Annotated in this window: 53 protein-coding genes (1 of these 53 cut by a window edge); 30 read left to right on the forward strand and 23 right to left on the reverse strand. The window is 68.3% G+C overall.

Translation table 11 applies throughout. The features are described from left to right. Positions 1 to 26 precede the first annotated feature (26 nt). The 4 genes from ACFFGH_RS16545 to ACFFGH_RS16560 all read right to left on the reverse strand — a co-directional run bounded on the left by ACFFGH_RS16545 (position 27) and on the right by ACFFGH_RS16560 (position 3,882). The gene (locus tag ACFFGH_RS16545; RefSeq protein ID WP_386670286.1) at positions 27 to 773 is read right to left on the reverse strand and encodes a 2OG-Fe dioxygenase family protein; all 747 of its coding nucleotides are present in this window, start codon (positions 771 to 773) and stop codon (positions 27 to 29) included. After that, positions 770 to 1,303, reverse strand: a complete 534-nt coding sequence (locus ACFFGH_RS16550) for an MAPEG family protein (RefSeq protein ID WP_386670288.1) — start codon at positions 1,301 to 1,303, stop codon at positions 770 to 772. Before ACFFGH_RS16550 ends, ACFFGH_RS16545 begins: the two co-directional genes overlap by 4 nt. Before the next feature lie 25 nt (positions 1,304 to 1,328). Continuing rightward, complete coding sequence (locus ACFFGH_RS16555; protein ID WP_386671244.1) at positions 1,329 to 3,092, reverse strand: M28 family metallopeptidase; 1,764 nt, start codon at positions 3,090 to 3,092, stop codon at positions 1,329 to 1,331. A gap of 121 nt (positions 3,093 to 3,213) precedes the next feature. Continuing rightward, the gene (locus tag ACFFGH_RS16560; RefSeq protein ID WP_386670290.1) at positions 3,214 to 3,882 is read right to left on the reverse strand and encodes a DUF4097 family beta strand repeat-containing protein; all 669 of its coding nucleotides are present in this window, start codon (positions 3,880 to 3,882) and stop codon (positions 3,214 to 3,216) included. Here ACFFGH_RS16560 and gpmI point away from each other — a divergent pair. The 3 genes from gpmI (at position 3,881) to ACFFGH_RS16575 (ending at position 8,470) form a co-directional block, all read left to right on the forward strand. After that, positions 3,881 to 5,566, forward strand: a complete 1,686-nt coding sequence (gene gpmI / locus ACFFGH_RS16565; protein ID WP_386670292.1) for a 2,3-bisphosphoglycerate-independent phosphoglycerate mutase — start codon at positions 3,881 to 3,883, stop codon at positions 5,564 to 5,566. The two genes, ACFFGH_RS16560 and gpmI, sit on opposite strands and share 2 nt — an antisense overlap. Beyond that, entirely contained in the window at positions 5,563 to 6,786 is a 1,224-nt protein-coding gene (locus ACFFGH_RS16570) for a murein hydrolase activator EnvC family protein (RefSeq protein WP_386670294.1), read from the forward strand. Before gpmI ends, ACFFGH_RS16570 begins: the two co-directional genes overlap by 4 nt. A 136-nt stretch (positions 6,787 to 6,922) precedes the next feature. Beyond that, entirely contained in the window at positions 6,923 to 8,470 is a 1,548-nt protein-coding gene (locus ACFFGH_RS16575) for a S41 family peptidase (protein WP_446686154.1), read from the forward strand. 113 nt (positions 8,471 to 8,583) lie between these two features. Here the strand turns inward: ACFFGH_RS16575 and ACFFGH_RS16580 are convergent, their stop codons facing one another. Both ACFFGH_RS16580 and ACFFGH_RS16585 read right to left on the reverse strand, forming a co-directional pair. Then, positions 8,584 to 8,904, reverse strand: coding sequence for a DUF1820 family protein (locus ACFFGH_RS16580; RefSeq protein ID WP_386670296.1), 321 nt, complete (start codon positions 8,902 to 8,904; stop codon positions 8,584 to 8,586). Between the two features lie 82 nt (positions 8,905 to 8,986). After that, on the reverse strand, positions 8,987 to 9,679 hold the full coding sequence (locus ACFFGH_RS16585; protein ID WP_386670297.1) for a rhomboid family intramembrane serine protease: 693 nt from the start codon (positions 9,677 to 9,679) through the stop codon (positions 8,987 to 8,989). 211 nt (positions 9,680 to 9,890) lie between these two features. Between ACFFGH_RS16585 and ACFFGH_RS16590 the strand changes: the two genes are divergently transcribed. Continuing rightward, positions 9,891 to 11,258, forward strand: coding sequence for an OmpP1/FadL family transporter (locus ACFFGH_RS16590; RefSeq protein ID WP_386670299.1), 1,368 nt, complete (start codon positions 9,891 to 9,893; stop codon positions 11,256 to 11,258). A gap of 309 nt (positions 11,259 to 11,567) precedes the next feature. Here the strand turns inward: ACFFGH_RS16590 and putA are convergent, their stop codons facing one another. Further along, positions 11,568 to 14,780, reverse strand: coding sequence for a bifunctional proline dehydrogenase/L-glutamate gamma-semialdehyde dehydrogenase PutA (gene putA / locus ACFFGH_RS16595; RefSeq protein WP_386670301.1), 3,213 nt, complete (start codon positions 14,778 to 14,780; stop codon positions 11,568 to 11,570). Positions 14,781 to 15,253: 473 nt separating this feature from the next. Between putA and coxB the strand changes: the two genes are divergently transcribed. Genes coxB through ACFFGH_RS16620 form a run of 5 tightly spaced genes read left to right on the forward strand, consistent with a single transcriptional unit; the run spans position 15,254 to position 19,468 of the window. Continuing rightward, the gene (gene coxB, locus ACFFGH_RS16600; RefSeq protein ID WP_386671248.1) at positions 15,254 to 16,147 is read left to right on the forward strand and encodes a cytochrome c oxidase subunit II; all 894 of its coding nucleotides are present in this window, start codon (positions 15,254 to 15,256) and stop codon (positions 16,145 to 16,147) included. 50 nt (positions 16,148 to 16,197) lie between these two features. Then, positions 16,198 to 17,820: a cytochrome c oxidase subunit I gene (gene ctaD / locus ACFFGH_RS16605; RefSeq protein WP_386670302.1), complete on the forward strand. Its 1,623-nt coding sequence runs from the start codon at positions 16,198 to 16,200 to the stop codon at positions 17,818 to 17,820. Between the two features lie 8 nt (positions 17,821 to 17,828). Beyond that, a complete protein-coding gene (locus ACFFGH_RS16610) occupies positions 17,829 to 17,963 on the forward strand; it encodes a hypothetical protein (protein WP_386670304.1) in 135 nt (44 codons plus the stop codon). Further along, entirely contained in the window at positions 17,960 to 18,559 is a 600-nt protein-coding gene (locus ACFFGH_RS16615; RefSeq protein WP_386670305.1) for a cytochrome c oxidase assembly protein, read from the forward strand. Before ACFFGH_RS16610 ends, ACFFGH_RS16615 begins: the two co-directional genes overlap by 4 nt. Positions 18,560 to 18,589: 30 nt before the next feature. Then, entirely contained in the window at positions 18,590 to 19,468 is an 879-nt protein-coding gene (locus ACFFGH_RS16620) for a cytochrome c oxidase subunit 3 (RefSeq protein ID WP_386670307.1), read from the forward strand. 111 nt (positions 19,469 to 19,579) lie between these two features. Here ACFFGH_RS16620 and ACFFGH_RS16625 read toward each other — a convergent pair whose 3' ends face one another. After that, the gene (locus tag ACFFGH_RS16625; protein ID WP_386670309.1) at positions 19,580 to 19,864 is read right to left on the reverse strand and encodes a twin transmembrane helix small protein; all 285 of its coding nucleotides are present in this window, start codon (positions 19,862 to 19,864) and stop codon (positions 19,580 to 19,582) included. Here ACFFGH_RS16625 and ACFFGH_RS16630 point away from each other — a divergent pair. The 9 genes from ACFFGH_RS16630 (at position 19,853) to ACFFGH_RS16670 (ending at position 28,362) form a co-directional block, all read left to right on the forward strand. Continuing rightward, positions 19,853 to 20,596, forward strand: a complete 744-nt coding sequence (locus tag ACFFGH_RS16630; protein ID WP_386670311.1) for an SURF1 family protein — start codon at positions 19,853 to 19,855, stop codon at positions 20,594 to 20,596. The two genes, ACFFGH_RS16625 and ACFFGH_RS16630, sit on opposite strands and share 12 nt — an antisense overlap. Next, positions 20,593 to 21,180 (forward strand): redox-active disulfide-containing membrane protein, encoded by a 588-nt coding sequence (locus tag ACFFGH_RS16635; RefSeq protein ID WP_386670313.1) that lies wholly within the window; start codon positions 20,593 to 20,595, stop codon positions 21,178 to 21,180. The genes ACFFGH_RS16630 and ACFFGH_RS16635 overlap by 4 nt, the downstream gene beginning before the upstream one ends. Positions 21,181 to 21,193: 13 nt before the next feature. Beyond that, on the forward strand, positions 21,194 to 22,384 hold the full coding sequence (locus ACFFGH_RS16640; RefSeq protein ID WP_386670315.1) for a COX15/CtaA family protein: 1,191 nt from the start codon (positions 21,194 to 21,196) through the stop codon (positions 22,382 to 22,384). Next, positions 22,381 to 23,301 carry a heme o synthase gene (locus tag ACFFGH_RS16645; RefSeq protein WP_386670316.1) on the forward strand — a complete coding sequence of 307 codons (921 nt, stop codon included), beginning with the start codon at positions 22,381 to 22,383 and terminating at the stop codon, positions 23,299 to 23,301. Before ACFFGH_RS16640 ends, ACFFGH_RS16645 begins: the two co-directional genes overlap by 4 nt. Positions 23,302 to 23,355: 54 nt before the next feature. Continuing rightward, complete coding sequence (locus ACFFGH_RS16650) at positions 23,356 to 24,225, forward strand: calcium-binding protein (RefSeq protein ID WP_386670318.1); 870 nt, start codon at positions 23,356 to 23,358, stop codon at positions 24,223 to 24,225. A 149-nt stretch (positions 24,226 to 24,374) separates the two neighbouring features. Then, entirely contained in the window at positions 24,375 to 25,256 is an 882-nt protein-coding gene (locus ACFFGH_RS16655) for an alpha/beta hydrolase (RefSeq protein ID WP_386670320.1), read from the forward strand. 131 nt (positions 25,257 to 25,387) lie between these two features. Beyond that, on the forward strand, positions 25,388 to 26,689 hold the full coding sequence (locus ACFFGH_RS16660; protein ID WP_386670322.1) for a Xaa-Pro dipeptidase: 1,302 nt from the start codon (positions 25,388 to 25,390) through the stop codon (positions 26,687 to 26,689). A gap of 19 nt (positions 26,690 to 26,708) precedes the next feature. Continuing rightward, entirely contained in the window at positions 26,709 to 27,227 is a 519-nt protein-coding gene (locus ACFFGH_RS16665; protein WP_386670324.1) for a GNAT family N-acetyltransferase, read from the forward strand. Between the two features lie 298 nt (positions 27,228 to 27,525). Beyond that, positions 27,526 to 28,362: a phytanoyl-CoA dioxygenase family protein gene (locus tag ACFFGH_RS16670; protein ID WP_386670326.1), complete on the forward strand. Its 837-nt coding sequence runs from the start codon at positions 27,526 to 27,528 to the stop codon at positions 28,360 to 28,362. Between the two features lie 147 nt (positions 28,363 to 28,509). Here ACFFGH_RS16670 and dnaG read toward each other — a convergent pair whose 3' ends face one another. The 4 genes from dnaG to rpsU form a co-directional block, all read right to left on the reverse strand. Further along, positions 28,510 to 30,240 (reverse strand): DNA primase, encoded by a 1,731-nt coding sequence (gene dnaG, locus ACFFGH_RS16675; protein WP_386670328.1) that lies wholly within the window; start codon positions 30,238 to 30,240, stop codon positions 28,510 to 28,512. Positions 30,241 to 30,392: 152 nt separating this feature from the next. Further along, on the reverse strand, positions 30,393 to 30,905 hold the full coding sequence (locus ACFFGH_RS16680) for a GNAT family N-acetyltransferase (RefSeq protein ID WP_386670330.1): 513 nt from the start codon (positions 30,903 to 30,905) through the stop codon (positions 30,393 to 30,395). 5 nt (positions 30,906 to 30,910) lie between these two features. Then, entirely contained in the window at positions 30,911 to 31,357 is a 447-nt protein-coding gene (locus ACFFGH_RS16685) for a GatB/YqeY domain-containing protein (protein ID WP_386670332.1), read from the reverse strand. A gap of 269 nt (positions 31,358 to 31,626) precedes the next feature. Next, positions 31,627 to 31,842: a 30S ribosomal protein S21 gene (gene rpsU, locus ACFFGH_RS16690; RefSeq protein ID WP_143925990.1), complete on the reverse strand. Its 216-nt coding sequence runs from the start codon at positions 31,840 to 31,842 to the stop codon at positions 31,627 to 31,629. A gap of 193 nt (positions 31,843 to 32,035) precedes the next feature. Between rpsU and tsaD the strand changes: the two genes are divergently transcribed. The 3 genes from tsaD to ACFFGH_RS16705 are packed head-to-tail and all read left to right on the forward strand — an operon-like array spanning position 32,036 to position 33,855. Beyond that, positions 32,036 to 33,058 (forward strand): tRNA (adenosine(37)-N6)-threonylcarbamoyltransferase complex transferase subunit TsaD, encoded by a 1,023-nt coding sequence (gene tsaD, locus ACFFGH_RS16695; RefSeq protein ID WP_386670335.1) that lies wholly within the window; start codon positions 32,036 to 32,038, stop codon positions 33,056 to 33,058. A gap of 39 nt (positions 33,059 to 33,097) precedes the next feature. Further along, positions 33,098 to 33,457, forward strand: coding sequence for a dihydroneopterin aldolase (gene folB, locus ACFFGH_RS16700; protein ID WP_386670337.1), 360 nt, complete (start codon positions 33,098 to 33,100; stop codon positions 33,455 to 33,457). Between the two features lie 2 nt (positions 33,458 to 33,459). After that, positions 33,460 to 33,855, forward strand: coding sequence for a 2-amino-4-hydroxy-6-hydroxymethyldihydropteridine diphosphokinase (locus ACFFGH_RS16705; RefSeq protein WP_386670338.1), 396 nt, complete (start codon positions 33,460 to 33,462; stop codon positions 33,853 to 33,855). Between the two features lie 240 nt (positions 33,856 to 34,095). Here the strand turns inward: ACFFGH_RS16705 and ACFFGH_RS16710 are convergent, their stop codons facing one another. Next, on the reverse strand, positions 34,096 to 34,836 hold the full coding sequence (locus tag ACFFGH_RS16710; protein WP_386670340.1) for a pteridine reductase: 741 nt from the start codon (positions 34,834 to 34,836) through the stop codon (positions 34,096 to 34,098). A gap of 113 nt (positions 34,837 to 34,949) precedes the next feature. Here ACFFGH_RS16710 and ACFFGH_RS16715 point away from each other — a divergent pair, with 113 nt between their 5' ends. Both ACFFGH_RS16715 and ACFFGH_RS16720 read left to right on the forward strand, forming a co-directional pair. Further along, positions 34,950 to 36,173 (forward strand): class I SAM-dependent methyltransferase, encoded by a 1,224-nt coding sequence (locus tag ACFFGH_RS16715; protein ID WP_386670342.1) that lies wholly within the window; start codon positions 34,950 to 34,952, stop codon positions 36,171 to 36,173. A gap of 56 nt (positions 36,174 to 36,229) precedes the next feature. Then, complete coding sequence (locus ACFFGH_RS16720; protein ID WP_386670344.1) at positions 36,230 to 36,628, forward strand: VanZ family protein; 399 nt, start codon at positions 36,230 to 36,232, stop codon at positions 36,626 to 36,628. 74 nt (positions 36,629 to 36,702) lie between these two features. Here ACFFGH_RS16720 and ACFFGH_RS16725 read toward each other — a convergent pair whose 3' ends face one another. The 3 genes from ACFFGH_RS16725 to ACFFGH_RS16735 are packed head-to-tail and all read right to left on the reverse strand — an operon-like array spanning position 36,703 to position 40,818. Beyond that, on the reverse strand, positions 36,703 to 37,941 hold the full coding sequence (locus tag ACFFGH_RS16725; protein WP_386671250.1) for a multifunctional CCA addition/repair protein: 1,239 nt from the start codon (positions 37,939 to 37,941) through the stop codon (positions 36,703 to 36,705). Between the two features lie 11 nt (positions 37,942 to 37,952). Beyond that, complete coding sequence (locus tag ACFFGH_RS16730; protein ID WP_386670346.1) at positions 37,953 to 38,867, reverse strand: complex I NDUFA9 subunit family protein; 915 nt, start codon at positions 38,865 to 38,867, stop codon at positions 37,953 to 37,955. A 10-nt stretch (positions 38,868 to 38,877) separates the two neighbouring features. Next, positions 38,878 to 40,818, reverse strand: coding sequence for a lytic transglycosylase domain-containing protein (locus tag ACFFGH_RS16735; RefSeq protein ID WP_386671252.1), 1,941 nt, complete (start codon positions 40,816 to 40,818; stop codon positions 38,878 to 38,880). Positions 40,819 to 41,109: 291 nt separating this feature from the next. Between ACFFGH_RS16735 and ACFFGH_RS16740 the strand changes: the two genes are divergently transcribed. After that, on the forward strand, positions 41,110 to 41,910 hold the full coding sequence (locus tag ACFFGH_RS16740; protein WP_386670349.1) for a sulfite exporter TauE/SafE family protein: 801 nt from the start codon (positions 41,110 to 41,112) through the stop codon (positions 41,908 to 41,910). A 127-nt stretch (positions 41,911 to 42,037) separates the two neighbouring features. Further along, a complete protein-coding gene (locus ACFFGH_RS16745) occupies positions 42,038 to 44,974 on the forward strand; it encodes a TonB-dependent receptor (RefSeq protein WP_386671254.1) in 2,937 nt (978 codons plus the stop codon). A gap of 102 nt (positions 44,975 to 45,076) precedes the next feature. Here the strand turns inward: ACFFGH_RS16745 and ACFFGH_RS16750 are convergent, their stop codons facing one another. The 4 genes from ACFFGH_RS16750 to ACFFGH_RS16765 form a co-directional block, all read right to left on the reverse strand. Next, positions 45,077 to 45,835, reverse strand: a complete 759-nt coding sequence (locus tag ACFFGH_RS16750) for an endonuclease/exonuclease/phosphatase family protein (protein ID WP_386670350.1) — start codon at positions 45,833 to 45,835, stop codon at positions 45,077 to 45,079. A gap of 20 nt (positions 45,836 to 45,855) precedes the next feature. Continuing rightward, a complete protein-coding gene (locus tag ACFFGH_RS16755) occupies positions 45,856 to 46,731 on the reverse strand; it encodes a thiol:disulfide interchange protein DsbA/DsbL (protein WP_386670352.1) in 876 nt (291 codons plus the stop codon). A gap of 136 nt (positions 46,732 to 46,867) precedes the next feature. Continuing rightward, positions 46,868 to 47,521 (reverse strand): thiol:disulfide interchange protein DsbA/DsbL, encoded by a 654-nt coding sequence (locus tag ACFFGH_RS16760; protein ID WP_386670354.1) that lies wholly within the window; start codon positions 47,519 to 47,521, stop codon positions 46,868 to 46,870. Positions 47,522 to 47,654: 133 nt separating this feature from the next. Continuing rightward, positions 47,655 to 48,563: a c-type cytochrome gene (locus ACFFGH_RS16765; protein ID WP_386670355.1), complete on the reverse strand. Its 909-nt coding sequence runs from the start codon at positions 48,561 to 48,563 to the stop codon at positions 47,655 to 47,657. A 239-nt stretch (positions 48,564 to 48,802) separates the two neighbouring features. On the opposite strand from ACFFGH_RS16765, the gene yihA reads away from it, so the two are divergent. Further along, the gene (gene yihA, locus ACFFGH_RS16770; protein WP_386670357.1) at positions 48,803 to 49,408 is read left to right on the forward strand and encodes a ribosome biogenesis GTP-binding protein YihA/YsxC; all 606 of its coding nucleotides are present in this window, start codon (positions 48,803 to 48,805) and stop codon (positions 49,406 to 49,408) included. Positions 49,409 to 49,572: 164 nt separating this feature from the next. Here the strand turns inward: yihA and ACFFGH_RS16775 are convergent, their stop codons facing one another. From ACFFGH_RS16775 to ACFFGH_RS16785, 3 genes are all read right to left on the reverse strand, one after another. Next, positions 49,573 to 50,112 carry a DUF924 family protein gene (locus ACFFGH_RS16775; protein ID WP_386670359.1) on the reverse strand — a complete coding sequence of 180 codons (540 nt, stop codon included), beginning with the start codon at positions 50,110 to 50,112 and terminating at the stop codon, positions 49,573 to 49,575. Beyond that, positions 50,109 to 50,738, reverse strand: a complete 630-nt coding sequence (locus tag ACFFGH_RS16780; protein ID WP_386670360.1) for a lysozyme inhibitor LprI family protein — start codon at positions 50,736 to 50,738, stop codon at positions 50,109 to 50,111. Before ACFFGH_RS16780 ends, ACFFGH_RS16775 begins: the two co-directional genes overlap by 4 nt. Before the next feature lie 95 nt (positions 50,739 to 50,833). Beyond that, positions 50,834 to 51,610 (reverse strand): AMP nucleosidase, encoded by a 777-nt coding sequence (locus ACFFGH_RS16785; RefSeq protein ID WP_386670361.1) that lies wholly within the window; start codon positions 51,608 to 51,610, stop codon positions 50,834 to 50,836. A 223-nt stretch (positions 51,611 to 51,833) separates the two neighbouring features. Here ACFFGH_RS16785 and ACFFGH_RS16790 point away from each other — a divergent pair, with 223 nt between their 5' ends. From ACFFGH_RS16790 to ACFFGH_RS16805, 4 genes are all read left to right on the forward strand, one after another. Next, entirely contained in the window at positions 51,834 to 53,285 is a 1,452-nt protein-coding gene (locus ACFFGH_RS16790; protein ID WP_386670363.1) for an amidohydrolase, read from the forward strand. Next, complete coding sequence (locus ACFFGH_RS16795; protein ID WP_386670365.1) at positions 53,282 to 54,616, forward strand: amidohydrolase family protein; 1,335 nt, start codon at positions 53,282 to 53,284, stop codon at positions 54,614 to 54,616. Before ACFFGH_RS16790 ends, ACFFGH_RS16795 begins: the two co-directional genes overlap by 4 nt. Positions 54,617 to 54,833: 217 nt before the next feature. Continuing rightward, positions 54,834 to 55,550, forward strand: a complete 717-nt coding sequence (locus tag ACFFGH_RS16800; protein WP_386670367.1) for a hypothetical protein — start codon at positions 54,834 to 54,836, stop codon at positions 55,548 to 55,550. Positions 55,551 to 55,604: 54 nt separating this feature from the next. After that, on the forward strand, positions 55,605 to 55,885 hold the 5' portion of the coding sequence (locus ACFFGH_RS16805) for a DUF1761 domain-containing protein (protein ID WP_386671256.1). The gene runs 115 nt beyond the window's last position; 281 of the gene's 396 nt are visible here — the first part of the coding sequence; its start codon is at positions 55,605 to 55,607; its stop codon lies beyond the right edge, outside the window.

Raw genomic sequence — 55,885 nt, forward strand, 5'->3', positions numbered from 1 at the left:
TTGACGATCCGCCCGCTTGCCCGCGCTCAGCGGTCCAAGGCCGTGTAAGTGACGACCATCACGTCGCGATACGCGGGAAGCGACGGGTCGAACGCCTTAACAGGTGTAACCCCATGGAGGATGCGGCGGTCGTTGACGAGTGCGGCGTCCAGCGGCCGTTCCAAAGTGAACGAGCCCAGCAGCAGTCCGTCGGGCCGGTGCACGGTCGTGGTTCCGCTTGAGATGTTGACCCGGTCGATCAGGGCGACAAACACCCAGTCGACGCCGTCGCGGTGTGCGCCTTCCGGAGTGGGCTCGCCTGCTTGGTCGAGGTGCGCTTCGATCCGGAACTGATGGACCTCGACGCGCCATTCCCGCGGGGTAGCACCGTCGTCGAGCGCGTCAAACGCATCGCCTCCGAACTTGACCAGCGCCTCGAGCGCACGGCTGGCGGCGACCCGAGGCTCCAGCGGCTCGAACCATCGCTCGATCCCGCCCTGCAGGATGTTGTTCTCGACCGTCTGAAAGTGCGCCTGAGCGGGCTGCTGCTCAAGCACGCCGGACGGATGCAGTCGGAACACGCCGTGGCGCCGGAGACGCCGGCGGCCGGTCGCCGCGAGGTAGGGGTCGATGGCGAGTCGGTTCCAGCTCTCTGCGAAGGCTGCCCAATCGCTGAGGTCGCCCGACGCGAGCAGTTGAGTCCGCAGTTCGCCCCCGCGCAGGAACGCGAAGCCGTCGCGTTGGAGCTGCCCAAGTGCTTCGGGCTGCTGCGATTGTTCAGAGCGCGGCTTCACGGCGACGCTGGCACAGTCGCAGTCGCAGCCGCAGCCGCAGCCGCCCAGGCGGCCTGCGCAAGCAGCGCGATCACGCACGCAAAGGCCGCGGCCCAGACAAGGCTGCGCAGTGTCGATCGCCCTGTCAGGTAGAAGATGCCGAAGCACAGGCGCAGCAGTACAAACGCGACTGCGAGCGATGCAATCGTGGTGTGATCGACCCCGGCGACCTGCGCAAGCACGACGCCTGCGGCGAACGGTCCGAACGCTTCAAAGCTGTTCTGGTGCGCCGCGTTCGCCCGTTGGGTGCGCGGATCGGTCTGGTGCGCGAGCCATATGCGCGGGTCGCGGTTGTCGTAGCGGTCGCCGCCGGCGCGCGGCAGCTTTGCGACGAGAATCCACAGGTACGGCTGCAGCGCGGCTGCGAGCACGCACCAGTAGGCAATCGATATCGACATGCGGCTCACCGGATCGCGGGTGCACAGGCTACCCAACGATTTCGCTCGCCGCAGCAACAGTGTGGGCCGCGCCGGTTGCGCCGCGACCGCCAACTGACGGCCGCGGGCGCTCTCGGCCCTACGGAGCCCCGGACGGCGAGGTAGCGGCAGCTTCGCCGCGCTGGGCCTGCAGCCGGTCGCCGGCCGCGCGGAAAGCGTTGCCCTCGTACCACTTCGGCCAGCGCTCGTTACCCGAAAGTTCGCGGCCCACCGCGTACAGCGCTTCCAGGTCCTGCACCACGCCAGTCACGTTCCACGACGCGTCGTACTGATCAGAGGGCTTGTGGTAGCGGTTGTCGCGGTAATCGACCTGGGCGGCCTGCCCGGCGCCGGTGCCGCCCTCAATCAGATCCTCGCCGCCTTTGGCGTACAGCGCGGGCACGCCCGCTTTGGCGAAGTTGAAGTGATCGGAGCGGAAATAGAATCCGTCTTCCGGCGTCGCTTCAGCATGCAGCACCCGGCCCTGTCCGTCGGCGGCGGTCTTGAGCATGTCCTCCAGCTCGGAGCTGCCGAAACCGACGACCGTCATGTCGCGCGACGGCCCCAGCACCGGCATCGCATCGAGGTTGATCACCGCGACCGTCTTCTCGAGCGGCATCGACGGATGTGCGACGTAGTACTTCGAGCCGAGCAGGCCGGACTCCTCGAGCGTGACCGCAAGGAACACGACGCTCCGATCCGGCTTCGGATTCTGCGCAGCGAATGCACCGGCAATTTCGAGAATGCCGGCGACGCCGGTCGCGTTATCGATCGCACCGTTATAGATCGCGTCCTCACCGGCCGCCGGCGCGGGCTCACCCTCGTGCGCATGATTGCCCAGGTGATCCCAGTGCGCCATATAGACGATCGCCTCGTCCGGGCGCTTCGCTCCCGGCAGCTTTGCGACCACGTTGCGCGAACTCTTGCGGCTGATCTGGCTGTCGAGCTCGAGCGACGCGCTCGCATCAAGCGGGATCGCCTTGAAACCGCGCTGGTTCGCCGCGCGGTACAGCCCGTCCAGGTCGTGGCCGAGGTCGCGCAGCAGCGTCCGCGCCGCATCCGCGCTGATCCACCCCTGCGCCGGCAGACGCGGTTCCGGATCGTCCGAGGCGGGCAGGTCGAACTGGGCGCCCGACCAGGAATTCTTCACCACGTCCCAGCCGTACGACGCCCCTTCGGTGTCATGGATGATCAGCGCCGCGGCGGCGCCCTGGCGCGCGGCCTCCTCGAACTTGTAGGTCCAGCGCCCGTAGTAGGTCATGCGCTTGCCCTCGAACAGCTTCGGGTCCTGCGCGTGGAAGCCGGGATCGTTGACGAGCATGACGACCGTCTTGCCCTTGACGTCCACGCCGGCGTAGTCGTTCCAGTTCTGCTCGGGCGCGTTGACGCCGTAACCGACGAACACGAGGTCGCTGTCCTTGATCGAGACTTTCTGTTGGCCGGTGCGCGTGCCGACCACCATGTCGGTGCCGAACTTGAGCTCGCGCGGCTTGCCGTCGACGTCGAGCCGCAGCACGGTGTTCGGGTCGGCCGTGCTCTCCACCATCGGCACGGTCTGGAAGTAGCTGTCGCCATTGCCGGGCTGCAGGCCCATGCGCTGGAACTGCGCCTTCAGGTACTCGACCGTTTTCTCCTCGCCGGCACTCCCGGGCGCACGGCCTTCGAACTCGTCCGATGCGAGCGTTTTCACGTGCGCGACGAAATCGTCGGCAGTGATCGTCGGCTGGAAGTTCGTTGCAGCGGCCTGGGGCGCAACCGCGGGTGCGGGCGCGGCAGCCGGGGCCGGTGCGCTTTCGCGGTCGCAGCCGCCGGCGACCAGCGTGCCGGCGACGGCAGCGGCAAAGAACAATCGATGACGGGACATGGCGCCTCCGGATCCGCCGGACCAGCCCGGCAACCGGGCCATTCTAGGCACGGCCCCGGTGATGACGGCTTGCCGGGACGGGCGGTTGGGGCCTCCCCGCCAGCGCACTCGACCCGGCGGATCAGTTCTTGTCGGGCGGCGTCGGCGTGCTGAAGCGGATCGCCTGGGCGCCGGTGATCGCGCCGGTCTTGGCCGAGTCGTGCACGTACAGCACGACGTCGCGTTCGAACACGAGCGGGCCGTCCACGCGCGCCTGCGGGCCGATCACGATCCGCGGCTTGCGCCGGATTCCCATGCCCAGCCACTGCGGCTGCTTCTCGACGCGAATGCCGCCGCGCACATGCGAGCCGACCCCGACGGTGATATCGCCGTTGACCGTGCTGATGCCCTTGTCGACGTCGGTATCGACCAGCCCGATCGCGCCGTTGACGGTCTCGACCGCGCCGCGCACCGCACCGCCGCGGTCGATGAAGATGCCGCCGTTGACGGTCCCGACATTGCCGGCCAGCGTGCTGCCGGGCCCGACCCGGATCGCACCGTTGACGGTTTCGACGCCACCCACGCGTGCGTTCTCGTCCACATGCACGCCGCCGTTGACGGTCTCGATACTGCCGGTGCGCGCGCTGGCCCCGACGCGGATGCTGCCGTTGACGGTTTCGAGCTGGCCGTAGCGGCTGCCGGCCTCGGCAGTGATGCTGCCGTTGACCTTCTCGATGTTCTGGTCGACGGCGAGGGCGGGCGAGGCGAGCGCAAGGCCGAGCGATGCGGCGAGGGCGGAACGCAGGAACATGGCAGGTCTCCGAGGCGGGGCGGGTAACAGCCGCGCATGCACGGCCGGGAGCGAGGCCGGGCTTCACCGGCCGCTTCGTTACAATCGCACTCCAGCCACCGCCGGGCACCTGCCCGAAGTCATTAGGACCTTGGACGTGTCAGATTCCGCCGTGCCTGCAATCTCCCCTGTCGTGCTGATGATTCTCGACGGCTGGGGCCACCGTGAAGAGACGGCCGACAACGCGCTGGCGCAGGCGAACCTGCCGAACTGGCGCGCGCTGCTCGGCGAATGCCCGAATACGCTGATCCATACCGAAGGCCGGCATGTCGGCCTGCCGGACGGGCAGATGGGCAACTCCGAGGTCGGCCACATGAACCTCGGCGCGGGCCGCATCGTCTACCAGGACCTGACCCGCGTCGACGCGGCGATCGAGGACGGCAGCTTCTATGCGAACGACGAGCTGCGCGCGGCCTGCGCAGCCGTGGGCCAGGGCGGCACGCTGCACGTGATGGGGTTGCTGTCGCCGGGCGGTGTGCACAGCCACGAGCAGCACATCTTCGCGATGCTCGAACTCGCGAAGCGCGAAGGCGTCGCCGATGTTGCCGTACATGCGTTCCTGGATGGACGCGACACGCCGCCGCGTTCGGCGCAGCCGAGCCTGGAGCGCCTGCAGGCCGTCTGCGAGCGGCTCGGCAACGCGCGCATTGCCAGCGTCAGCGGACGGTACTTTGCGATGGATCGCGACAAGCGCTGGGACCGCGTGCAGCGCGCCTGGAACGCGATTGTCGCGGGCGCGGCCGAGCACCGCGCGAACGATGCGCTGGCTGCGCTAGATGCTGCGTATGCACGCGGCGAGAACGACGAGTTCGTCGCGCCGACCGTGATCTCCGCCGGCACTGATGTTCCGGCAGGCGTGCGCGACGGCGATGCGGTGGTCTTCATGAACTTCCGCGCCGACCGCGCACGGCAGTTGACGGCCGCGTTCGTGCTGCCCGATTTCGACGGCTTCGACGCCCGTCGCCCGCAACTGGCGCGGTTCGTGTGCCTGACCGAATACGACGCCAAGCTGCCGGCACCGGTCGCGTTCGGCCCGGATGATCTGCGCAACACCCTCGGTGAAGTGCTGGCCGCCAACGGCCTGCGCCAGCTGCGCATCGCCGAGACTGAAAAGTACGCGCACGTGACGTTCTTTTTCAGCGGCGGACGCGAGGACGAGTACGCGGGTGAATCGCGCATCCTCGTGCCGAGCCCGAACGTCGCGACCTATGACCTGCAGCCGGAGATGAGCTGCCCCGAAGTCACCGAAAAGCTCGTCGCCGCGATCCGCAACCGCGACGTCGATGTCGCGATCTGCAACATCGCGAATCCCGACATGGTCGGCCACAGCGGCATCCTCGCTGCGGCGATCCAGGCTGCCGAAGCGGTCGACATCGCGATCGGCGCGGTGCGCGATGCGGTCCGAGAAGTCGGCGGCGCGCTGATCATCACTGCCGACCACGGCAATGTCGAAATGATGCGCGACCCGGACTCCGGCCAGCCGCATACCGCCCACACGATCGGCCCGGTGCCGCTGGTCTATTGCGGCCCGCGCGCGGCATCGCTGCGCAGCGGCGGCGCGTTGCGTGACGTTGCGCCGACGATCCTCGATCTGCTCGGCGTTGCGCCGCCGGCCGAGATGACCGGCGCCAGCCTGCTCGGATGACGCGTCACTTGCGTGCAGTGGCGTTCGCGCTGTGCACGCTGCTTGCGCTGGCGTTCGCGATTCCCGCCGCAGCGCAGTCCAGCCGCGAGGCCGAGCGCCGGCTTGCGAACGTCAAGCGTGAACTCGACGCCGTTGCCGCCGAGCGGCGGCGTCTGGAAGGCGAGCGTGGCGAAGCGGCCCGGCAGTTGCGCGCAGCGGATGAAAAGGTGGGCGAGACCGGGCGCCGCCTGCGTGATCTGGAGCAGCAACTCGCCCGCGACGAAGCTGCACTGGCAACCGTGCAGGAGCGCCGCGCGGCGATGCGTGCTTCGCTGGCCGGCCATCGGGCTGAGCTGTCGCAACTGCTGCGCGCGGCCTACGCACAGGGCGAAGCCGCGCCGTTGAAGGCGCTGCTCGCGCAGGACCGTATCGCCGACGGGCAGCGGTTGCTGGTCTATCACCGTTACCTGCAGCGCGATCGCGCCCAGCGGATCGGCCAGCTCGGCAGCGAACTGCGCCAGCTCGATGCGCTCGAGCGCGATGTCGTGCAGCGGCGAGCACAGCTCGATGCGATGCGTGACGCCCAGCGGCGCGAGCTCGCCGAGCTCGAACGTGCCAGGAAAGAGCGCGCGCGACTCGTGTCGCGCCTCGACGCGCGTTACCAGGACAGCCGATCACGCGAGCAGGCACTGGGCCGCGATGCGCGCGCACTCGAACAGCTGCTCAAGCGGCTGCGCGTTGCCGCGGCCGCCCGCAAAAAAGCCGAGCGCGATGCCGCGGCGCGCGCGGTGCGGCGTGAGCCGGCCCGGGCCGCGGGATCGAAGCGTGCGGCCGCGCCTGCCACCCGGGCGCCCGCGCCACAGGTTGGCGGCCTCGGCTGGCCTGCATCGGGCGCGCTGCTGGCCGGCTTCGGCGCGCGCATGCCCGACGGCCGCACGAGCGACGGTCTGCTGATCGGTGCGCCGGCCGGCAGTCCGGTCAAGGCGGTCGCCGACGGCAGCGTGGTCTATGCCGAATGGATGACCGGTTACGGTCTGTTGCTGATCATCGATCACGGCAACGGCTACATGAGCCTGTATGCCCACAACGACGCGCTGCTCAAATCGTCAGGCCAGCAGGTACGACGCGGCGACGCGGTCGCGACCGTCGGGACTTCCGGGGGGCACGGGCGCGCCGCGGTCTACTTCGAACTGCGCCGCAACGGCGCACCGGTCAACCCGGCCTCGTGGCTGCGGCGGTGAGCGGGCGCTGCAGCGCATCCACGGTGATCGGCCGGCTGCGGGTCGATGGCCTCCCCTTCGCGCTGGCCGTGGTCAACTGCGTGAACCGCCGCGCGCTGCCGCGGTCGAACCTTTTCCCGGTTTACGGAGTCGTTCCATGCCGATGCGTTCCCTTCTAGCGCTCGCGCTCGCCCTGGTCCTGATGCCTGCCCAGGCGCAGCAGGCCCCTGCCAAACCCAAGAGCGACGCTGCGGCACCGTCAACGGCGGCCGGCGCAGCGACGAAAGTCCCGGTCGACGAGATCCGCCGCTACGTCGAGGTCTACAACGCGATCAAGCAGGCCTACGTGGAGCCGATCGACGATGCCAAGCTGATGCAATCGGCCGTGCGCGGGCTGCTGTTCGAGCTCGATCCGCACAGCGTCTACATGCAGAAGGCCGATGCCGAGGACTTCGAAGAAGGCGCGCGCGGCGCGTACGAAGGCATCGGCGTAGAACTGCAGCGCCAGTCCGACGGCACGCTACGCGTGATAGCGCCGATCGACGGGACCCCGGCGGCCCGCGCCGGCATCAAGTCCGGCGACGTGATCGTTGCGATCGACGGCAAGCCGTTCAAGGTCGACGAAGGCGACAGCTCGGCGCCGCTGCGCGGCAAGGCCGGAACCCAGGTCACGCTGACGATCCTCCGTCAGGGCACCGACAAGCCGCTCGAGATTCCGGTGATGCGCGAGACGATCCGCATCGCGAGCGTGCGCGGCCGCATGCTCGAGCCGGGCTACGGCTACCTGCGCATCAGCGCGTTCCAGGCCGACACTGCCGCCGATTTCGAGCGCGAGCTGGCAGCGCTCAAATCGAAGGCGGGCGGGAAGTTGCGTGGCCTGGTGATCGATGTGCGCAGCAATCCCGGCGGACTGCTGACTGCGGCGGTGCAGATTGCCGATGACCTGCTCGAACGCGGACAGATCGTGAGCACGCGCGGCCGGATCGCGATCACCGATGCGCAATTCGCTGCGACACCCGGCGATCGCCTCGATGGCGCGCCGGTCGTGGTGCTCGTCGATGCGGGCTCGGCAAGCGCGTCCGAGGTGCTGGCGGGCGCATTGGCCGACAACGGGCGAGCCCGCATCGTCGGCAGCCGCACGTTCGGCAAGGGCTCGGTGCAGACGTTGCTGCCGCTCGACAACGGCGACTCGGTGAAGCTGACCACCGCGCGCTACTACACGCCCAGCGGACGCTCGATCCAGGCGTCGGGCATCGCGCCCGATGTGGTCCTGCAGGCCGAGGGCGATGCCACGCGCCGGCCGCGTGGACGCGTCAGCGAGGCGAGCCTGCCGGGGCATCTGAGCGGCGAGAAGGAAGGCGAGAACTCGCAGGCAGGCGAGGTACTCGAAGGCGAGGCCCCGATCAGTGCAGCACTTGTGGAGCTGAAGCGGATTGCGGCACCGGGCTCGGCGCCGGCGGCAGCGACTCCGGCTCCGGTCTCGGCTCCCACAGCACCCGCGTCGGCTCCGACTTCAACGGCGCCGAACCCGGCCCCGACTCCTGCACCGCCGAATCCCGCTTCGGCTCCGACTCCCGCAGCACCGACTCCTCCAGCACCGGCTTCGGCTCCAGCGGCGCCGACTCCAGACGCAGCTTCGAGCCCGGCCCCTACCTCCGTTCCCTCTAAAACCACGCCGCCACCGGCTTCACCGCCGAAGCCCTAACCGACTAATTGCCTCGAATGCGCTGCTGACGCCGCGGCGGTGCCGCACCCGCATCACCGGTGATGCGGGTGGGCGCGATTACCTAGGCACCGCGATGACGGCGCCGACCCGGCTCAGCGCGGTTTTGCAGGCAGAGGGAACGGGGTTACGACCTTTTCCCCGGTCGCGGCATCGCGGATCGCCGACTGGCGTTTGTGCTCGACCTCCTCGACACGCACGATGCTGTGCATCGGCAGGTGCAGCACCCGGGTATTGCCGAACTCGTCGCGTAGTCGCTCCTCGGTCGGGTCGATCACGAGCCCGTCGTGAACGTCGAACACGAGCTCGCCCACCTCCGTGAAGCCCCACAGCGCGCCTGAGGCGACGTGGCGCGCGTACAGCTCGTACACCTTGCCGGCGTTAAGAAAGGTGACTTTGTAGAGCGGCTTGGGCATGGAGGTCGGACAGGTGGCAGGGAGCCGTTACCGCCCAGATGGGGCGTCCGACGCCGGCTTTCAACGCGGACGGGCAGCGCCTCTAATAACCGCGTCGTCTCCGCAGCCGGCGCGCGATGCCGCCCCGCGCGAGCAATGCGAACGCGCCACCAAACGCGAAGCCGGCAAGGTGCGCCGACCAGGCCACCGCGCCGAACGCCGGGCCGATGAACGTATAGATGAGTTGCAGCGCCGCCCAAAGACCGATCAGCAACGCAGCCGGAGCGCGCACGAACTGCAGATACAGGCCCAGCGGCAGCACCACGCCGAGCCGGGCGGCCGGGAACAGCGCGAGGTAGGCTCCGATCATCGCCGACACCGCTCCGCTGGCACCGATGATGAGCCGATCGGGCGAGCCGATCGCGATGACCGCGGCGAGGTTCGCCGCCGCTCCGCCGAGCAGGAACAGCCCCAGCAGGCGCCACGGACCCATCGCGCGTTCGGCGGGTAGGCCGAAGATGAGCAGGAACAGCAGGTTACCGAGCAGGTGCGACCAATCCGCATGCAAAAACAGCGCGCTGACCAGGCGGCCCAGCGTGCCGTCGCGGGCCGCGTCCACCCAGGCCGCCGGCTGGTTCAGCCCGCTCGACAGCGCTCCCCAGTTCAGTACGAGCTGGCGCTGCTGGGCATCGGGCAGCAGCACGGCGGCGATGAAACTGCCCCACAGCAACGCGAACAGCAGCGGCGTAGCCCACCGCAGCGGGGCCTTGTCGCGCGAAGGGAGCGCGATGAACATCGTCACTTCTGACGGGCCCGAGCGGTGCGTGAATCTGAGATGGCGGCCCCACTGGCAATTGTTACCTTCAGGTTAAAGCCCGCGCTATAGTGCATACGATGTCGTACGTTGGGGCGGGGAGGCGGACGCGACAAGCGCGTCGGCTGCCGCGGCGACGGCATGCCCTGAGCGCCACGGCTTCCAGAACATATTCCAGCGGAGATTACACCTCATGCAGTACGCACACCGCATTACGCGCCTGTCGGCGCTCGCGATGGGCATTGCCGGCGCACTCGCGTTCGGCCAGGTCCACGCTTCGGGCTTCCAGCTCAAGGAAAACAGCGTCAAGTCGATGGGAAGCGCATTCTCGGGCTCGGCGGTTGCGAAAGATGACACGTCGGTCGTCGTCAACAATCCGGCGTTGATGACCCGTTTTACCGGCACCGCGGTGCAGACCGACCTGTCGGTGATCAACGTCGATTCCGAGTTCAGTGGCGGCGGCTTCGATATCACCGGCCGCCCGCTCAGCGGCAGCAACGGTGGCGATGTGGGTGACCCCGCTGCCGTACCGGCGATGTCCGTCGTGCACAAGTTCGACAACGGCCTTGCGGTGGGCGCAATGGTCAGCGCGCCGTTCGGCCTGAAGACCGAGTACGAGCGCGATTTCGTGGGCCGTTACTACGCGATCGAGTCGGGCCTGGAGATCGTCAACCTGACGCTTTCGGCCGCGCTCGACGTCGTGCCGGACCGCTTCTCCGTTGGCGCAGGCCTCGTGTTCTCGCGCGCCGACGTGACCCTGTCCAAGGCGGTCGATTTCGGCAGCCTGCTGTTCCTCGGCCTGCCGCCGGCGGCCCGCCCGACCGCGCCCGCGTTCGCGCGTCCGCAGGGATCGGACGGCTTCGCCGAGATCACCGGCGCCGACAACGGCATCGGCTGGGTGATCGGCGCCGCGCTGCAGGCGACCGACAAGCTCACGATCGGCTTCTCGCACCAGTCCGAAATCGATTACGACCTCGAAGGCGAGGCCGACTGGACCGTGCCGACACAGGCGCGCGCGACGCTCGACGCTGTCGGCCGTGCGGCACTGTTCCGCGACGGGGCGGTCACCGCCGACCTGACCACACCGTCGATCACCACGCTCGCGGTGAGCTACCAGTTCACGGATGCGTTCAAGCTGTCCACGACCTACGCCGAGACCGGCTGGGAGTCGCTGGAGGAAGTGCGGATCAACTTCGCCAATCCGGATCCGGATTCGGTCGAGGAGTTCAATTGGTCGACCACGCGCTTCATGGCGCTCGGTGGCGAGTTCAAGCTCAACGACGCGTGGATGCTGCGAGCCGGTTATGCGTACGACGAGACGCCGACCACGTACCAGTTCCGCACGCCGCGCCTGCCCGACGAGGACCGCAAGTGGTATTCGCTCGGTGCGACCTGGCAGTTCAGCGATGCGCTGCAGCTGAACTTCGCGTACACGCACATCAAGCCTGACAGGCCCGTGGTCGCGATCGTTACGCCGCCGGCGCAGGGCGGCCAGCGTCTGTTCGGTTCGTACGACAGCGCGGTCAACCTGTTCGGCGTCTCGGCGCAGTACCGCTTCTGATCGCAGCGGTTCGCAGTACCGAAAAGCCCCGCTTCGGCGGGGCTTTTTTGTTCTGGTCAGTGCTGCGTAAATCGGCAGCCGGTCGCCGGACCGTCGCTTTGGAACTCTGCGTTTGGCGTCGATAGCATCCGCATCCGCTGGTCGCTCGCCCGTGTGCAGCACACGCATGTCCCTGCGCCGCGTCATGCGTCCCTTCATCCCTCCGGCGACGCCCCGGCTTCCTGCGCCCGCTCGCCCTGCGCATCCGGTTGCACAGCCAAAAGAAAACCCCGCCGAAGCGGGGTTTTCCCGGCACGCCGGTTGCCCCGATCAGTCGCCGAGCGTCAGCAGCGATGCATTGCCGCCGGCGGCGGTCGTGTTGATCGTGATCGTCTTTTCGGTCGTGAACCGCGGCAGATAGTGCGGTCCGCCGGCCTTCGGGCCGGTGCCGGACAGCCCCTGGCCACCGAACGGCTGCACGCCGACGACCGCGCCGATCTGGTTGCGGTTGACGTAGCAGTTGCCGACCTTGATGCGAGACGCGATTTTCTCGATGGTTTCGTCGATACGCGAGTGGATGCCGAGCGTCAGGCCATAGCCGGTCTTGTTGATCGCATCGATCACGGCATCGAGCTGGTCGGCCTTCCAGCGCACCACGTGCAGCACCGGCCCGAAGATCTCCTTGTGCAGCACGTCGAGCGAGGCGATCGCATAGGCGCGCGGCGCAAAGAAGCTGCCATGCGCGCACGACTCGGGCAGTTCGACTTCCGCGATCTTCTTCGCCTCGCGGTCCATGCGCTGGGCATGCTCGCGCAGCATCGCGAGTGCGTCCTCGTCGATCACCGGTCCGACGTCGGTCGACAGCAGGCCTGGGTCGCCGACCTTGAGTTCGGCCATCGCGCCACCGAGCATCGACATGACCTTGTCGGCGATGTCGTCCTGTACGAACAGCACGCGTGCGGCCGAACAGCGCTGACCGGCAGAGGTGAATGCAGAGCTGACCGCATCCTTGATCACCTGCTCAGGCAGCGACGAGGAGTCGGCGATCAACGCATTCTGGCCGCCGGTTTCGGCGATCAGCACGCCGATTGCGGCATCGCGTGCAGCGAGCGCACGGTTGATCGCACGCGCGGTGTCCGTCGAGCCGGTGAACGCGACGCCCGCGATGCGCGGGTCGCGCGTGAGCGCCGCACCGACCGTCGCACCGTCGCCCGGCAGGAACTGCAGCACGTCCTCGGGCACGCCGGCTTCGTGCAACAGCTTCACGGCCGCATAGCCGACCAGGTTGGTCTGCTCGGCAGGCTTGGCGATCACGCTGTTGCCGGCCGCGAGCGCAGCGGCGACCTGGCCGGCGAAGATCGCAAGCGGGAAATTCCATGGCGAGATGCACACGAACACGCCACGACCGGAGAGCTGCAGCGTGTTCGACTCACCGGTCGGGCCTGGCAGCGGCTCGGGCTTGAACAGTTCGCGTGCCTGCGCGGCGTAGTAACGCAGGAAGTCCACCGCTTCCCGCACTTCGGCAACGCCGTCGGAGATCGTCTTGCCGGCCTCCTTCGTGCACATCGCGATGAAGCCCGCCATGCGTGCTTCCATGAGGTCGGCGGCATGCTCGAGGATCGCGGCGCGGCTCGCGGCGGGCGTCGTGTTCCAGCGCTCATGCGCGACGACCGCGTTGGCCAGCGCGCGCTCGACGGTCGCGCTGTCGGCAGGCTGCCACTCGCCGATCTTCTCGCGCCGGTCGGCGGGGTTCGTGACCGGCTGGGTCGCGTTGTACGTGCCCGCGCCCGGCACCAGCGGCGTGGCGCGCCAGGCCTGCGCAGTGGCGGCGTTGATCGCTTCCGAAAGCGCGCGCAGCTGGTCGTCGTTGGCGAGGTTCACGCCCATGGAATTGCTCCTGTCGAGGCCGTAGCTCCGGTACAGGTCGACCGGCAGCGGAATGCGGGGATGCGGAATGGATTCGAATGCCGAGACGATCTGCACCGGGTCGCGGACGAGGTCGTCGATCGCGACCTCCTCATCGGTGATGCGGTTGACGAAGCTGGAGTTCGCGCCGTTCTCGAGCAGGCGGCGTACCAGGTACGGCAGCAGGTCCTCGTGGCTGCCGACCGGCGCGTACACGCGGCAGGGCACACCGAGGCGATCGGCCGGGATTACTTCGGCATACAGGTCATCGCCCATGCCGTGCAGCTTCTGGAATTCGAGATGCCCAAGGCGGCCGAGCGTTTTCGCACGCTGATGGATCGCGGCGATCGTGTGCGCATTGTGCGTCGCGAACATCGGATAGATCGCATCGCCGGCCTCGAGCATGCGCCGCGCGTTCGCGAGATACGACACGTCGGTGTTCGGCTTGCGGGTGAACACCGGATAGCCCGCCTGACCGTCGACCTGCGCGCGCTTGACCTCGCTGTCCCAGTAGGCACCCTTGACTAGGCGCACCGGAATGCGGCGACCGGTCTTGCGAGCCAGGTCGGCGATGAACTCGATGACCTCCGGCGCGCGCTTCTGATAGGCCTGAATCGCCAAGCCGTAGCCTTCCCAGCCCTCGAGCGATGCATCGCAGTACGCACCGGCGATGACATCGAGCGACAACTCGAGGCGGTCGGCCTCTTCGGCATCGATTGTGAAGCCGATGCCATAGCCCTTCGCCAGTTGCGCCAGTTCGAGCACGCGGGGCGTCAGCTCGGCAATCACGCGCGCGCGCTTTGCGTGTTCATAGCGCGGGTGCAGCGCCGAGAGCTTGACGGAGATCGACGGCGCGGCGAACACGTCGGTGCCTGCGAAGTTGCCGCTGCGACCAATCGCATGGATCGCGTCGCGGTAGGCCTGCAAATAACGCAGTGCGTCCTTCGTCGTCAGCGCACCTTCGCCGAGCATGTCGAACGAGTAACGGTAGGCGGCGTTGTCGCCCTTGCGGGAGCGCGCAAGCGCTTCGTCGATCGTACGGCCCATGACGAACTGGTGGCCCATGATGCGCATCGCCTGGCGCACCGCGAGCCGGATCACCGGCTCACCGACGCGGCCGATCAGACGCTTGAACGCACCGTGCACGTCGCGCTTGGTGTGGTCAGCCAGATCGACGAGGTGGCCGGTCAGCATCAGACCCCAGGTCGAGGCGTTGACCAGCACCGAGTCGGACTGGCCGACATGGCGCTTCCAGTCGGCTTCGCCGAGCTTGTCGCGGATCAGCCGGTCAGCGGTGTCGGCATCGGGGATGCGCAGCAGCGCCTCGGCGACGCACATCAGCAGCACGCCTTCCTCGCTGCCGAGGTCGTACTGGCGCATGAAGGCCTCGATCGCGCCCTGGTCCGTCGCGCGGCGGCGCACCCGCGTGACCAGGTCGGCCGCGGTGGTCTGCGCTGCGCGCGCATCGGCGTCGGGCAGTCGCGCCTGTTCGAGGAGCCGATGTACATGGGCTGCCTCGTCCCGCACCCATGCGGCGGTGATCGCCGCACGCGGGCCGGTCGGGGCAGGGGGCAGCTCAGGGCTGATCAGCGCGGCGCCGGAGGCGGCCGTCTGGACGGGCGGGGAGTCGGAGAGCATCGCATCCACGGACTGGCGTGAAGAGCCGTATAGTCTAAGGCCGAGCGCTATCAGGACGGCGAGTGGCCTGACAGCGCGGGCGCCTGCAGCCTGAACAGCTCCAGCCCGGTTGGCCCAACGCGTCCGATGCTTTGCACGTGAAGGCCTGCAGTCTCAAATCCTGCGATTGCACTCCGCTTCAATGCGTTCTCGGGTTGCTGCTACCCGGTCGGACCGCTACCATTTCGCGGTTATCCGTAGCGCCTGCGGCCGTGGTCCGCCGAGGCGCGATAGACCCCGGACAAAGGCATGCGGGGTCTGCCAGTCACCTGATCCCGGACGGTCCCCCGCAACTGCGGGTGGCGCCGGGCGCGGCGGCCGGCGGAGCGAATGTCGCAACCACCCGACAACCAAGCTGATTTCAAGCTGTTCTATTGGGGCTCGAACTGATGAAAGCCGGTCGTTTCCAGCAGTGGGTCGCGGGTATCACCGCGATGGCGCTGCCGCTCCTCGCCTATGCACAGGAGGCGGTCACTGCGGCTAATGCGGCGCCCCAGCGCTGGCAACTGAACATGAATCCGGGTGTCACGCGGATTTCGGAGAACGCCTACGAGGCCCACATGCTGGCCTTGTGGATCTGCGTGGTCATCGGCGTGCTCGTGTTCGGCGCAATGGCCGTGGCGATGTTCAGGTTCCGCAAGTCGAAGGGCGCCGTCGCCGACCGCGACTTCACCCACAGCACGAAGCTCGAGATCCTCTGGACCGTCGTGCCGATCCTTCTGCTCGTGCTGATGGCGTTCCCCGCGACCAGCAAGCTGATCGCGATGTACGACACCCGCAACGCCGAGATGACCGTCAAGGTCACCGGTTACCAGTGGATGTGGAAGTACGACTATCTCGGCCAGAACGTCTCGCTGACGAGCCGTCTGGACCGCAAGAGTGACGAGATCCGCCAGAGCGGCGTCCAGCCGACGCTCGCCCAGCATGCGAACTACCTGCTCGACGTCGACAACGCCCTGGTGCTGCCGACCGAGACCAAGATCCGCTTCGTGCTGACCGCCGACGACGTCATCCACGCATGGTGGGTGCCGGCGCTGGGCTGGAAGCAGGACGCGATCCCGGGCCTGATCAACGAGGCCTGGACCGAAATCCCGACGCCGGGCATCTACCGCGGCCAGTGCGCCGAGCTGTGCGGCAAGGACCACGCGTTCATGCCGATCGTCGTCAAGGCGGTCCCGAGGGCGGAGTTCGATCAGTGGATCGCCGCCGAGAAGGCCAGGCTGACCCCGGCGGGCGTGAGCCCGGCGACCCAGGCGGTTCCGGGGCCGACCCCGGCCGCTGGTCGCCAGTCGGCCCCCGCCGTATCGGGCGCGACCCCGGCGGGCTGATCCGCCGCACGCTCCCTGCTGTCACACACGCACTTTTTTTGAGGTAGGCCATGGCTGCCACGCACCCCACCGCTGCCGATCATCACCACGATGACCACGGCCACCAGCAGGGCTTCATCGAGCGCTGGTTCTTCTCGACGAACCACAAGGACATCGGGACGCTGTACCTGATCTTCAGCTTCCTCATGTTCGTCGTCGGCGCGGCGATGAGCGTGGTGATCCGCGCCGAGCTGCTGACCCCGGGTCTGCAGTTCGTCGAGCCGATGTTCTTCAACCAGATGACCACGATGCACGCGCTGGTCATGATCTTCGGCGGCGTCATGCCGGCGTTCGTCGGTCTGGCGAACTGGATGATCCCGCTGCAGATCGGTGCGCCGGACATGGCGCTGCCGCGTATGAACAACTGGTCCTTCTGGATCCTGCCGTTCGCGTTCACCGTGCTGCTGATGACGCTGTTCTTCCCGGGCGGTGGCCCGGCCGGTGGATGGACGCTGTATCCGCCGCTGTCGCTGCAGGGCGGTGGTCATTTCGCGTTCGTGATCTTCGCCATCCACATGATGGGCATCAGCTCGATCATGGGCGCGATCAACGTCATCGCGACGATCCTCAACATGCGCGCCCCCGGCGTCGACCTGCTGAAGATGCCGATCTTCTGCTGGTCGTGGCTGATCACCGCGTTCCTGCTGATCGCCGTGATGCCGGTGCTCGCCGGCGCCGTGACGATGCTGCTGACCGACAAGTTCTTCGGTACCTCGTTCTTCAACGCGGCCGGCGGCGGCGACCCGGTGATGTACCAGCACATCTTCTGGTTCTTCGGGCACCCAGAGGTCTACATCATGATCCTGCCGGCGTTCGGCATCGTGTCGGAGATCATCCCGACCTTTGCACGCAAGCCGCTGTTCGGCTACCAGGCCATGGTGTACGCGATCGCCGCGATCGCATTCCTGTCGTTCATCGTGTGGGCCCACCACATGTTCACCGTCGGCATGCCGCTCGGTGGCGAGATCTACTTCATGTTCGCGACGATGCTGATCGCGATCCCGACCGGCGTGAAGGTGTTCAACTGGGTGACCACGATGTGGCGCGGCTCGCTCACGTTCGAAGCGCCGATGCTGTGGTCGATCGCGTTCGTCATCCTGTTCACGATCGGCGGTTTCTCGGGCCTGATGCTCGCGATCGTGCCGGCCGACTTCCAGTACCACGACACCTACTTCGTCGTCGCGCACTTCCATTACGTGCTCGTGACCGGCGCGCTGTTCTCGATCATCGCCGCGGTCTATTACTGGTGGCCGAAGTGGACCGGGCGGATGTTCAGCGAGAAGCTGGCCGGCATCCATTTCTGGGTCAGCATCGTGTTCGTGAACCTGCTGTTCTTCCCGCAGCACTTCCTGGGCCTGGCCGGCATGCCGCGCCGTATCCCGGACTACAACGTCGTGTTCGCGGACTGGAACCTGATCAGCTCGATCGGCGCGTTCGGCATGTTCAGCACGCCCTTCATCATGCTCTTCGTACTGTGGCACTCGCTGAAGTACGGCGAGAAGGCTGAGGCACGTTCGTGGGAAGGTGCTCGAGGTCTGGAGTGGACCGTGCCGAGCCCGGCGCCTCACCACACCTTCACCACGCCGCCGGTAATCCGCGACGGTGACCTCGCACACGGCGACATTACGCACTGAGTCGATCCATGAACCGCGCCCCGCAGACTGAGGAACAGGTGCGTGTACGCCGCCAGCGTGCACGTCGTACCGCGATCTGGATCGCGGTCGCGGCGGTTGCGGTCTATCTCGGCTTCATCCTGATCAATCTGCCCAGCCAATGACTTCCGGTGACACCCAGCGCAGCGTCCGCTCCGGACTGCTGAAGATGGTCGCGATCGCGTTTGCCGCGTTCGCCTTCAGCTTCGCGCTCGTGCCGCTCTACCGCATCGCCTGCGAGAAGGTGTTCGGTATCCGGCTCGAACGCGGCGCGGTCGAAGGCGAGGCGAATGCGGCGGTGGCGGCGGCGCGCGTGGTCACGGTCCAGTTCGATGGCGGTGTGAACTCGAAGTTGCCGTGGGACTTCCAGCCTAGCCAGCTGTCCATGCAGGTGCGTGTCGGCGAGCCGTACGAAACCACGTACTTCGCACGCAACATCAGTGGCCAGCCGGTAGTCGGCAGCGCCGTGCCGTCGGTCGCGCCTGCGCGCGCCTCAGGCTATTTCAACAAGACCGAGTGCTTCTGCTTCACCGCGCAGACGCTGCAGGCCGGTGAGACGCGCGACATGCCGGTGCGCTTCATCGTCGACCCGAGCCTGCCGGCCGACGTCAAGACGATCACGCTGTCGTACACGTTCTTCAAAAATGACGGACTGACTGCGAAAGCCGTCGCCGCTGCCGCCGCAGGCGGGAGCGCGACGACGCCGCGCTCGATGCCGTAACCCCAAGTAACAACCGATACGGAAGCCGACATGGCCCACGCCACCACGAACGACCCCAATATCTATTTCGTACCGCACAGCAGCCGCTGGCCGTTCTACGGGTCGATTGCCCTGTTCGTGACGATGATCGGGCTGGCGAGCTGGATGAACGAGACGTCCTGGGGCATGTGGACGTTCTTCGTCGGCGCCGCGCTGATGATCGGCGTGCTGTTCGGCTGGTTCGGTGATGTGATTCGCGAGTCGGTCGGCGGCAACTACAACCGCCAGGTCGACATCTCGTTCCGCATGGGCATGGTGTGGTTCATCTTCTCTGAGGTGATGTTCTTCGCTGCGTTCTTCGGCGCGCTGTTCTATGCGCGCCAGTACGCGCTTCCGTGGCTCGGCGGTGAAGGCGACGGCATGGCGACGAACAGCCTGCTGTGGGAAGGCTTCAGCGCCGCATGGCCGACCACCGGCCCGGGCCGGGTGGGCGGCGAATTCCAGACCGTATCGGCCTGGGGTTTGCCCCTGCTTAACACGCTGATCCTGCTGACGTCGGGCATCACGGTCACCGCCGCGCACCACGCGCTCAAGGCCGGCCACCGCAAGTCACTGCTGGTCTGGCTCGGCGCGACGGTCCTGCTCGGCATCGTGTTCCTGTTCTTCCAGGCCGAGGAATACATCCACGCCTACCAGGAGCTCAACCTGACGCTGGGCTCAGGCATCTACGGCTCGACGTTCTTCATGCTGACCGGCTTCCACGGCCTGCACGTGACGCTGGGCACCCTGATGCTCGCGATCATCTGGTTCCGCTGCCTCAAGGGCCATTTCTCGCGCGACGATCACTTCGGTTTCGAAGCTGTGGCGTGGTACTGGCACTTCGTCGACGTCGTCTGGCTCGGCCTGTTCCTCTTCGTCTACGTGCTGTAACCGGGCGCGGCACGCCGCGAACCGCAATACCGAAACGGGCCGGCATTGCCGGCCCGTTTTTTCTGAGCGCTCATTGCCGAGCGATTAGAATGCGCGTGGCGCCGCTACGAGTCAGGCGCCCACGCCGTGGGGCTCGATCCAGCCGAGCTTGATCGAGACCAGCACGATGATGATCAGGGCGACCGACAGCGCAATGCGACGTGTCAGCGCATTCACCGTGCGCTTGCTCTGACCCTTGTCCACGAGCATGTAATAGAGGCCGGCGCCGAGGTTCCAGACGATGAGAATCAAGAAGGCGACGATCAACAGCGTTTTCATCCAGCGGCTCCCGGGCGGCACCGCGGCCGCCGTCGCCGCATTATTGCAGCGGGCCGGAGTCACTGCGTGAGACGTCATGGGACGCTGATTGCTGGCTGGGCGTTTGCGCTCGTGCTGATCGCGGCGTTCAGTTCGCTTGGCGCTTGGCAATTGCGGCGCGGCGCAGAGAAACAGGCGGTGCTCGACGCTTCAGCCCGCGTGCTGGCGCAACGCAGCGCAGTCCCGTTGGCCGCAGCGCAGGATGCGCGCCTTTCCAGCGCGTACACATGGGCCGCGGGGCCAGGCCGGTTCGCGCCCGCGCCGCCGGTGCTGCTCGACAACCAGCAGCGCAACGGCCGCGTCGGCATTCGTGTCTTCCGCGTATTCCTGCCCGACAGTGGCGGCGAACTGCTGGTCGACCTCGGCTGGCTCGCGCTGCCCGGCGACCGCACCGTACCCGCGGCCGCGCTGGCCGGCGCACCGGTAGGCCAGGTGCAGGTGCGCGGCCTGCTCGCGCCTCCGCCGTCGCCGGGCCTCGCGCTTGGCGAACCGATGTCCAAGCGCGCGGTCGGCTCCGGTGAGGCATGGCTGGCCACGCGTATCGACCGCGCCGCGGTCGACGGGCAGCTCGGTGACCCGCAGCGCCCACTCGCACCGCGTGTGCTGCGACTGGATCCTGCCGTGCCCGGCGGCTTCGAGCGCGATTTGGTCCTGCTCGCGAACACGCTGCCGCCCGAAAAGCACCGCGGCTATGCGGTGCAGTGGTTCGGCCTGGCAATCGCGGCGTTCGTGACCGCCCTGATCCTGACATTCCGGAGGAAGCGCCGATGACCGAGTCCCGTCCCGCCACTTCCGCCCGCAATCGCAACCGGGCGGTGCTGCTCATCATCGTCGTGCTGTTTCTCGGCAGCCTTGCACTGGCCGGTGCGCTGCGCTTCAGCGGATGGCGCCCGAGCGGCATGAAGAACAACGGTGAGCTGCTCGACCCGCCGGGGGACCTGCGCACCGTCGTGCCGCGCCTTGCCGGCGGCAGCGAGTACCGCTGGAACCCGATCGAACGCACGTGGCGCATCGCAGTCGCCCCACCTGCCGATTGCGGGGACGAGTGCGCGAAGCTCGCGCGCCAGGTGGACACCGTCTGGCAGTTGTTCGGACGTGACGCCGACCGCGCGCATGTGCTGTGGATCTGCCCGACCAGCCCGTGTACCTATCCGGCGGGCGCGCCGCAGCCGGCGACGCTTCGGCTCGTCGAGCCTTCCGACGCGCTGCGCGCGGGGCTGCCGCGTGCAGGCACTTCGGGCGGCGTGCCCGTCTATGTGATCGACCCGAACGGGTTCGTGATCCTGCGGTACGCTCCCGGCTTCGACCCGGCGGGCCTGCGCGCGGACATGGCCAAGCTGTTGAAGCTGAAGTGACCCCGAGCCCCGCATGAGCACGCCCGCCGCATCCAAGCCGCCTTCGTACAAGTCGTTCCGCCGAATCGCCTGGTTCGCGGTTGCGCTTGCACTCGGCGTGATCGTGTTCGGTGCGTTCGTGCGCCTGTCGAACGCGGGGCTGAGCTGCCCCGATTGGCCGACCTGCTACGGTCGCGCCGCATGGCCGACGAGCGCGGGTGAGCACGCCGAGCAGGCGCTGACGGCGATCCGGCCGATCGAGCCGAGCAAGGCCTGGCGCGAGCAGTTCCATCGCATGATCGCCGGCGCGCTCGGCGTGCTCGTGTTGGCGCTCGCGCTGATCGCCGCCCGCCGACGCCGCTACGGCATCGCGCAGGTGCTTGTCGCTGCGGCGCTGGTCGCGGTGTCGATCCCTCTGTACATGCGCGCCGATTACGTCGCCGCGTCGGTCCTTGCGGCAACCGCCGAGGCGATCCTGCTGTTCGCGGCGCTGCGCTGGGATAACGCGGGTCTATCACGCGTGGCGGCGCTGACGCTCGCAGTGATCATCTTCCAGGCCCTGCTCGGCATGTGGACGGTGACCTGGCTGCTCAAGCCGATCGTGGTGATGGGCCACCTGCTGGGCGGGCTGCTGACGTTCTCGCTGCTGCTGTGGATGGCATGGCGCGCCACCGACCGCCCGATCCGGCTCGCCGATGCGTCGCGCCTGCACCTGCTGGTGATCGGTGGCCTGCTGGTGCTCGGCGTGCAGATCGCGCTCGGCGGCTGGACCAGCGCGAATTACGCGGCGCTTTCGTGTGGCGCAGGCGGCTGGCTTGCCGAGAACATGCATTCGTTCGATTTCCCAAAATGCGTGGGCCAGTGGTGGCCACCGCATGACTTCCGCGAAGGCTTCGTGCTCTGGCGCGGCATCGGCGTGGATTACGAAGGCGGGATCCTCGACGGCGAGGCCCGCATCGCGATCCAGCTCGCGCACCGGATGATGGCGGCGGTCGTGTTCGTGTATCTGCTCGCGCTCGCATGGCGACTGATGCGCACGCCCGGCATGCGCGGATGGGCCACGCTGCTCGGGCTGCTGACGCTGGCGCAGGTCACGCTCGGCATCGCGAACGTCAAGCTTTCGCTGCCGCTGTCGGTGGCCGTGCTGCATAACGCCGGCGCCGTGCTGCTGCTGTTCGTGCTGGTCACACTGCTTGCGCGCGTGCGCGCCCCGGGTCACGGATGAGCGCGACGATTCGCCAGTACTGGGACCTGACCAAGCCGCGCGTCGTGGCGCTGATCGTGTTCACCGCGATCGTCGGGATGTTCCTCGCAGTGCCGGGTCTGCCTCCATTGAAGGAGTCGGTGCTCGGATTCCTCGGCATCTGGCTGGCAGCGTCATCGGCGGCTGCGATCAACCAGCTGCTCGATTCGAGGATCGACGCGAAAATGGCCCGCACCTCGTGGCGGCCGATCGTGGCGGGGCAGATCACACATCGGCAGGCGCTGATCTTCGCGCTCGCCCTTGGCGCGCTGTCGATGCTGATCCTCGTGCTGTGGGTCAACTGGATCACCGCGCTGCTGACGTTCGCTTCGCTGATCGGGTACGCCGTGGTGTACACGGTGTATCTCAAGCGCGCGACGCCGCAGAACATCGTCATCGGCGGCATCGCCGGTGCCGCACCGCCGCTGCTGGGTTGGGCCGCGGTGACCGGCATGCGCAACGAGTGGGACTGGGCGCATGCACTGCTGCTGGTGCTGATCATCTTCGTCTGGACGCCGCCGCACTTCTGGGCGCTGGCGATCTTCCGCCGCGAGGACTATGCGCGCGCGCTGGTGCCGATGCTGCCGGTCACGCACGGGGTGACCTACACGCGCTGGCAGATCCTGTTCTACACCGTGCTGCTGGTCGTGGTGACGGTGCTGCCGTGGGCGACCGGCATGAGCGGGCTGTTCTACCTCGGCGGCGCATTGGTGCTCGGCGCGGTGTTTCTCGGCTATGCCTGGAAGCTCATGGATCCGCCCGATGAGCTGTACGCGATGAAGGTCTTCAACTATTCGATCGTGTACCTGATGGCGCTGTTCGCCTTCCTGCTGCTCGATCACTGGCTGATGCCGTGGCTCGAGCCGCCACCGCCGTTCGAGTTGCAGCCGCTGGCTTGAAGCGCGGCCTTCGCAACCCAACTTCGGCCGCAGACCACGGGCGGAGTGCGAGCGATGGAATGCAAGGCAACCTGGCGGCGCTGGCTGCTGGCCGCGTTGATGGCGGTGTCGATCGTCTCGTACGCTCGGCCGCCAGCGAGCGCCGGTTCGGACATTGCCGATGCTGCTCAGGCGATCCATACGCATGCCGGCGCGCACCGGTTGATCCTGCTCGGCGAGCTGCACGGCACGCGTGAGATTCCCGAGCTGGTGCGCTTGCTCGCTACGCGCTATGCCGCGCAGGGGCCGGTGCTGCTCGCACTGGAGATGCCGCATCGCGAGCAGGCATCACTCAACGCGTATCTGTCATCGAACGGCGACGCCCACGCGCGTGCCACGCTGCGTGCGCGCGCGTTGTGGCAGCGTGCTGACACCGACCACGACGGACGACGTAGCGAGGAGATGCTCGAGCTGATCGAGGCGATGCGCGTGCTGCGCGGGCAGGGTCGCGACGTCGCAATGCTCGCCTACGACACCGCGGCCGATGCCCCGCGCAATGATGCGAACGCGCGTGATCGCTTCATGGCCGAGGTCGTGCGCGCCGCACACGGCGCGTTGCCGCGCGGGCGGCTGCTCGTGCTCGGCGGCAACGTGCACGCGATGCTCGAACGGCCCGGCTACGCGCCACCGCAGATGCCGGTACCGATGGGTGCATACCTGCGTGATCTGCAGCCGGTATCGGTGCGGATCGGCGCAGCGGCAGGCGAGTTCTGGGCCTGCCGGCAGCCGCGCCCCTGCGGTGCGCTCGCCGTCGACGGATCGCCCGGTCACACCGGCCCCCAGCCGATGCCGTACACGTTCGGCGTGATGCTCGAACGCATGTCGGTCGCGCGGCTGATCGGCCGAGCAGACGATGCGGAAAATCGGCGCGCTGTCGGTCCGTAAGACATCGGCGTCCTGATGCCGGCGGGGGGTCTTCCTCACCGTCGACTCGCGGCTGCAGACCGCGAACATGCGTTACCGAATCACAGGCACCCGGCCGCCGTCGATCAGTTAGCCTGCGCGGCGTGTTCATGGATTCGGACCGAAATAAGATGCCCGCAACGCCCCGTTTCGCCTCGCTTTACGCGTTCGCGCTCACCGTATGCCTGCCGCTGATCGCTTTGTCTCCCAGGCATGCGGCCACACCGGCCCGGGCAGCGACGCAAGCTGCGCCGCTCGCGATCGGTGAAACCTTTACCCTCGAATCGGCGGCGCTTGGCGAAACCCGGCGCATCAATGTCTATCTACCTGCGGCGTACCACGCGTCGCCCGACGTGCGCCTGCCCGTGCTCTACATGCCCGATGGCGGCATCGCCGAGGACTTCCTGCACGTCGCCGGACTCGTGCAGGTGCTCACCGGCAACGGCTCGATGCGGCCGTTCGTGCTGGTCGGCATCGAGAACACTGAACGCCGGCGCGACCTCACCGGGCCGACCGACGACCCGGAGGACCGAAAGATCGCGCCGCATGTCGGCGGCTCGGCCGCGTTTCGCGCGTTCGTCCGAGACGAATTGATGCCGCAGGTGCGTTCGCGCTATCGCACGAGCGATGAAACCGCGATCGTCGGCGAGTCATTGGCGGGGCTCTTCGTGCTCGAGACGCTCGCGCTGGAGCCGGAGTTGTTCGATACCTACATCGCGATCGACCCAAGCGTGTGGTGGAACCGGGATGCGCTGGTGAGCGCGGCCCCGCAGTGGCTGGAGCGCCAGCCCGACGGCGCACGCACGAAGGTGTTCGTCGCAACCGGACGCGAAGCCAGCGCATCGCAGCCCATGACCCGGCTGCTTGTCGCAATGAACGCGCATGCATCCCCAAGCCTGCAGATCACACACCGCGGGTTCGGCGACGAGACGCACGCGACGGTCTACCACGCGGCCGCACTGGACGCGTTCCGCAAGGCATTTGCGCCTGAGGCGAAGCCGGCCGGCCACTGAGCCGGCGAGGTCGCAACGGCGCGGGCAGCGTTCCGGGCCTGCGAAGCGGCCCGACTCCAGCCGGCAAGCCGTGCATCGCGGCTTGCCGGTGAGCGTGCGTATGCTGGCCGCGTCCTCCCCGGAGTGTTGCCATGCATCGCCTTGCCCCTGCCGCGCTGTCCTTGCTGCTCGCGTCGTCCATCGCCCAGGCTCAGCCGACCGCTGCGGAACCCGCGCCGGCCGGCGCCGAGGTCGTGATCACTGCCGACCGCATGCTCGATGTGCGCAGCGGCAGGATGGTCGAGCGTCCGCAGCTGCACGTGCGCAACGGTCGCATCGTCGAGATCGGACGCGCAGGCGATGCAGTCCCGGCCGGCGCCAAACGCGTCGACCTCGCGGGCATGACGCTGCTGCCCGGGCTGATCGACATGCACGTGCATCTCGACAGCGACCCGACCTACGGCGGCTACAGCGGCCTGCAGTTCAACGACCGCTTCTGGTCGATGATCACCGTGCCGAATGCGCACAAGACGCTGATGGCGGGCTTCACCACCGTGCGAAATGTCGGCGCCGATGCATGGAACGACGTCGGGCTGCGGCAGGCGATCGACGAAGGCAAGGTCGTCGGCCCGCGCGTGGTCACGGCGGGGCACTCGTTCGGCGCGACCGGCGGGCACTGCGATTCGACCTATTTCCCGCCCTCGATGGACGAGAAGAACGCGTTCAACGCCGACGGCGCAGATGAGGCGCGCCGCGCAGTGCGCACGCTGCGCAAGTACGGCGCGCAGGTGATCAAGATCTGCGCAACCGGCGGCGTGTTCTCGCGCAACACCGAGCCCGGCCAGCAGCAGCTGAGCTATGACGAAATGAAATCCATCGTCGACGATGCGCACATGATGGGGTTGAAGGTGGCCGCGCATGCGCATGGCGCCGCCGGAATCAAGGACGCCATTCGCGCCGGCGTCGACACGATCGAGCATGCGAGCCTCATCGACGATCAGGGCATCGCGCTTGCGAAGAAGCACGGCGCCTGGCTGTCGATGGACATCTACAACACCGAGTACACGCAGTCGGAAGGCAAGAAGAACGGCGTGCTCGAGGACAACCTGCGCAAGGACCGGGAGATCGCCGAGATCCAGCGGCAAGGCTTCAAGCGCGCGCACGCGGCCGGCGTGAAGATGGTCTACGGCACCGACGCCGGCGTGCATCCGCATGGCGACAACGGCAAGCAGTTCGACGTAATGGTGCGCTACGGCATGACGCCGCTGCAGGCGATCCAGAGCGCGACGGTCAACGCGGCCCAGGCGCTCGCACGCGACGACGTGGGCGTGCTCGAGGCGGGGCGTTTTGCCGACCTGGTCGCCGTGCCGGGCGATCCCACGAAGAACGTCGAGCTGCTGGAGTCGATCCCGGTTGTGGTCAAGGGCGGTGCGGTCGTCAAGGACGCACGTTGAGCCTTAAGGCAGAGGCCGTGTGTCGGTAATCGTACGCCCCGTCGCGCCGGGCAAGGCCGGGTTGCTGCCGGGCCTGTGCGAGCTGCTGCGCGACAACGTCGAGGGCGGGGCCTCGGTCGGCTTCCTCGTGCCGCTCGACGCGCACGCCGCGCGCGATTACTGGCGCGAGGTGCTCGGCGCGATCGGCCCGTCGCTGGCGCTATGGGTTGCGGAGCAGGGCGGCGAGATCGTCGGGTCGGTGCAGCTCGCCCCGGCCGGGCGCGAGAACGGCCGCCACCGGGCCGAAGTGCAGAAACTGCTCGTGCTGCAGCGCCACCGAGGCAAGCACATCGCCTCCAGCCTCATGGCGGCGCTCGAGGCGTTTGCGACGGACCAAGGCCGCAGCCTGCTGGTGCTCGACACGCAGAAAGGCTCGGCCGCCGAGGCGGTGTACCAGCGGCTGGGCTGGCAGCGCGCAGGTGAAATTCCCGACTTCGCGGCGATGCCGGACGGCCGGCTCACAGCGACGGTGCTGTACTACAAGCGGCTGATGGCCTGAGCCGGGTCTGCACCTCTTCCTATCTGCATCGCTGTGCGCTGCTCGGCGACATCTGCGCTCAAAGCCTTCGACATCGGCGCGCCCTGCAATACCGCCGGACACACCACGGCCGAGCTAGCCGGTTCAGTCAGGTCGACGCGGCGTCATCGGGTACGCACCGCTGCTGTGGCAGCGTGCTTCCAGGGCCGGGCCGAGGGAAGCATGCAGGCGCCCGGCGGATGCTTCGCCGCAAGCAGCCACAGCGCGAACGACCCCGCGCGACGCTGCTGGGCCCGCACCGGACGTAGACGAGACGAGCATGAACACAGCCATCGAGCAGAGCACCGGATACGACGTCGCGACGATCATGGGCGGCCTGTACGGCGACGGCATCATCGGCCTCAAGGGCGCGTTCGACCGCGGCTGGGTCGAGCAGGTCGGCGAGGACATCGAAGCGCTGTTTCAGGAGGCACTGAAGCGGCCCGGCGGCGCGCTCGGACGCGGTCCCAACCGCTATTACGTCGAGATCCATCCCGAGCGCCTGCGCGGCTTCGTCGACCTTGTGACCCATCCGTGGGTCGTCGCGGTCTGCGAGTCGGTGTTGGGCCCGGACTACCGCGTCGTCGAGATCGGATTCGATGTCCCCGGGCCCGGGGCGATGAACCAGCCGTGGCATCGCGACTTTCCGTCGCCGGCGGAGACACTCACGGAGCGGCGGCTGAACTCGCTCGCGTTCAACCTCACCACCGTCGATGTCTCCGAGGACATGGGGCCGTTCGAAATCGCGCTTGGCACGCAGTGGGACACGGATGATGACTTCGACCACGGCATGTTCCCGCCGCCGGAGTACTCGAACCGTTACCTCGAACGCGCGGTGCGACGCACGCCGCGCATGGGCGATATTTCCGCGCGCTCGGCGCTGACCATCCATCGCGGCACCGCGAACCGCTCGGACCGCTCACGTCCCACGCTCGTGCTCGGCGTCGACGCACCCTGCGCGCGCAATGCCGACCGCCACGACCTGCAGATCTCCAGGGCGTACGCCGAAACGCTGCCGGACGAGGTCAAAAAGCACATGACCTATCGCCTGGTCGACGAGCTCGAGCCGATCGTGCAGCTGCATACGATCGAAGGGCTGGTGATGGGCGTGATGTAGACCGATGCCCGCCACGGTCTGCGCAGTGGCTGCGTCGCGCTACGTACAGAGCCAAGGCCGAGGTCACTGCGCGGCTGATCGCGTTCCAAGCCCTGCTGCAATCGCCTGACGGTTTCAGCGCCGAGACACTGCCAAGGCGCGTTCGCCTCAGCCCCGCACCAGCGTCAGCAGCAATGCACGCAGCTCGGCCTTGCCGTCGTCGTCGAGCCCGCCGTCACGCTGCAACACCTGCAACTCGTCGATGCGCTGCTGGCGCGTCATGCGAACGAGCTGACCGATCACGTCGGAAAACTCCTGCTTCCATTTCAACGCATCGCCCGGGCGCGTCTGCGACGCCAGCTTCTGCAGCGAGGCATGCTCCTCGCGGCCCTCGAAATGCTCGATCAGCGCGCCGGTGCCGATGTCGGGGCGTTCGATCACGACCTGTAACAGGTCGAGCAGCAGCGGCACACCGGGCTGGCGCAGCGCGGCGAACGCGAACGGCGGCTGTACCTCCAACGCAAGCGCGGGCTGCAGCAGCAGCAGCCCGATCGCGCTGCGCACCAGGCTGGGCTTGGGCGTCTGCACGCCCCGTCCCGAGTGGGCGCGCTGCGCGGGCACGTGCGTCTGCGGCGGCGCCGTGCGTGCGCCCACACCGGTGAGCTCGGTCAGCCGTTGCTGCATCAGGTCGGCGAACGCACCGTCGGGAATCTGCGCGAGCAGCGGCTTGGCGCGCTCGGCGAGCCGGCCCTTGCCCTCGAGCGTTGCGAGGTTGACGTCGGCGCTCAGCGAGTCGAACAGGAACTGCGACAGCGGCGTCGCCATCTTCAGGTGCGCCTCGAAGCCCGGCGCACCGTCCTTGCGTACGACCGAGTCTGGATCCTCGCCGTCGGGCAGGAACAGGAAGAACGCCTGGCGCCCGTCCTTCATGCGCGGCAGCACCGACTCGACCGCCTTCCACGCCGCCGCGCGCCCGGCGCGGTCGCCGTCGAAGCAGAAGTACACGTCGGGCGCGTTGCGGAACAGCAGTTCCGCGTGCTCGGGCGTGGTCGCAGTGCCGAGCGTGGCCACCGCGGTATCGAAGCCGTGCTCGAACAGCGCGACCACGTCCATGTAACCCTCGACCACGATCAGCCGCTCGATGCGGTTATGCGCCTGCCGCACCTGCCACAGGCCGTAGAGCTCGCGTCCTTTGTGGAACAGCGGCGTTTCCGGCGAATTGAGGTACTTCGGCGAGGCGTCCTTCTCGAGCACGCGCCCGCCGAATGCAATCGGCCGGCCGCGCCGGTCGAAGATCGGGAACATCACGCGGTCGCGGAACTTGTCGTAGACGCGGCCGGCTTCGTTCTTCGAAAACAGCCCCGCGCGCTCGAGCAGGCCGAGCCTGCGCGGATCGGAGCCGAGCGCGTCACGCAGCGCGGTAAACCCGTCAGGTGCATAGCCGATCGAAAACCGCTGGCGCGCTTCCGCGCCGATGCCACGCCGGTCGAGGTAGGCCTGCGCCTTCGTGCTGCCGACCAGCTGCTTCTGGAAGAACTTCGCGGCCGCGTCGACTGCGCTGTAGAGGTCCTGGCTTTCAGGATTCGCGTTGCGCTGGTGCGTATCGCGCGGCACTTCCACGCCGATCCGCTTGGCGAGTTCCTCGATCGCATCGAGAAACTCGAGGCGGTCGTAGTTCATCAGGAAGCTGATCGCGGTGCCATGCGCGCCGCAACCGAAGCAGTGGTAGAACTGCTTGACCGGCGAGACCGTGAAGCTCGGCGAGCGCTCGTCATGGAACGGGCAGCGCGCGGAGTATTCCTTGCCCTGGCGCTTGAGCGGCACGCGCGTGCCGATCACCTCGACAAGGTCGGTGCGTGCCAGCAGGTCGTCGATGAACGCATCGGGGATGCGGGCCACGGTCTACCGGCCTCCGGCCGCGGCAGGCGGGCTCGGCCGGCGCGCGGCGATGGGTCGCAACCCGTGGCGGACAGGTTCCGATCGGGCACGACGAGCGCTGGGTGCGTTGGGAAGGCGGGTCATGTCGGGTCAGGATGCCACGGCCGGTTGCGTCAGCTGCGACCGGGCAGCTCGCTGTCGCGCGCCAGGTCCTGCAGCGCATCGCCGCAGACGCGCTGCACGGTCCACTCGTCCATGCCGACTGCCCCGAGGCTGCGGTAGAACCCGATCGCCGGCGCGTTCCAGTCGAGCACCGACCATTCGAAGCGGCCGCAACCGCGCTCGACCGCGATGCGCGCGAGGCTGGTCATCAACCGCCGCCCGAGGCCGTGGCCGCGGAAACGCGGCGACACGTACAGATCCTCGAGATACAGGCCGCGCCGGCCCAGAAACGTCGAGAAGTTATGGAAGAACAGCGCGAAGCCGGCGGACTCGCCGTCGACTTCGGCCAGCAGCACTTCCGCGGCCGGCATCGCACCGAACAGGCTGGCCTCGAGAGCGTCCACGTCGGCGCTCACCTCGTGGGCGAGCTTTTCGTACTCGGCCAACTCACGGATGAAGGCGAGGATCTGCGGCAGGTCCCGGCTTTCGGCAAAGCGCACGGTGATGCTGGCAGGTGCGCTCATGCCGCTCAGCCTGCGAGCCGCTTCTTCACCAGCGCCGACACCTGGCCCATGTCGGCCTGTCCGGCGAGCTTCGGCTTCAGCACGCCCATGAGCTTGCCCATGTCGGCCGCACTGCTGGCGCCGGTCTCCGCGACGGCCGCATCGATCGCGACCAGGATCTCGGCTTCGCCCATCTTCGCCGGCAGGTAGCGCTCGATCACGATGATTTCGGCGCGCTCGACGTCAGCCAGGTCAGCCCGGCCCGCGGCGTCGTATTGGCTGACCGAATCGCGGCGTTGCTTGACCATCTTGTCGAGCACGGCGAGCACGGCCGCATTGTCAAGTTCGATTCGCTCGTCGACTTCTTTTTGCTTGATCGCTGCGTTGATCAGTCGGATCACGCCGAGCGTGTCCTTGTCGCCGCCTTTCATCGCGGCCTTCATGTCGTCGCTGAGTCGTTGCTTGAGGGTCATGGCGGAGAGTCCAGGGTCGGGAACAGAAGGCGGCAATGGTAGCGGCGCCGGCAGTGCGGCCGGGGATCCACCTGCCGCGGGGCGGTCAGGCGAGGTCGCCGCTGGGCCCGTCAAGAAGCGCGCTGCTGGGGTGGTCGCAGACCTGTCCGCGAGTCACAAGCTCCAGTCAGACGAATCGCGCAAAGCACAAAAAGCCGGCTGCGCATCGGCGCGGCCGGCTTGATGGGCGAACTGCAGTGCCGGCCGCGGCCGGAAGCGCAATTGCGCGATCAGTACATGCGCTGGCGCTTGGTCACATCGCGCGAGGTGCGACGTGACTGGCGCTTCACCGCGGCCGCAGCCTTGCGCTTGCGTTCCTGGGTCGGCTTCTCGTAGAACTCGCGCTTGCGGGTCTCGGCGAGGACGCCGGCCTTCTCACAGGTGCGCTTGAAGCGACGCAGAGCAAACTCGAAAGGCTCGTTTTCGCGGACTTTGACGCTGGGCATACGTGATCTCTGATTCGGAGGACCGCCCAGTCAGAGCGGGCGAGCCGCGTATGATAGCGGCAGTGATTGACGCCGTGCAAGTTGTGGCGGTTCGGCCGACTGCACGGCCTGCTTGAAAACCCTCCTGCGGCCTGCTCGGCCTGCAGCCCGGCGCGCAAAAACCCGTGCCGCTCCCCGCATCGGTGGCCCAATCGTGAAAGTGCTCGGCATCGAAACCAGTTGCGACGAAACCGGCGTTGCGGTCTACGACACCGCGGCCGGCCTGCGCGCACATGCGGTCTACAGCCAGATCGAACTGCACGCCCAGTACGGCGGCGTGGTGCCGGAACTGGCCAGCCGTGACCACGTGCGCAAGCTGCTGCCGCTGATCCGGCAGACGCTTGCCGAGTCCGGCATGGGCATCGACGAGCTCGACGGCGTGGCGTACACCGCGGGGCCCGGACTCGTCGGTGCGTTGCTGGTCGGGGCCGGCGTCGCGCGCTCGCTTGCCTGGGCGCTCGACGTGCCGGCAATCGGCGTCCATCACATGGAAGGGCACCTGCTCGCGCCGCTGATGGAGGACGATCCGCGCGGCCGGCCGCAGCCGCCGTTCGTCGCGCTGCTGGTGTCCGGCGGGCACACGCAGCTTGTCGCGGTCGACGCGATCGGCCAGTACCGCTTGCTCGGCGAGACGCTCGACGATGCCGCGGGCGAGGCATTCGACAAGACCGCCAAGCTGATGGGGCTGCCGTATCCGGGCGGCCCGCAGCTTGCGGCGCTGGCCGAACACGGACGGCCGGGCGTGTTCAAGTTCGCGCGGCCGATGACCGACCGGCCGGGGTTGGATTTCAGCTTCAGCGGGCTGAAGACGCAGGTGCTGCTGGCCTGGCAGAACAGCGACCGCAGCGATGCCACGCGTGCCAACATCGCGCGCGGCTTCGAGGACGCGGTGGTCGACACCTTGGCGATCAAGTGCGAGCGCGCGCTCGACGCGGCCGGCTGCGGGACGCTCGTGGTCGCCGGTGGTGTCGGCGCGAACCGGCGCCTGCGCGCGAAGCTTGCGCAGATGGCCGAGCGGCGCGGCGGGCGCGTGAGCTTTCCGCCGCCCGCGCTGTGCACCGACAATGGCGCGATGATCGCGTTCGCGGGTGCGCTGCGCCTGCAGGCGGGCCAGCACGAGGACGCGTCGGTGAAAGTCACGCCGCGCTGGGACATGGAAACCCTGACGGCCGTCTGAGGCTGGGCGGTTGCGCAAGACGACGGAGAGCCCGAGGCATTGGACACGATCTTCATCACCGGCCTGCAGGTCGACATGCTCGTCGGCGTGTACGACTGGGAACGGCAATCGCGCCAGCCGTTGCGGCTGGATATCGAGCTTCGATTGCCCGAGGGCGCTGCGTTGTCTGATGGCATGAGCGGGGCGGCGGTCGATTACGCCGAGGTCGTCGGGGCCGTGCGCACGTTCATTTCGACGCGCGAAGACGCGCTGCTCGAGACGCTGGCCGAAGCGCTGTGCGCGCACCTGCTTCAACGCTTTGCGGCCGCATCGATCACGTTGCGCATCGACAAGCCACAGGCCGCGCTGCTGCTCGGGTGCGCGCATGTCGGCCTGACGATCACCCGCCCGCGGGGCTGACGGTGCGCTGGTTGCTGCTGCTCGGCGCGCAGGCGCGCTACGACACGCTCGGCGCCGCGGTGGACGCGCTCGGTGCGCTCGGTGAGGTGCATGAACACGCGGCGGAGCGCCTGACCGGCTCGGCCGGCGGCGAGCCCGGGCAGTACCGCAACCGGCTCGTCAGCCTGCGCCATGCCGGTCCGCGCGAGGCGCTGGTCGCCGAATGCAAGCGCATCGAGCGCGACCTCGGCCGCGGCCGGCTCGACGGCATGCCGGTCGACATCGATCTGCTCGCCTGCGCCCATGGAAATGACTGGCAGCCCGATCCACATGCCGTCGCAAAGCGCGAATTCGTGATGCCGCATGTGCGCCTGCTGCTTGCGGACGCGGGGCTCGAGGCGGCGTTGCCGGCTGCTTGAGCTTTACCTGCGACAGCGGCGCTGGCCGGGCCGCGAATCAGCAATTGTCTTGGTGATTGCGATGCGCAGCCGCAGGGCAGCGCGCATGCAGCGATGTGGGCCGGGCGATTCTGCTCCGCATCACGTGGTTGATACGACTCAGGCTTCGCTCTTTGCGCAACCCTCAGCGTGCGTCGGGCTGCGAGCGCTGCGTTGCCCATGCGCAGCCGCGCCTCGAAAGCGGCCCAGTGCAACGTTGGATCAGATCGACAGGCTGCGCCCGCCATCGACCTCGAGCACCGTGCCGGTCACGTAACCGGCCTCCGACAGAAGAAACCGCACCGCAGCCGCGATGTCCGCCGGCGAGCCCTGGCGCGCGAGCGCGGTGCGGTCGACCACGGTGTCGAGCGTCTCGGCCTTGACCGCATTCGTCGACCACAGGATGTTGCCGGGTGCGATCGCGTTGACGCGCACCTGCGGCCCGAGTTCGAGCGCGAGTGCCTTGGTCGCCATCACCAGTGCGGCCTTGGCCATGCAGTAGACGCTGTGGCCGCGCAATGGGCGTTCGGCGTAGATGTCGGCGATGTTGACGATCGCGCCGCCGCTCGCGCGCAGGTGCGGCGCTGCCGCCTGCGCAAGGAAAAACGGCGCACGCGCATTGCTGGCGAACAGCTCGTCCCACTGCGCTGGCGTGATGTTGCCAAGCGGCGTGGCGTAGTACGTGCTCGCGTTGTTGACGAGTGCGTCGAGCCGTCCGAACTGGCCGACCGTCTGCGCGATGAGCTCCGGCACGCGGTCGAATTCGGCCAGTTCGGCCTGCAGCGCGATCGCGCTGCAGGCGCGCAGGCCGTTGAGCTCGTCCAGCAACGCATCAGCCTCGGCGCGCGCACTGCGGTAGTGCAGGGCCACTCGCCAGCCATCGGCGTGCAGGCGGCGCGCGATCTCCGCGCCGATGCGCTTGGCACTGCCGGTGATGAGGGCGACGCGGGCGGGTGAGGTCATGGGCGGTGGTCTGTGGGCGGCGTGAGGATGACGCGCAGGCAACGTGCACACGTGGCGACGAGCGGCCAGCCGGTATGCTGCGACGCCTTCCAGTATCCATGCAGAGGCACCGCATGACGTCATCGCCGGCTTCCGATGCCAATCGCCCGCGCACGAATGCGCCCGATGCGACCCTTCCCGACGCCGACGCGCGCGAGCACAGCGCGCGGCTGACCGAGCTGATCCGCTCGCAGATCGATGCCGGCGACGGCGCGATCGCGTTCTCGCGTTTCATGGAGCTGGCGCTGTATGCGCCCGGGCTCGGCTATTACAGCGCCGGCGCGACGAAATTCGGCCCTGAGGGCGATTTCATCACCGCGCCCGAGCTTGGCCCGGTGTTCGCCGGCTGCGTGGCCGAAGCGGTCGCGCCGGTGCTGCGCCAGATCGGCCCGAAGTCGGTGTTCTTCGAACTTGGCGGCGGCACCGGTGCGTTCGCGCAGGCCGCGCTCAAGCGGCTGCTCGAGCTGGACGCATTGCCCGACCGCTACCTGATCCTCGAGCCCAGCGCGCAGCTGCGTGAGCGCCAGCGCGAGCGTCTGCAGCAGCGTTTGCCGCCGATGCTGTTCCAACTCGTGGAATGGCTCGACGGTCCGGTTCCGCACGACTGGGAAGGCGTGCTGTTTGCAAACGAAGTGCTCGATGCGCTGCCGACGCCGCGCTTCGCGATCCAGAACGGCGATGTGTTCGAAGAGCACGTCGTGGTCGAGGGCGACGGATTCACGCGCACGCTGAGGCCGGCCGATGCATTCCTGAGCCAGGCGGTACGCCATCTCGAGCGCAACCTCGGTCGGACGTTCGAAGAGGGCTACCGCTCGGAAGTGCTGCCACAGCTGCCGTACTGGATCCAGGCGGTGTCGGGCGGCATGAAGCGCGGCGCGATGCTGTTCGTCGACTACGGCTACGTGCGCGGCGAGTACTACCTGCCCGAACGCAATGACGGCACGCTGCGCGCGTTCTCGCGCCATCGCATGCACGGCGACCCGCTGCGCTGGCCGGGCCTGCAGGACATCACCGCATCGGTGGATTTCACCGCGCTGGCCGAGGCCAGCGTCGCGGCGGGGTTCGACCTGGCCGGCTACTGCTCGCAGTCGAGCTTCCTGCTCGGCAATGGCCTGGCCGGCGTGCTCGACCGCATCGCGCGCATCGAGGACGATGCCGAGCGCCTGCGCCGGCAGAACGAGGTCAAGCAGCTGACGTTGCCAGGCGAGATGGGTGAGCGGTTCCAGGCGATGGGGTTCGAAAAGGATGTCGAGTTCGGCGTCGCGTTCCTTGCCGGTGACCTGAGCTTCCGTCTGTAACCCATGCGGCGGGTGGGCGTGTATCCGCGTCGGGGGCAAAGGTGACTGCAGCGGCGATGCCGGGCCTCCGGACGTTCCGCTATCCGTGGCTGTGGCTGGCCGGGTGGCTGCTGCTGATCGCGGTCGTCGTTGCAGGCTCGCTGCTGCCTGCACAGCAATTGCCCGAGCCTGCATTCGCCGGCGTCGACAAGCTCCAGCATTTCGTCGGTTACGCGGCGCTGTCCGGCTACGCAGTGATGCTGTTCGAGCGCGTCCGTGCGCAGGCGGCTGCGGCATGCGCGATGTTGCTGCTCGGCGCCCTGCTGGAATTCGTGCAAGGGGCAATGACCGACTCGCGGCTTGCAGATGCAGTGGATGTCATCGCCAATTCGCTCGGCGTCGCGGCCGGCTGGGCGTTGCGCTACACCCGGCTGCGTCGGCTGTTGCAGCTCATCGAGGGCTGTGTCGTTCGGTAAGCGCGGCTTCGCACATCGGCAAGGCGGCGAGCCCAGGCGAGGCGAGTTAAGCGAATCCAGCGTCCCGCGAACGCTCAGCGCTTGCCGGTCGCCTCGGCAACCGCGCGAATGCGCGCCCGGCGCAGCGCCTCGCCGATCGCGGGGCCTTCAAGCCCCGCTGGCAGGTCGCTTGCGCGCACCGCACAGGCGGCCGCGTGCGCAGCGCGTAGCGCCGGGCCCGGCAGGTAGGGCACGTCCTGTAGGCCAGCGCGGCCGCGCTTGTCGGCTTCGCAGACGAGCGCGATCTGTGCGATGCGATCGGGCCGCCGGAAGCCATCGCAGCGCTGGATCAGCTCGACCACGGTCTGCGCGCGCAGCTCGTCGAAGCGGTGCACGTTGAGGTGCTCGCGGCAGACGTGCGCGGCGAGCTGGTAGTGATCGTTCGGCACGCGCAGCCGGTCGCACAGCGTGCGCAGCGGCGCGAGGCCCGCGCGCTCGTGCCCGATGTGCTTGGGCAGCACGTGCTCGGGGGTGCGTGCCTTGCCGAGGTCGTGCGTAAGCGCGGCGAACCCGATCAGGTCATCGCCCGGCGCGAGCTGCGCGGCCATGTCGCAGACCAGCTCGACATGCACGCCGGTGTCGACTTCGGGGTGGTACTCGGCGCGCTGCGGCACGCCGTAGAGCGCTTCGACCTCGGGCAGCACCGCGGAAAGCGCGCCGCAGTCATGCAGCGTGCGCAGAAACGCCGACGGTTCCGCGCTGGCGAGCGCGCGGCGAAGCTCCTGCCAGACGCGCTCGGGCACGAGCTCGGCCAGCTCACCCGAGTCGGCCATCTCGCGCATCAGCGCCATGGTTTCAGGCGCGACCGTGAATCCCAGCGGTGCAAACCGCGCCATGAACCGTGCCGCGCGCAGCACGCGCAACGGGTCCTCCACGAACGCCGGGCCAACGTGGCGCAGCACGCGCGCCTCAAGGTCACGCGCGCCACCGTAAGGATCGGCCAGCGCGCCCGGAGTGCCGTCGTCAGCGAGCGCCTGCGCGATCGCGTTGATCGTGAAGTCGCGCCGCTGCAGATCATCCTCGAGCGTGACCGAGGGATCGGCATCGACGACGAAGCCGCGGTAACCCCGGCCGGATTTACGCTCGGTGCGCGCAAGCGCGTACTCCTCGCCGGTGCGCGGATGCAGGAACACCGGAAAGTCGCGCCCGACCGGCTTGAAGCCGGCGCTAAGCATCGATTCCGGCGTCTGCCCGACCACGACGTAGTCGCGATCGCCCGGCGTCTGCCCGAGCAGTGCGTCGCGCACGGCACCGCCGACGAGGTAGACCTGCATGCCGGCCGTGCTCATGCGCCGGCGGTATCGCAGCCGTCGAGGATCTCGGGCACGCGCGGCACGACCGGGGTCGGCACCAGGCCCAGCTGGGCCAAGCCGTTCTGTGTCGAAGTCGAATCCAACTGCAGCGAGCGCCAGTTGTCGCGGCTGATCGGCTTGCCGGGCAGGTGCTCGCCGATCTCGGCCTGCAGGCGGCCGAGCGTTGCGGGCAGCGTGATCACCGCACGGTGGCGGCCGCGCGCACGCGCGGTCAGCCGCACGATCTCGGCGAGCGTGAGCACGTCGGGACCTACAAGGTCGAACGCGCGGTAACGGGTGGCCGGATCGACCAGCGCGCGTGCGAACGCGGCCGCGACATCGCCGACCCAGACCGGCTGGAAGCGCGCATCTGCGCGTCCGATCGGCAGCGCGGGCGCAACCGACAGCAGCCGGTCGAAGCGGCAGAACAGCCCGTCACCGGGCCCGGCGATCACCGACGGGCGGAACACGGTCCAATCGGCGCTCGATCCGCGCAGGTGCTGCTCGGCGCGCCCGCGGGCCTGCAGGTAGTGGCTCTCGCCGCGGCCGGCATTGAGCGCGCTCATCTGCAGAAGCCGCCGCACACCCGCCGCGCGCATTGCCGCGAGCACGCTGTCGAGCAGGTCGACGAACACATGCTCGAACCCGTCGCCGGCATCGCCACGTTCGTTGAGGATGCCGACCAGGTTGATCACCGCGTCCGCACCGGCGAATGCCTCGCGCAGGAAGCCCTGCTCGTGCACGTTGCCCTCGCGCACTGCGGTCGAAGGCGGCAGCGCCGCGCGCGTGGCGGCATCCGCGCCGCGGCTCAGCACGGTGACGCTGTGGCCGTCCGCGATCAGGCGACGGACCAGGTGCCGGCCTACGAAGCCGGTGCCGCCAAGGACGATGACCTGGGTTGCTGCCATGGCACAAAGCTTAACGCTGCGGCTTGGGCGCCGGTCCGTTCGACGCGGGCGGCGGGATCACGGGCAGCTCCGGCAGCGGGCAGACGAACTTCTTGCGCGGCCCGTCGGTGCGGCCGCGCATGCGGTCGGCCAGATTCAGCGCATCACCGTTGAGGCGCCAGTCGTAGATCGTGCTGAACGCGAAGATCCGTGCGAGGTACTCCCGGGTCTCCTTGTAGCTGACGGTCTCGATCCAGAAGTCCGCATCCATGCCCGGCCGCTGCGACTTCCAGCGGTTCAGCGGTGCAGGCCCCGCGTTGTAGCCGGCCACCGCGAAATACGGCTGCCCGCCGTACTGGTCGAGCAACTGACGCAGGTAGGCCGTGCCGAGGATGATGTTCGTCTCCGGCTCGTACAGGCTCTCGGCGCCGCGCCACGGCAGGCCGATGCGGCGCGCGACCGCTGCGCCGGTGCTCGGCAGCACCTGCATCAGGCCCATCGCATTCGCGCCTGAGCGCGCGGTCGGGTTGAAGATGCTCTCGGCGCGGATCTCCGCGGCCACCCAGGCCGGGTCGATGCGGTTCTTCGCCGACTCACGGCGGATCACCGCGTCGTGGTGCAGCGGAAACCGCAGGTGGTAAAGGCGCAGTTCTTGCGGATCGGTTTTGCCGAGCGAGAACACCGCCCGGTCGAACCAGCCATGGTCCTGCGCCACATCGACCGCGATGCGGCGCTGCGCATCGGAGAACCGGCTCAGCGCCTCGTCCCACTCGCGCTCGGCCCAACCCGGGCGCGACAGCGTCCGAAGCGCCATTGCACGCGTCAGCGCCGGGTCACGAGCCACCGCAGCGCGCTCGGCCGGTTCCACCACCGGTATCCAGGGGCACAGCGCATACGGCGCACCGATGCGATCGGCCGCGAGAAAGCCGTGGAATTCAGGCTTCTTCGCCGCTTCGCGATAGAGGCGCGTCGCGGTGGCCTTGTCGCCCGCGATCTCGGTCAGGCGCGCTTCGAAATGCTGCCAGCGCGAATCGTTGCGCTGCTTGGGCGGCATCTGCCGGATCGCGGCGAGCGCGGCCGGCCAGTCCGAGCGCGACATCGCCTCGCGGGCACGCCATTCGTGCAGGCGCTCGTCGTACGCGACCGCCGGCACGGCGGCGAGGCGGCGTGCGGATTGCGGCTCGTACGACGCCACCGTCCACAGCGCGATCGGATACAGCACACGGCCGCGGTCGACATCGGTAAACCCAAGCGCGGCCGCGTAGCGCGGCAACAGCGCCTCGGCCTGCGACGGCGACGCCTTTGCGAGCTGCGCCAGGCCCAGCGAGGCGATGCGGCGGCTGCGCTCGGTCTTCGGCCAGCTGAGCGCGCGCTCGTGGACTGAATCGATAAACGCCGCGTAGTCGTTCGCGAGCGCGGCTTCGGCGGCCGGCAGGCCACGCGCAGCTGCGCGCATCACGCCTGCCTGTCCCGCCTCGGCGGCCGCATCGATGCGCTCCCAGCGCAGCGCGGCCGACAGACCACCGCGCGCTTCCAGCCCCGCGACCGGCGCGTCGCACGCATCAGGCAACGGTTTGCCGGTGCTGCGCCAGATCGCCTGCGCATCGCGCACCCACTGCGCATCGGCGCGCCCGGCGGCTTCGCGTGCGGTGAGCTCCGCGCAGCGCAGCGCGGTGTTGCGCTCGAGCGAGTTGGTCTTCGACGGCTTCCATGCGGCGAGGAATGCCGGCCAGTCGCGCCGGCGCGACATCGCGGCAAGCCACAGCTCGCGGAACGCTTCGCCGACCGCCTGGCCGCCGTAGCGATCGAGAAACGCGCGTGCGCGCGCCGGGTCGACGCGGTCGATATTGCGTCGCAGGTCCGCATATTCGATCCATGGATACAGCGCATGCCCGGCGAGGCCATCGGTCATCGCCGCGTCGAGCTGGCCTCGCTCAGCCGCTTCGATCGCAGCGCGGATGCGCGGCAGCATCGGATCGACAGCAGGCGCAGGACGCGACGGGATTGCGGGTGCACGCACCGGCGCTCCGGCAGGGGGCGCGGCACTGGCCGCTGGCCTGGCTTGGGCCTGCAGCGGTGCACGCGCGGTGCTCTGCGCACACGCGGCGGTGACCACACCCGTGGCGAGCGCCGCGAGTAGGATGGGCTGGAAACGCGAGCGGAAAACAGGGCGGACACGCATTCGCCGACTATAGCCAGCCGCGATGAACAGACCATGTGATGAGCGCGTGCACAGCGCCTTTGCGAACGACCGGAGATACGCGTGCTCGGTGAACTGGTGATCTATCTCGCGCTCGGCGCGGTGGCCGGCGTGCTGGCCGGTCTGCTCGGCGTTGGCGGTGGACTGGTGCTCGTGGCGGCGCTCGCGTGGCTGCTGCCATCGATGGGCGTGCCGGTCGAAGCGGCGATGCATGCCGCGCTGGCCAGTTCGCTTGCGAGCATCGTGATGACGGCTGCCGCATCGGCGCGTGCGCATGCCCGGCGCGGCAGCGTGCTGTGGCCCGTGGTCGCATGGATGGTGCCGGGCCTGCTGCTTGGCGGCTGGCTCGGCAGTGGCGTGGCGGTGCGGATCGACGGCGAGGTGCTGCGCTACTTCGTGGCCGGCTACTGCGTGATCGCCGCCGCGCAGCTCACGTTCTCACGCCCTCGCGCTCCGGACGGCGGGCCTGGCCCGGTGCCGCGCGGCCCGGCGATGACCGCGGCCGGCACCGGCATCGGGGCGGTGTCGGCGATAGTCGGCATCGGCGGCGGCAGCATGACCGTGCCGCTGCTCATCTGGCGCGGCGTCGCGCCCGTGCGCGCGGTCGGCACCTCATCGGCGTGTGGGGTCGCGATCGGGCTTGCGAGCGCGATGGGTTACGCGGCACACGCGCCGGCCGGTGCGTTGCCCGAGCATGCGATCGGCTATGTCTACCTGCCCGCTGCGATCGGCGTGGCACTGGCGTCGGTGCTGGCCGCGCCCTACGGCACGCAGTTGGCACACCGGCTCAGCGGTCCCGTACTCAAGCGTGTGTTTGCGGGCTTCCTGCTTGCGGTCGCGATTGCGCTGATTGCCGGCAGTTGACGCAACTGCGGTTGAAGGGGCTTCTGGCGCTTGTGGTCGGTTAAGGGATTGTTTACAACCGCATGACGCCGTGGTCGGGGGATGCGGCGCTGGCCCTGTTTGGCATTTCTTACGGAGAGAGAGATTGATGAACGTGTTGCGCCGCACCACCCTGGCGAAAGCCGTCCAGCTGTCCCTGTTGCTCAGCCTGCCGGGGCTCGCCGCCGCGCAGGACACGGCAGCGCCCGCCACCGGTGATTCACCGACCACGCTCGACCGCGTTCAGGTCACCGGCACTCGCATCAAGCGCGCTGACATCGAAAGCCAGACGCCGGTGCAGACGCTGACGCGTGAGGACATCGAGCGTACGGGCCTGACCTCGATTGGCGAGATCGTGCAGGAGCTCACGGGCTCGGGCTCGGCGCTGAACGCGAAGTTCAACTCGTCCGGCAACTTCGGCTTTTCGCCGAACGGTGATGGCATCGGCGCCGGCTCGGCGCAGGTCGACCTGCGCAATCTCGGCTCCAAGCGCGTGCTCGTGCTCGTTGACGGCATGCGCTGGGTCAACGAGTCGTCGGCTTCGGGCGTTGGCGCCTCGACCGACCTCAACACGATCCCGCTCGCGCTCGTCGAGCGCATCGAGGTGCTCGAGGACGGTGCGTCGTCGCTGTACGGCTCCGACGCGATCGCGGGCGTAGTCAACATCATCACCCGCCGTGATTTCGAAGGCGGCCAGGTCACGCTGAACTACGGCGAGTACGGCGAAGGCGACGGCACGCTCAAGGGCGTGGACTTCGCCTGGGGCATGAGCACCGAGCGCAGCAACCTGTTCCTCGGCATGAGCTACGTCGACCAGGAGCCGGTGTTCTCGCGTGACCGCGAACAGTCCGCGTTCCCGAAGCCGGGCACCGGGTTGACCGGTGGCAGCTCGGCCACGCCGAACGGCCGTTTCATCTTCTTCCCGGGTACGCCGAGCAGCGTGTGTCCGCTGACCGACGTCGACGGCAACCCGGCCACGCCGCCGGTGGCGTTCTGCAATATCACCACGCCGAACGGCAGCAGCTTCCCGAACGGCGTCGCGTATCCGGGGAACTTCATCCCGTTCACGACCGCGAACCGCTTCAACTTCGCGCAGTTCAACCTGCTGCTGACGCCGTCCGAGCGCGCCGGCATCTTCGGCCAGTACCGCTTCCACGTCAGCGATTCGATGAGCGCGTACGCCAAGGCACTCGTCAATCGCCGCGAGTCGGTCAACCAGGCCGCTCCGGAGCCGATCTTCCTCGGCCCCGACGCCGGCACCGGCAACCCGTTCGCCGACAACATCACGATCTCGCGGCTCAACCCGTTCAACCCGTTCGGCATCGACCTGATTTCCAGCGGTCCGGGCGCGAACCTCGTGCTCGTCGGGCGGCGCCCGGTTGAAGGCGGCCCGCGCATCTTCGAGCAGAAGGTCGATACGCAGTACTTCGGCACCGGACTCGAGGGCACGCTCGACATCGGCGAGCGCTCGTACATCTGGGACGTCAACGCCGCATTCAGCCGCAACGAGGCCGAGCAGACCAACTTCGGCAGCTACAACATCCGCAACATCAACATCGCGCTCGGCGATCCGGCGGTCTGCGCCGCGACGCCGGGCTGCACGCCGCTGAACATCTTCGGCGGCCCCGGCACGATCACGCCGGCAATGCTCGCCTTCATCCAGCCGATCGTGCGCGATCGCAGCGAGCAGAAGCTCACCCAGTTCACCGCGAACATCTCCGGCGACCTGTTCAACATGTGGGCGGGCCCGCTGTCGTTCGCAACCGGTCTTGAGCACCGCAGCTACGAGGGCTTCTACCAGCCCGATCCGATCACGGTCGCGGGCTTCTACAACGGCGTGCCGTCACTGCCGACGTCCGGCGAGTACGACGTCAACGAAGCCTATGTCGAGTTCAACGTGCCGCTGGTGCGTGACGGCTTCCTCGGCAAGAGTCTCGATTTGAGCCTGGCCGGTCGCTACTCGGATTACTCGACGTTCGGTGGCCAGTTCACGCCGAAGTTCGGCCTGCGCTGGCAGGTGGCGGATGAGCTGCTGCTGCGTGCGACGTTTGCTGAAGGCTTCCGTGCGCCGTCCATCGGTGAGCTCTACGGCTCGGACAGCCGCGCCGACCTCGAGCTCAATGACCCCTGCCTGATCGGCCTGGACCTCGCGGCCCCCACCGGCAATCCGGCCAACTGCGCCGCGCTCGGCGTTCCTGCCGGCGCGATCCAGACGAACGCGCAGATTTCCGTTACCACCGGCGGCAATCCGAATCTCGAACCCGAAACTGCACGCAGTTTCACCGCCGGTGTCGTCTTCAGCCCGAACTTCCTCAACGGCACCAGCTGGTCGGACCGGATGGACTTCGAGGTCACCTATTACCGCCACGTGATCGACGGCGCGGTGCAGGCGATCGACGCGCAGACCCAGCTCGACCTCTGCGTCCAGACGCTTGATCCGCTGTACTGCAACGGCATCTCGCGCTCGTCGGTGGGCAGCATCAACGGGTTCAACAACCGCCTGACTAACCTCGGTTCGATCAGGACCGCGGGTTGGGACGTCGATGCGTTCTGGACGCTGCCAGAGACCGGCATGGGCCGCTTCAAGGTCACCTGGCAGAACACGTTCGTGACCGAGTACGAGGCCGTGGGCGCGGCCGGCCAGGTGCAACCGCGTGCGGTCGGCGTCGAGGTCAACGACAGCGCGATCCCGGAGTGGACCTCGAACGCATCGCTGGACTGGAAGCTCGGCAATTTCAACGCAGCCTGGTCGGTACGCCACATCTCCGAGCTCGAGGAGCAGTGCGTCCAGTTCACGATCAACTTCCCGGTCTGTGACAACCGCGCCGCTGGCACCAACACGCTCGAAGCCACGACCTACCACGACGTGCAGGTCGGTTACCAGTTCGACATGTACAAGGGGCTGCAGCTGACGGCAGGCGTCAACAACCTGTTCGACACCGATCCGCCGATCTGCCTGTCGTGCTCGCTCAACGGGTATGACGCGTCGACCTACGACATCCCGGGCGGGCGCTTCTTCTACATGCGCGCGAACCTGCGGTTCTGATCTAGGCAATTCGTTGTAATCAGGAACGGCCGGCGAGCAATCGCCGGCCGTTTTTTTATGGGCCGGGCGTAGCGTTTAGCCGCGTGCCCAGCCCAGCTCAGCTCAGCGCAGCGCCGCCTCGGGCACGTCGAGCTGCAGCGACAGCGCCAGATGGTCGGACTGCGCCGCAGCCAGCGCGCGCGGCTCGGCGCAGCGCAGGCCGTCGGCGACCAGGATGTGGTCGATCGCGCGCAGCGGGCGCCAGCTGGGAAACGTGGGCACATTGCAGCTCGGCGGCTGCAGGCGCGTGGCCCGGAACAGCGCGCCCATTTCGGGCGCTTCGACGCCGCAGTTGAAATCGCCCATCAGCACGGCGTGGCGGTGGCCGCTCAGCAGCTCGGCGATGAACGACAGTTGCGAAAGGCGCGAGCCCGCGCCGAGCGACAGGTGGGCAATCGCGACCAGCAGCGCCTCGGGCGCCTCACCGAAACGGGCGAGCAGTACGCCACGGCCTTTCACGCGCCCCGGAAGGGCGTAATGCACGACCTCGTGCGGCTCGAGCTTGCTGAGCAGGCCGTTCGCGCTCGAGGCGACGCCACCGACGCGGCGGTTCGGCTGGTGGGTCCAGTAATCGAAACCGCCGCGCTGGGCGAGGTAATGCGTCTGGTTCGTGAACCCCGACCGCAGACTGCCGGGGTCGGCCTCGTTGAGGCCGACAATGTCGTGCTGGCTCGCAAGTCGCGCGATCAGGTCGAGGCTGCCGCGCTTGTTGCCGGCCGGCAGCACGTGCGACCAGCTGCGCGAGACGTAATCGCTATACCCGCGCGTGCTCGAGCCGGCCTGGATGTTTGCGCTCAGTACGCGAAGGGCGCGCGTCTCCATGCCGCGGCCGGGGCCGTGCCTCAGCCGTTCGTCGCAGGCGCGGCCGCAGCGTCGGCGGGCGCTGCCGTCGATGCGGCACGTTCGCGCGCGATCAGATGCTCGGCAATGCGCAGCTGATCCTCATGCGTCTTGCCACCGATCACGCGGTACTTGCCGTTGACGATCAGCGACGGCGTGCTTTCGACACCGCTGCGTTGCATCCACTGCTGGGCGCGCTTGAGCTTGGCGTCGGTCGCGAAGCTCGCCATCGTGCTCGCGAACTGCTGCGGGTCGGCACCGTGCTTGGCATACCACTGCGCAAGCTGCTCGTCGCTCGGCACCGCCGGCGGCGGCGGCAGGCTGCGCTCGATGTGGATCGCGCGGAACATCGCGTCATGCGTCTTGTCGAGCAGGCCCATCGTCTGCGCGGTGTAGAACGCCTTTGCGTACGGCACCCAGAAGCCGCCGAACGGCGCCGCGACGGGGGTGAACTTCACGTCCGCCGGCAGCTTCGCCTTCCAGGCATCGGCCACGGTCTCGAACGTCGCGCAGTGCGGGCAGGTGTAGCCGAACACTTCGGCGACCTCGATCTTGCCGGTGCCCGGCTCGAACGGCTGGCCGCCGGGGATCTCCACGTAATCGGTGCCGGCGACCGGCTCAGGTCCGGTTGGCGGCACCATCGGGCCCGCGGCCACGGCCGGTGCGGCCGCTGCGTTCGCATCGACAGCGGGCGTCGCAGCAGGCGCGCTCGGCGCGGCGGCCGTCGTGGCCGGTGCGGCGGCAGGCGCTACGGGAGCCGAGGCGGTCTCCGTCTCGCCGCAGGCCGACAGCGCAAGCGCGGCAGCGAGAGCGGCAGTGACGCGCACGCCAGAGGAACGGAAGGCGGAATTGAACGAAGGGGCCGGACGCAGGGTCATCGATTCGATCTCCACAAGCACTTGGGGCGCAGGCAGCCTGCGCATGGCGAGGGCGGGCGCCCTGGGAGCCGTGGCGACAGCATAGCCACGGCCGGTTTGAACGAAGAGTGTAGGGGCGGAGCGACGACCGCCGCGCTCAGCGAGCTTGGCGCTCGCGGGCGATCAGGTGTTCGGCGATGCGGAGCATGTCCTCGTAGCTCGAACCGCGCACGCGGTACTTGCCGTCGACGACGAGCGCCGGCGTGCCCTCGACGCCGCTGCGTTCGATGAACTCACGCGCGCGCTCGAGCTGTGCATCGACGGCCGGGCTCGCATATGCGGCCGTGAATCGGGCGGCCGGCACGCCGAGTCCGGCATAGAACGCGGCAAGCTCGTCCGCGGTCGGATTGCGGGGCAGCTCGCCCGCATCGTGCAGGGCGCGGAACACGCGCGGATGACTGTGCGCGGTCACCCCGAGCGCCTCACCGGCGAAGTAGGCGCGCGCGTACGGGATCCACGGACCACCGAACGGTGCGGGCACCGGCGTCACCTTCACGTCGGCGGGGAGCTTGGCCTTCCATGCCGCGAGCATCGGCTCGAACTTCGCGCAGGCGGGGCAGGTATAGCCGAACACCTCGGCGACTTCGACCTTGCCCGCGACCGGTGCGAACGGCTTGCCGCCTTTGATCAGTTCGTAGTCCGTGCCCGCCACTGGTACCGGGCCCCGCGGCGCGAGCGATTTGCCGGCAGCAAGCGAGATCGAGGGCAGAAGCAGGGCGGCCAGCAGCAGCGACACAAGGCGTCCGGTCATCGAAGCGTTCTCGGATAAGCCGCGAGCGCGGCGCGGAAAGAAAAAACGCCGACCGTGAGAGACGGTCGGCGTGGGATAAAACCAAGAGTCACAACAAGGAGTACCGGCTTTGACCGGGCCTTGTCGAAAAAGTTCAGGAGCCCGTGGTCGGCGTCGCCGGCGCTGGTTGCGCGGCCGGGGCAGCCGCCCCGCCGGCCGCAGGGGCGGCGGCCGGAGCCGGCGCTGCAGCAGGGGCCGGAGCCGCAGCGGGCGCTGCCGTAGCGGCCGGAGCGGCCATCGCTGCGACCACGTCGTGCCTGCGCGGGTGCAGGCCCTGCAGGTAGCTGGCGAGCGAGCCGATTTCCTCATCGGTCAGGTCGCGGGCGACGGTGGCCATGACGTGGAACAGCGGACGGTCGTTCTGCTCGGTGCCGGCGCGGTATTCCTCGAGGCGGCGCTGCGCGTAGGACGCCATCTGGCCAGCGACGGCCGGGTACGGCGGGCCCGGATTGCCGAGCCCGGCCGGGCCGTGGCAGGCCAAGCAGGCCGGGATGCCGCGTGCCGGGTCGCCCGACATGTAGAGACGCTCGCCGATCTCGTAGAACTTCTTGCCCGAGTTCGGGCCGTCCGCGATCACGGTGTCGTCGGCGATGCCGGCGCCCGGGGTCTGGGTCTGGAAATACGCGCCCAGGTCGCGCATCTGCTGCGCGGTCAACGGCTTGGCGAACGGCTTCATGACCTCGGCCATGCCGCTGTTGCGCTCGTCGTACTTGAACAGATGCAGCTGCTGCGCGATGTAGCGCTCGGGCTGGCCGGCGATGCGCGGGTACTGCGGATCGGTCGGATTGCCGTCGAGGCCATGGCACGCGGCGCAGGCGCCGGCCAGGGTCGCGCCGTTCTTCGCGTCGCCCCATTCCGCCTTCTCGGGCACGTTGGTGTCGAGCGGGGCGGCCTGCACCGGCGCGTTGTCCGGCAGGGCGCTCACGGTGGTCTGGGCGTAGGCGACAGCGGCGACCGTGATCACGGCGGCGCCGATCAGGCCCAGGACGCGGACTTGGCTCATCAGGGAAGAACTCCGGGACTGCGAGATGGCGTGCGTGCGCGACGCGCGCCGGAACCGCGGAATTATCGTCGCGCCTCGCAGGCCGGTCAACGCAACGCGACCTTACGGGATGGCGGCGTTCACGGCGGCGGGCTCGGGGCGGGGCGGCGACCACGGCGGGCGACTGCGCCCGGCCGCTTGCTGCGGCCACACGGCCTGGCAGTTCGCGCCGCCTGCCGGCCCCATGCGATCCTTGCGGGATGTCGAATCCTCTGGCTCGCGCCCAATACCTGCTCGCCGCTCACAATGCGCGCCAGCTTCCTCCCGACGGCGGCTTCGAGGTCGCGTTCGCGGGCCGCTCGAATGCCGGCAAGTCGACCGCTCTCAATGCGATCTGCCAGCAGAACGCGCTCGCCCGCGTGTCCAAGACTCCGGGGCGCACGCAGCAACTGGTGTATTTCGAGATTCCGCCGACCACCGACCGTTTCCTCGTCGACCTGCCGGGCTATGGCTACGCGAAGGTGCCCAAGGACCTGCAGGCGCATTGGCAGGCGTTCCTCGACGAGTACTTCCGCACGCGTGAAGCGCTCAAGGGGCTGGTCGTGGTGATGGACATCCGCCATCCGCTCAAGGATTACGACCGGCAGATGCTGGATTACGCGGTCAGCCGTGACCTGCCGGCGCACGCGATCCTGACCAAGGCCGACAAGCTCGGGCGCGGCCAGCAAACGCAGACGCTGCTCGCGGTGCGCAAGGACCTGGCCGCCTCGTATGGCGACACGGTCAGCGTGCAGGTGTTTTCGGGCGAGTCGAGGCAGGGCCTGGACGAGGCCCGCGACGTCATAGGCCGCTGGCTCGAGCTGTAGTCGAGGGTCGCGCTTTCCGGACTCGCCGCCCTGGCAGTGCGAGGGCGGCCGTGGCGCTTCCGCGTCCGGCCGGCCTTGCCCCGTAGCTGCCCGCGCATCTACCGCACGACCATCGCAGGCAGGTGGTGCTGAAGTAATCGGTGCGCCGTGGAAGGCGCCTTGCGTCAGCCGGCAAACCCGCCCGAATCCAGGAACGCCTGCTCCTCCGGCGTCGTTACCCGACCGAGCGCGGCGTTGCGATGCGGAAAGCGGCCGAAGCGTTCGATGATGTCCAGGTGCAGCCGGGCCCATCGATCGGCATCGGGGCCCTCGAGGCGCGCGTGCAGTTCGAGCGAGCGGCGCTGGTCGGCGAGCGACTCGGAATGTTCGAACGGCAGGTAGAAGAACACCCGCAGCGCCGGGTCCACCTGCGCATCGAAACCGGCCTCGACCGCACGGTCCGCATGAGCGCGTGCCAGCCCGTCGGTTGCGTAGGCATGCGCGCTCTCGCGGTAGACGTTGCGCGGGATCTGGTCGAGCAGCAGCACGAGCGCGAGCGCGCCTGTCGCCGAATCCGCCCAGTCCGCGAACTCGCCACGCGACGCGCGCAGGTGATCGTCCAGGAACAGCGCCTCGCAGCGCGCATCGAACGCGTCGCTGCGCGTGAACCAGCAGTCGGGGCCGGCCTGCTGCCAGAAATCGACGATTCGTTGCGCGGCTGTCATCGCTGCCTCCGGGAATACTCCATCCGCATCGCGCGCGGTGCGCTGTCGCTGCGGGCCCACTCGGCTTCGTCGTCGCCGAGCTGCGTTTCCAGTTCGGTGATCCAGGCGGCGGTGACGCTCTCAAGCGTTACCGCATGGATCAGCGGACGGATCAGCCCGCCCGAATAGCAGTGTGCAACGAAGCGTGCATGGCGCTCGCGAAAGGTGAGCCAGGCCGCATGGGCATCGTCGAATGCGGCCAGATCCTCGCCGTCGAGCTGGCGGCGCAGGTGCACGACGAGCGCGCCGAGGCGCGCATCCATGACCGCGAATGCCGCACGTGCCTGCTGGTTCATGTCGTCGCGGCTGGGCGCGTCGTGCGCGGAGTGGCGGGCCACTTCCTCCGCCTGCGTGACATACGTGTCGGCAATGCGTACCGCGGTTTCGGCCTTGCCGATCAGCCGGGTCTCGAGCTGGCGAAGGTCTTCGACGCTCGTGTGCGTGCCTTCGAGCCCCTGCTTGAGCGCGAGCAGCTTCGTGCCGCGTTCGATGGCCTCGCTGGTGCCGCGCCGCTCGAGTCGCCGCTGGATCAGGTGCCAGGTCCAGGTCAGTACGGCGCCGAGCAGCAGGTAGATCGCCTGTTCCATGTGCGTCCTCCCGTAAGGTCAACAGTGTGACCGGGGGAGGTCTCAGCGGACGCGACGTTGCCGAACGCCGCAGGAATGCAGGCGCTGCGCAGGCGCTATTCGTCGAAGCGCAGGTGGCGCACCGACTTGCCGTGGCGGCGGATCAACCGCAGCGCCTCGATGCCGACCTGGATGTGGCGGTCGACGAACTCGCTGCTCACGCGCGCATCCGACGCCTCGGTCTTCACGCCCTCGGGGATCATCGGCTGGTCGGACACCAGCAGCAGTGCGCCGACCGGGATCCGGTTCGCGAAGCCGGCCGCGAAGATCGTCGCGGTCTCCATGTCGATCGCCATGCAGCGCAGCCGGCGCAGGTATTCCTTGAACGCGTCGTCGTGTTCCCAGACCCGGCGGTTCGTCGTGTAGACCGTGCCGGTCCAGTAGTCGTGGCCGAGGTCTCGGATCATCGTCGACACCGCGCGCTGAAGTGCGAACGCGGGCAGCGCCGGCACTTCGGCCGGCATGTAGTCATTGCTCGTGCCTTCCCCGCGGATCGCCGCGATCGGCAGCACCAGATCGCCGAGCTGGTTCTTGCGCTTGAGCCCGCCGCACTTGCCGAGAAACAGCACCGCTTTCGGGTCGATCGCGCTGAGCAGGTCCATCACCGTGGCCGCGTTTGGGCTGCCCATGCCGAAGTTGATCAGCGTGATGCCACCGGAGGTCACGCTGGGCATCGGCCGGTCGAGGCCGACGATCTCGCCACCGGTCAGGCGCGCGAACGTCTGCAGATAGCCGCCGAAGTTCGTCAGCAGGATGTGCTGGCCGAACTGGTCGAGCGGTACGCCCGTATAGCGTGGCAGCCAGTTCGCGACGATCTGCGGCTTGTCCTTCATCGGTATGCGGGCACTCGGTCGGGAGAGTCAGGAGTAAACCAGATTCGCCACGGTTGCCGGAACCCGTACCCCGCCGCGGCGGCGTACGTTGCCCGATCTGCCCGTTTGCCGGCCGCGCTGGGGTTTCGCGTGTTCAGGCGGCGCCTGCACGCCTACGCGGGCTTGGCGCGAACGCATGCGCCCGCTACGGTGCAGGGGTTCCGTTGCTTCCTCCAGGTATCCCATGCTTCGACCGATCTGCGCGGCGCTGACCGCCGCGCTGCTGTGTGCACCGGCGTTCGCCGCCGACCCTGCGCCGGCCAAGCCCGCGCGTGGCGCGCGCTTCATTGCCGATCCGTATCCGAGCACCTACCGGCCGATCGCGTCGGCGCCGGTGCTACTGACCGGCGCGACCGTGCTGACCGGCACCGGTACGCGCTTGGACAACGCCGACGTGCTGATGCAGGACGGCCGCATCGTGGCGGTCGGGCAGGGCATCGATGCCCCCGCCGATGCCGTGCGCATCGATGCGAAGGGCAAGTGGGTGACGCCGGGCCTGATCGACGTGCATTCGCACCTGGGTGTCTATCCGAGCCCCGGCGTGCAGGCGCACAGCGACGGCAACGAGGCGACGTCGCCGACCACGCCGAACGTCTGGGCGGAGCACTCGGTCTGGCCGCAGGATCCGGGCTTTGCGACCGCGCTCGCCGGTGGCGTCACCTCGATGCAGATCCTGCCGGGCTCGGCGAACCTGATCGGCGGCCGCGGCGTCACGCTCAAGAACGTGCCGGCGACGACCTACCAGGCGATGAAATTCCCGGGCGCGCCCTGGGGCGTGAAGATGGCCTGCGGCGAGAACCCCAAGCGCGTCTACGGCGGCAAGGGCGGCCCGGGCACGCGCATGGCGAACGTGGCCGGTTACCGCGCGGCATTCATCGATGCCAGCGAATACCTGCGCAAGAACACGCCGAAGGCCGACGAGCCGACCAAGCGTCGCTGGTGGCAGAGCGAGAGCAGCGAGAAGGCCGACAGCGAGAAGGACACCGGCGGCAAGCGTGACCTCAAGCTCGACACGCTGGCCGGTGCGATCAACGGCGACATCATGGTGCACATCCACTGCTACCGCGCGGATGAAATGACCACGATGCTCGACCTCGCCAAGGAGTTCGGCTTCAAGGTTGCCGCGTTCCACCACGGTGTCGAGGCGTACAAGCTCGCCGACCGCCTGGCGCAGGACGGCGTCTGCGGCGCGCTGTGGGCCGACTGGTGGGGCTTCAAGATGGAAGCGTTTGACGGAATCCAGGAGAACATCGCGCTCGTCGATCGCCCGGCGAACGGCTGCGCGATTGTGCATTCGGACTCCGAAGAAGGCATCCAGCGCCTGAACCAGGAAGCGGCGAAGGTCATCGCGAACGCCAAGCGCGCCGGCATGGACATCGCGCCCGAGCGCGCGATCCGCTGGGTGACCAGCAACGCGGCGAAGTCGCTCGGCGTGCTCGATAAGACCGGCACGCTGGAGCCCGGCAAGATGGCCGACGTCGTGCTCTGGAACGGCGACCCGTTCAGCGTCTACACGAAGGCCGAGCAGGTCTACGTAGACGGTGCGCGCGTGTTCGACCGCAATGATCCGTCGCGCCAGCCGAAGTCGGACTTCATGCTCGGCCATGGCGCCGCTGCAACCGGAGGTGTGCAATGAGCCGCCGTGACATCCGCACGCCGCGCGTGCGCAAGAGCGCGGTGCTGATCGCCGGGGCGCTCGCGACCGCCGCATTCGGTGCGAATGCGCAGAACCTGCTGATCCGCAATGCGACCGTGCACACCGCCGGTGCGCAGGGCACGCTGCAGAACGCGGACGTGCTGGTCGAAGGCGGCAAGATCCGCGCCGTCGGCACCGGCCTCAAGGCGCCCGCGGGCGTGCAGACGATCGATGCGCAGGGCCGCCCGGTGACCCCGGCGTTGTTCGGCGGCATCACCGAGATCGGCCTGGAAGAGGTTTCCGGTGAGAAGGCGACGGTCGACGAGACGCTCACCTTGGGCGCGCACGCGAAGGAAATGACCGTGCGTCCGGAGTTCGACGTCACGCTCGCCTACAACCCCGATTCGGTGCTGGTGCCGGTGACGCGCGTGGAAGGCATCGGCTGGACGCTGCTCGGCGCGGGCGCCGCGCAGGGCGGCTCGATCGTGGCCGGCCAGGGCGGCGTGGTGCGACTGGACGGCAGCCTGGATCCGGTCGGCAAGCGCGCATTGTTCGTGCAGCTCGGCTCGGATGCGGCGGAACTGACCGGCAGCTCGCGCGCCGCGCAGTGGATGATCCTCGACCAGCTGGTCGACGAAGTGAATGGCCGCATCCCGGTCGGCTCGCATGTCGCGCTGCTGACGCCGGCCGGCCGCGACACGCTCAAGCGCTATCTCGACGGCGGCGGTCGCGTGTTCGTCGACATCGATCGCGCATCCGACATCCGCCAGCTGCTGCGCTGGGCGGCCAAGCGCGACGTCAAGGTCGCCATCGTCGGCGGCGCCGAAGCGTGGAAGCTCGCGCCGGAGATCGCCAAGGCGAAGATCCCGGTGTTCGTCGACCCGCTCGCGAACCTGCCATCGAGCTTCGACGAGATCGGCGCGAGCCTGGACAACGCCGCGAAGCTGCGTGCGGCCGGCGTGCCGGTCAGTTTCAGCCAGAGCGGTGATGGCTCGCACAACGCGCGCAAGGTGCGCCAGCTGGCCGGCAACGCGGTCGCGAACGGCCTGCCGTGGGAAGACGGCCTCAAGGGCCTGACGTCGGTCCCGGCCGAAGCGCTCGGCGTAGCGGGCGAACTGGGCAGCATCGCGCCCGGCCAGCGCGCGGACCTGGTGCTGTGGACCGGTGATCCGCTCGAGGTCAGCGCGATCGCCGCGCAGGTCTGGCTTGATGGCAAGGCGATCCCGATGCGCAGCCGCCAGACCGAACTGCGCGATCGCTACCTGCGCACGCTGGTACCGGCCGAGCAGGGCGGCCTGCCGCGCGCGTATCCCGGTGGCGACGTGCGCTGAGCTGATGCGCTGACCGCAGTAAGGGCCCGGCAGCGCTGAACATGCTGCCGGGCTTTTTTATGCCCGGTGCTGCTTGCGTCGAGCACGTGGCCGCCGGGCGTGCGGTCGGCGTTGCGATGCATCCGGAGCCTGCGCGGCCGCGCTCGAGCCCGGGCTGCCGCGACCCGATGCCGCGCGTATGCTGCGCCGGTGCCGGCCCATGCCGGCGGAGACGACGATGACAGGCGGATTCGTACTGGCCGGCGTGCTCGGCGCTGCGTTCGCGTTGCAACCGCCGGGCACGTTCCACGGTGGCGAGCCGGTCGCGCGCGATGGCGAGCGCTGGCTCGCGCTGCACGTGTCCGCGGACGATGCCGCGCTCATCGAGACGACGCTTGAGGTGCGCGCGGTCGAGGATGCCTTGCTTGATGCACCGGGCGAGCGCAGCGGGCGCGAAGTCGCTTCGCGGCTCGAGGAGTCGGGCATCGTGACCTACCTGCGCGGCCCCGGCCTGCACGCCGGCCCCGTCGTGCAGGCGCAGCGTTCAACGGACACGACCGACCAGGCAGGTGCGCCGCCGACGACGACGCTCACGCTGCTCGCGCGGCACTACCGGATCGAGCGGCGCTGCGGGCCGGCCCGCACCGCGCAGGCCGATGACCCCGAGCAGCTGCTGTGCCGCTTCGTCCTGGGCGACGGCCGCACCGAGCAGGTGCTGTTCGAGGCGCCGGCTTACCTCGAGCCGCAGGGCGAAGGCGGCGCGCCGGTGATCGTCAGCGATGCGACGGCCGAGGTGCTGTTCGCCGGCGACCTCGATCGTGACGGCCGGCTCGACCTGATCCTCGACGCGACCGACCACTACAACGTCTCGCGCCCCACGCTGTTGCTCTCGACGCAGGCGCAGCGCGGGCAGATCGTCGGCCAGGCCGCGCAGTACGAATCGGTCGGCTGCTGACCGTCACGGTACGATCTGCGCCCTTTTAGTCCGCCGGGAGTCTCTGCCGTGTCCATGCCGCCGAACGATCTCAACTGGCTGGGGATAGTGCTGGCCGCGGTGTCGGCGTTCGCGCTCGGTTGGCTCTGGTACGGGGCGCTGTTCAAGCGCGCCCGGTGCCGCGAGGCCGGCACCGACCTGGACACGAAGGCGGCGCATCCGGGGCTGAGGCTCGTCTTCGCGTTCCTGGGCAGCTTCCTCGCTGCGCTGATGTTCGAGATATTCCTCGGCTCGAAAGCGACGGCGGCGAACGGCTTCGGCGCGGGCTTCGTCGTGGGCGTGTTCTTCGTCACGAC

Source organism: Lysobacter korlensis, assembly GCF_042434515.1.

Bases quoted from the DNA above. Each gene is read 5' to 3' on its own strand.
- ACFFGH_RS16555 (WP_386671244.1), bottom strand. From the start codon at position 3,092: ATGTCCCGTCATCGATTGTTCTTTGCCGCTGCCGTCGCCGGCACGCTG.
- gpmI (WP_386670292.1), top strand. From the start codon at position 3,881: ATGGCAGGTCTCCGAGGCGGGGCGGGTAACAGCCGCGCATGCACGGCC.
- ACFFGH_RS16560 (WP_386670290.1), bottom strand. From the start codon at position 3,882: ATGTTCCTGCGTTCCGCCCTCGCCGCATCGCTCGGCCTTGCGCTCGCC.
- ACFFGH_RS16570 (WP_386670294.1), top strand. From the start codon at position 5,563: ATGACGCGTCACTTGCGTGCAGTGGCGTTCGCGCTGTGCACGCTGCTT.
- ACFFGH_RS16575 (WP_446686154.1), top strand. From the start codon at position 6,923: ATGCCGATGCGTTCCCTTCTAGCGCTCGCGCTCGCCCTGGTCCTGATG.
- ACFFGH_RS16580 (WP_386670296.1), bottom strand. From the start codon at position 8,904: ATGCCCAAGCCGCTCTACAAAGTCACCTTTCTTAACGCCGGCAAGGTG.
- ACFFGH_RS16585 (WP_386670297.1), bottom strand. From the start codon at position 9,679: ATGTTCATCGCGCTCCCTTCGCGCGACAAGGCCCCGCTGCGGTGGGCT.
- ACFFGH_RS16590 (WP_386670299.1), top strand. From the start codon at position 9,891: ATGCAGTACGCACACCGCATTACGCGCCTGTCGGCGCTCGCGATGGGC.
- putA (WP_386670301.1), bottom strand. From the start codon at position 14,780: ATGCTCTCCGACTCCCCGCCCGTCCAGACGGCCGCCTCCGGCGCCGCG.
- coxB (WP_386671248.1), top strand. From the start codon at position 15,254: ATGGCGCTGCCGCTCCTCGCCTATGCACAGGAGGCGGTCACTGCGGCT.
- ctaD (WP_386670302.1), top strand. From the start codon at position 16,198: ATGGCTGCCACGCACCCCACCGCTGCCGATCATCACCACGATGACCAC.
- ACFFGH_RS16610 (WP_386670304.1), top strand. From the start codon at position 17,829: ATGAACCGCGCCCCGCAGACTGAGGAACAGGTGCGTGTACGCCGCCAG.
- ACFFGH_RS16615 (WP_386670305.1), top strand. From the start codon at position 17,960: ATGACTTCCGGTGACACCCAGCGCAGCGTCCGCTCCGGACTGCTGAAG.
- ACFFGH_RS16620 (WP_386670307.1), top strand. From the start codon at position 18,590: ATGGCCCACGCCACCACGAACGACCCCAATATCTATTTCGTACCGCAC.
- ACFFGH_RS16625 (WP_386670309.1), bottom strand. From the start codon at position 19,864: ATGACGTCTCACGCAGTGACTCCGGCCCGCTGCAATAATGCGGCGACG.
- ACFFGH_RS16635 (WP_386670313.1), top strand. From the start codon at position 20,593: ATGACCGAGTCCCGTCCCGCCACTTCCGCCCGCAATCGCAACCGGGCG.
- ACFFGH_RS16640 (WP_386670315.1), top strand. From the start codon at position 21,194: ATGAGCACGCCCGCCGCATCCAAGCCGCCTTCGTACAAGTCGTTCCGC.
- ACFFGH_RS16645 (WP_386670316.1), top strand. From the start codon at position 22,381: ATGAGCGCGACGATTCGCCAGTACTGGGACCTGACCAAGCCGCGCGTC.
- ACFFGH_RS16650 (WP_386670318.1), top strand. From the start codon at position 23,356: ATGGAATGCAAGGCAACCTGGCGGCGCTGGCTGCTGGCCGCGTTGATG.
- ACFFGH_RS16655 (WP_386670320.1), top strand. From the start codon at position 24,375: ATGCCCGCAACGCCCCGTTTCGCCTCGCTTTACGCGTTCGCGCTCACC.
- ACFFGH_RS16660 (WP_386670322.1), top strand. From the start codon at position 25,388: ATGCATCGCCTTGCCCCTGCCGCGCTGTCCTTGCTGCTCGCGTCGTCC.
- ACFFGH_RS16670 (WP_386670326.1), top strand. From the start codon at position 27,526: ATGAACACAGCCATCGAGCAGAGCACCGGATACGACGTCGCGACGATC.
- ACFFGH_RS16680 (WP_386670330.1), bottom strand. From the start codon at position 30,905: ATGAGCGCACCTGCCAGCATCACCGTGCGCTTTGCCGAAAGCCGGGAC.
- ACFFGH_RS16685 (WP_386670332.1), bottom strand. From the start codon at position 31,357: ATGACCCTCAAGCAACGACTCAGCGACGACATGAAGGCCGCGATGAAA.
- rpsU (WP_143925990.1), bottom strand. From the start codon at position 31,842: ATGCCCAGCGTCAAAGTCCGCGAAAACGAGCCTTTCGAGTTTGCTCTG.
- ACFFGH_RS16710 (WP_386670340.1), bottom strand. From the start codon at position 34,836: ATGACCTCACCCGCCCGCGTCGCCCTCATCACCGGCAGTGCCAAGCGC.
- ACFFGH_RS16715 (WP_386670342.1), top strand. From the start codon at position 34,950: ATGACGTCATCGCCGGCTTCCGATGCCAATCGCCCGCGCACGAATGCG.
- ACFFGH_RS16720 (WP_386670344.1), top strand. From the start codon at position 36,230: ATGCCGGGCCTCCGGACGTTCCGCTATCCGTGGCTGTGGCTGGCCGGG.
- ACFFGH_RS16725 (WP_386671250.1), bottom strand. From the start codon at position 37,941: ATGCAGGTCTACCTCGTCGGCGGTGCCGTGCGCGACGCACTGCTCGGG.
- ACFFGH_RS16730 (WP_386670346.1), bottom strand. From the start codon at position 38,867: ATGGCAGCAACCCAGGTCATCGTCCTTGGCGGCACCGGCTTCGTAGGC.
- ACFFGH_RS16735 (WP_386671252.1), bottom strand. From the start codon at position 40,818: ATGCTGCCGCGCATCCGCGCTGCGATCGAAGCGGCTGAGCGAGGCCAG.
- ACFFGH_RS16745 (WP_386671254.1), top strand. From the start codon at position 42,038: ATGAACGTGTTGCGCCGCACCACCCTGGCGAAAGCCGTCCAGCTGTCC.
- ACFFGH_RS16750 (WP_386670350.1), bottom strand. From the start codon at position 45,835: ATGGAGACGCGCGCCCTTCGCGTACTGAGCGCAAACATCCAGGCCGGC.
- ACFFGH_RS16755 (WP_386670352.1), bottom strand. From the start codon at position 46,731: ATGACCCTGCGTCCGGCCCCTTCGTTCAATTCCGCCTTCCGTTCCTCT.
- ACFFGH_RS16760 (WP_386670354.1), bottom strand. From the start codon at position 47,521: ATGACCGGACGCCTTGTGTCGCTGCTGCTGGCCGCCCTGCTTCTGCCC.
- ACFFGH_RS16765 (WP_386670355.1), bottom strand. From the start codon at position 48,563: ATGAGCCAAGTCCGCGTCCTGGGCCTGATCGGCGCCGCCGTGATCACG.
- yihA (WP_386670357.1), top strand. From the start codon at position 48,803: ATGTCGAATCCTCTGGCTCGCGCCCAATACCTGCTCGCCGCTCACAAT.
- ACFFGH_RS16775 (WP_386670359.1), bottom strand. From the start codon at position 50,112: ATGACAGCCGCGCAACGAATCGTCGATTTCTGGCAGCAGGCCGGCCCC.
- ACFFGH_RS16780 (WP_386670360.1), bottom strand. From the start codon at position 50,738: ATGGAACAGGCGATCTACCTGCTGCTCGGCGCCGTACTGACCTGGACC.
- ACFFGH_RS16785 (WP_386670361.1), bottom strand. From the start codon at position 51,610: ATGAAGGACAAGCCGCAGATCGTCGCGAACTGGCTGCCACGCTATACG.
- ACFFGH_RS16790 (WP_386670363.1), top strand. From the start codon at position 51,834: ATGCTTCGACCGATCTGCGCGGCGCTGACCGCCGCGCTGCTGTGTGCA.
- ACFFGH_RS16795 (WP_386670365.1), top strand. From the start codon at position 53,282: ATGAGCCGCCGTGACATCCGCACGCCGCGCGTGCGCAAGAGCGCGGTG.
- ACFFGH_RS16800 (WP_386670367.1), top strand. From the start codon at position 54,834: ATGACAGGCGGATTCGTACTGGCCGGCGTGCTCGGCGCTGCGTTCGCG.